This window comes from Glycomyces harbinensis, from assembly GCF_900101745.1.
GTDB classification, from domain to species: domain Bacteria; phylum Actinomycetota; class Actinomycetes; order Mycobacteriales; family Micromonosporaceae; genus Glycomyces; species Glycomyces harbinensis.
Window position 1 is genome coordinate 56,236 of the sequence record NZ_FNAD01000013.1, and the last position, 57,671, is coordinate 113,906.

Below are 57,671 nucleotides of genomic sequence, written 5' to 3' on the forward strand. Positions count from 1 at the left end.
TGTGGCGCTGGCGCAAGGAGACGCGGCCGAGGCGCGCCGGTGCGCGGATCGCGCCGTGGAGGACGCCCGCACGCACGGATTCGGCGTCCTCGAAGCCGACGGCCTCGCGGTGCGGGCCCGCTGCGCGGCGCACGACCGCTCCGGACCGGCCGCGGCGGCCGCCGCCGCGGCGTACCGGGCCGCGGGCATGGAGCATTCGGCGGCGCGGGTCGAACGCGAACACGGTTCGGCGTGAGCGCCTCCGCCCCGACGCGGGCGCATCGCGTCCGACCCGGGTCGGGGAGTCACGCGGTCGGGATCGCCGACCCGGTGAGGCGCTCGGAGACCCGCCAGACGCGTTCGGCGTCGTCGGCACTGCGCAGCGGCGGGTACAGGCGCTGCTCGGCGGGCGGTCCGCCGAGATTGCCGGCACCGCTGGGGCCGTAGAGGACTGCCGCCTTCGCCTCGGGATCGGTCGCGGCCGTCAGGGCCGGCAGCTTCGCGGTCTCGACGGTGCCGAGGAGGATGCCGCGGGCGGAGAGCCACCGGATCAGGCGGATCGCGGGGGTGTCCCGGTCGCGGCCGACCTCCGGGCGCGCCGCCAGGAGATTGGTCGGCGCCACCCCCGGATGCGACAGGTTGCTGGTGATGCCCCATCCGTGGGCCTTGCTGCGGCGGTCCAGTTCGAGGCCGAACAGTCCGAACGCGATCTTCGACTGGCTGTACGCGCGCTGCCCGTGGTAGCCGTGCTCCCAGTTCAGGTCGTCCCAGTTGATCTCGCCGCGTCGCGCGGCGACGCTGACCTGCGAGGTCACGCGGGCGCGGCCCGCCCGCAGCAGCGGCAGCAGCCGGGCGACGAGCGCGAAGTGCCCGAGGTGGTTCGTGCCGAACTGGAGCTCGAAGCCGTCAGCGGTGGTCTGGCGGGTCGGCGGGGTCATCACCCCGGCGTTGTTGACGAGCAGGTGGATCGGATCGTCCTCCTCGCGGAGGGTGTCGCCCAGGGTCGCGACCGACGCCAGCGACGACAGGTCGAGGTCGCGCAGGGAGACCTTCGCGTCCGGGACGCTCCGGCGGATTCTCGCGATCGCGGCCTCGCCCTTGCGCGGGTTGCGCACGGGCATGACCACTTCGGCGCCCGCCGCCGCGAGCCGCTCGGCGATCCCCAGTCCCATGCCGTCGCTGGCACCGGTGACGAGCGCGCGCTTGCCCGTCAGGTCGGGGGTCGTGATGTCGATGGGTCGACGCGACATGGTGGCACTCCTCGTTCTCGGGCTGGGATCTCGACCCTAGAGCGGCGGCGGGAAGCCTGCCACGACTTCCCGATCCGAGGATCCGGCGGCCCCGGACCGCCGAGGAGCCGGCCGCGGGGCCGGGCAGGACCGCGAGCCGCTGCGCTCACATCAGGCGGCGAAGGGACCGTCCGATGCGAAGGCGTACCGGGCGAAGCGCTCGCCGATCAACCGGTGCGTGTCGGTGTCGGGGTGCAGCGCGTCCGGCAGCGGGCGCTCGGCGGCGTCCGCCTCGCCGTAGAGGCGGGTGCCGTCCAGGTAGTGCAGGTTCGGATCGTCCTTCCGGCGCGCGGCCAGGGACGCGAGCGCCTCGCGGATCACCCGCAGGGTGAGCCGCCCGCTCGGATCGTCGCCGCTCGCGGTGAACGCGACCTGGCCGGTGCCGAGCGTGCCGGGGTCGACGGCGCCCGGCCCGGGGGCGTCCTCGTGGATGCCGCAGAAGATCGGCGAGACCAGCAGCAGCGGCGTGTCGGGGTGCCCGTCGCGGATCGTGTCCAGGAAGCCGTCGACGGCCGGTGTGAACGACCGCGGGCGCATCACGTCGCCGTTGACGACGTTGATGCCGAGCTTCACGCTGATGAGGTCGGCCGGGGCGTCGCGGATCGCGCGGGCGGTGAACGGGTCCACGAGGGCGTTGCCGCCGAGGCCGAGGTTGCGGAGTTCGACGCCGCCCGCGCGGGCCGCGACGGCGGGCCAGATCCGGGTCGGCGAGGCCGCGTTCGAACCCTGGCTGATCGAGCTGCCGTGGTGCACCCAGAGGCGCCCGCCGGGCTCGACCGGCCGCACCGGCTCGTCGGCCTGGAGCTCGATCAGTTCCATCGCCTCGTTGTGCGGGAGCCAGATCTCGAGGTGCTTGTCGCCCTGGGGCAGCCCGTCGAACGCCACGGTGTGCGCGGGTCCCGGCCGGAAGTCGCTGGCCCCGGTCCGGAAGTCGACCTCGACGAGGTCGCCGCCGTCGAGCTCCGCGCTCGCGAACGGTTCGCCGTCGACGACGAGGTCGACGCGGCCGCGCGGGCGTTCCGCGCCCCGGTACCCGAGACGGCTCGAGTGGGCGGTGAGCCGGAGGGCCCTCGCCGCCGTCGCCATCACCAGGCGCGCGCCGGAGGGCTGGCGCTCCATCATCAGCAGGTGCGGGTCGGGGAACTGCGCGCGCGCCCGCCCGGGCAGGCGGTGCGGCCGTACGCCGCGGGCGGTCGTCTCCAGTTCGGCGACGCCGCGGACGAGCGGGGCGATGGATGCGGTGATCACGGTTGCGCCTTTCGGTGTCGTGGGTCGGCGGGCCAGGCCCGCAGGAGCGCGTCGAGGGCGTCGACGGTCCTCGACCAGGACTCTTCGGACGACGGCTCGCTGTGGTCGAAGCCGCCGATGCGTTCGAGCGCGAGGAAGCCGTTGATGGTGCTGCCCAGCAGTCGGATCGCGTGCACGTGCTCGTCCTCGGGTACGGGATAGCCCCGGAGCACCGCGCCGGTCAGTGCGACGGTCTCCCGCGCGGCATCCGAGCGGACGACGGCATCGCCGGCGCGGCGCTGCATTGACTGCCATCGCCCCGGCGACTCCCGGGCGTAGCTCCGGTACGCCGCCGCGTAGCCCTCCAGCGCGGCGCGGCCCGCGCGCCCCGCGATCGCGGCGGCGACACGGCCGGCGAGTTCGGCCAGTGCGAGCGCGGCGACCCCGTCCAGCAGCGCCTCGAGGTCGCGGACATGCGAGTACAGGCTGGGCGTCCGCACGCCGAGGCGCCGCGCGACCGCCGACAGCGAGACGGTCTCGAATCCGGCCTCGTCGGCGAGCGCCGCCGCGTCGGCGACGACGGCGGCCGCGGTGAGAGCAGTACGAGTCACCTGACCAACCTACACCCATTAGGCAGATGCCTACAATACATAGGCGACGTGATCGCGGTCGCGGCGGTGCGTGCTCGTTTTCGGTCAATCGAGTTGCGCCCGGTCCCGCCCGGCGGCACGATCGACTGATGCTGAAACTCACCGATTTCATCATCGACTGCCCGGACCCGATGAAGCTGGCGGCCTTCTACGCCGAGGTCACCGGCCGCCCCGTCAAGGAGGACAGCGACGACTCCTGGGCCGGCATCGCCTACGGCGAGGTCGAACTGGCCTTCCAGCGGGTCGAGGAGTACCGCCCTCCGACGTGGCCCAGTGCGGAGCACCCGAAGCAGTACCACCTCGACTTCGAAGTGGACGAGTTCGCGCCCGAGCGGCAGCGCGTCACCGCGCTCGGCGCGACCCACCTGCAGGACTTCATCGGGCCCGAGGGCTACGGCTGGCAGGTCTACACCGACCCGGTCGGGCATCCCTTCTGCCTGTGCCGCAACCGAGGCGCCGTGTGGCCCTAAGGCGCTGAAATGAGGACCAGGAGCGGTGCCCCGGCCGAGGCCGGGGCACCGCTTCAGCCTTTGAGCCCGGTGTGGGCCAGGCCCTCCACGAACTGGCGCTGGGCCAGGACGAACACGATGAGGACCGGCAGCGCCGACATGGTCGCCGCCGACAGCTGCACGTCCCACATCGGACCCCCGTAGGCGTCGGTGAACTGCGTCAGCGCCTGCGGGAGCGTGAACTTCTCCGGCGTGGAGAGGAACACGACCGGCTCCAGGTACAGGTTCCAGCTGTGCAGGAACGAGAAGATCGCGACCGCGCCGAGGGCCGGGCGCGACAGCGGGAGCGCGATCCGCCAGTACAGTCCGAGCCGGCCGAGGCCGTCCATGCGCCCGGCCTCCTCGACCTCCGCGGGGAGGGCGATGAAGAACTGCCGCATGATGAGCGTCGCCAGGACGCTCGGGGCGCCGAAGACCGGCACGAGGATGAGCGGCCAGTGCGTGTCGACCAGGCCGAGCCCGTTGAACATCTGGAACAGCGGGACGATCGTGACCTCGCTGGGGATGAGCAGGCCCACGAGGACCACCAGGAACAGCAGGTTGTGCCCGGGGAAGCGGATGCGCGCGAACGCGTACCCGGCCAGAGAGGACACCGCGAGCGTGCCGACCGTGACGATGGCCGCGATGTACATGCTGTTCCAGTACTGCGCGGCGAACGGCGCGAACTCGAAGACGCGCCCGTACGCCGACAGGCTCGGGTCGACGGGCAGGATCGACGGCGGGAACGCGAAGATCTCGTTGGCGGACTTGAGACTCGAGGTGACCATCCACCACGTGGGGAACACGAACGGGACGGCCAGGACGCACAGCAGCCCGTAGAGGACGAGCTTCGCGCGGCGCGAGGGCCCCGTGGTCAGGCGGCGGGTCTTCGTCTCCGGGGCCCCGGTGGGCGAGGGCGTGAGCGCTTCAGTCTTCATGGACGACCCACTTTCTGCGCATCTGCCACTGGATCACGGTGAGCACCAGGACGATCGCGAACAGCAGGACCGAGAGGGCCGCGCCGTAGCCGAAGTCGTGGAACTGGAACGCGTTCTGGTACAGGTAGTAGACGAGGACCGTCGTGGAGGTGCCGGGCCCGCCGCTGGTGAGGACGTCGATCTGGGCGAACACCTGGAGCGAGCCGACGACGGTGATGATCGAGGTCAGCAGGATCGTCGGGCTGATCATCGGCATCGTGATGCGGCGGAACCGGATCCATGCGTTCGCGCCGTCGATGGTGGACGCCTCGTACAGCTCCTTGGGAACCCCTTGGAGGGCCGCGAGGAACAGGACCATGTTGAGGCCCACGTTCTTGAGCACCTGCACCACGACCACCGCGATCATCGCGGTCGTCTCCCCTCGCAGCCAGTTGGGGCCCTCGACGCCGAGGGTCGACAGGAGGCCGTTGATGCCGCCGTCGTCCTGGAGCAGGAAGCGCCACACGATGGTCCACGCCACGAGGGTGACCGCGACGGGGGAGAAGAAGATCGTGCGGAAGACGATGGTGCCCCTGAGCTTCTGGTTCAGGAGGATCGCCAGCACCAGGGCCAGGCTGAGGTTCAGCGCGACCAGGCCGACCGAGAACGCGGCGGTCGCGCCGAGCACGCCGGGCAGGGCCGGGTCCTGGGCGAGGCGCTCGTAGTTCTCGGTGCCGCTGAACGTGAAGCCCCCGGCGAGGACGTTCCAGTCGTGGAAGCTGTACCAGAACATCAGGCCGAGCGGGAGCAGCACGAACAGGATCATGCCGACCAGCTGCGGGGCGATGAACAGGTATCCGGCGAGCCGGTCGCGGCGCCGCGCCGACCACCAGGCGGGCCGCCGCCCCGGCCGGGACTGCTCCCGGCCGGGTGCGGCGGTGTCATTGCGCAGCAACGTCATTGAGCCAGCAGCGGGTCGATGGCGGTGCACAGCTCGGCGAGGACGGCGGGCACGTCCGCGTCCGCGGTCCAGAGCGGGTCGAGCGCGGCGCGCACGGCCTGGTCGAGCTGGGCCTGGCCGGTGTGGCTGGGCTTGACGACGCCCGCGTCGATCCGGTCGATCACGACGGTCTGGAGCTGCTCGGGCGTCAGGAGCGGGTTCGCCTGGCCCAGGACCTCGGCGGTCAGCTGCGACTCGCGCGGCGGCGGGAAGTACTGCGCGAGCTTCGCGGAGTTCTCCGGGCTCGTCATGTACGCGAGGAAGTCGGCGGCCTCCTCCGGGTGCGGTGCGACGGTGAGCACGCCGAGTCCGCCCTGGCCGATCACCGAGTACTCGCCGGCGGGCCCGGCCGGGAGCGGCACGAGGTCCCACCCGAAGGGCGCCTCGGCGAGGAGCCCGGCCCGCGAAATCTGGGTCACCGTCATCGCCGCCTCGCCCGCGAAGAAGTCCGCGGTGGTGCCCGGACCTGGCATGGCCTCCTGCGCGAACACGGCGTCGTGCATGAACGTGAGCGCCTCGGTCATCTCCGGGTCGTCGAAGCCGCACTCGGCCCCGTCCTCGCTCCAGGCGCTCGCGCCCCAACCGGTCCACAGCGTCGAGAGGTTGTCCCAGCCGGTGTAGTCGAAGTCGCGGATGACGATGCCGTCGCTGCCGGTGGCGGCGTGGACCGCCGCGCCCGCCTCGACGACCCGCTCCCAGGTCCACTCGCCGGAGGCGATGAGCTCGGCGGCCGTGGGCTGACCGGCTTCGGCGAGGAGGTCGTTGTTGACGAACACCCCGAACGGCGAGGTCGAGAACGGGTACGCGTACAGCTCGTCGTCCTGGCGCCACAGCTCGGTGGCGGCCGGGATGAGGTCGTCGTACTCGTAGCCCTCGGTCTCCGAGAGCGTCTCGCTCAGCGGCACGAGCGCGCCGCTGGAGACGAAGTCGGGTGCGGAGTTCTCGAGGATCCACGCCAGGTCGGGGGCGTTGTCGCCGGCGATCTGCGTGGTGAGGGTGCTCGTGTAGCCCTCGAAGGCGAGCGGGTCGAACTCGATCGCCTCGACCTCGGGGTTGTCGGCGATGTAGGCGTCGGCGATCTCATTGAGCATCGCGAGGTGGTCCTCGCTCGCGGACCAGGTGGTCATGCGCAGCGTGACCGGGCCGTCGTCGCTCTCACCACCGCATGCGGCGAGGGCGAGCGGCGCGGCCGCGGCGGCGGCCAGCAGCAGGCGTGTGTACTTCATAAGGGGTTCTTCCTTTCCGTTGACGTCATTGTCAGTAGGCGGCGATGTCGGGCCAGCGCAGTTCGAAGCCCTGCGCGGTGAGCCGGTCCTGGAATGCGGCGAGGAGCGCCGGGTCGGCGGCGACGGCCCGCGGCGCGGTGCCGCGCTCGAAGGCGAAGGCCGCGAGGGCCCCGGCGGCCTCGCCGATGTTCCACTCGACCGGGTGCAGCCGGTAGCAGCCGTTGGTGATGTGGGTGGTGCCGAGGTTCTTCCCGGCGGGGAGGAGGTTGTCGACCCTGACCGGCAGGAGAGCGCCGAGCGGGATCTCGAACGGGCAGGAGGCGACGTCGATGTAGTTGTCGCCTCCGGTGGAGGGGTGGAGGTCGATGCGGTACATGCCGATCCCCACGCTGTCGTGATAGGACACGGCGCCCTTGTCGCCGCGCACCGCCGCCGACAGGTCCTGCTCGACGACGGTGTACTCGGCCTTGATGCGCCGCGATTCGCGGTGGTACGGCGCCTGGGCGAGCCCGTCGGCCGAGCCGGTGACGTCCCCGCGCAGGCGCAGCCCCGGCCAGCCGGTGCCGCCGTCGGCGCGCGGCGCCTCGGTCTGGAGCCAGTACATGACGCTGCGCGAGAGTTCCCGCGCCCGCTCCAGATGCACCGCGGCGTCGGGGTTGTCGATCACCGGCGCCAGGAAGTAGTCGATCATCGGCCAGTTGACGAGGGTGACGTCGCTGGCGTACGCGCCGGGCGTGAAGTTGCGGCGGGCGGCGATGCGGCGGAACGTCCACAGGTTCATGTCGCCGCCGCCGCGGCGCTGGTCGCCGACGACCGCGAGCGGGTCGTCGTCGGGGTTGGGCTCGAAGGTCCGCTCCGCGGCCTCCAGCGTGCGCGGGTTCGGGGCCCGGAAGCCGAGGAGGTTCCCGCCCCAGAAGTCGGTGCGGAAGTCCCGCCAGAAGTCGTAGTCGGCGGGCTTGTCGATGGTGTGGTCGCCCTCGACGTGGTCGATCGCGAAGCACACCGACACGGCCTGCATGTTGTCCGGCTGCGCCTCGTCGGGCGCACTGGGCTCGCCGGTGACCCTCGCGGACTCGAAACCGGTGACGTACTCGGTGCCGGTGAGCGGCAGCAGCTCCCCGGTCTCGGTGGCGTCCAGGACGTACGGGGCGCTGACGACGAGCTGCTCGCCGGTGTCGCGGTGCGCCAGCGTCACGGCCTCGACCCGGTCGCCGTCCACGTCGGCCGCGACCGGGCGGTACGGCTGGAGGAGCCGCAGCCGGCCCGACCCGATGTGGGGCGCGAGCATCGACTCCATGACGGCGACGGCCACGCGCGGCTCGTGGCACAGGCGGCTGACGTGCCCGCCGCCCGGGTTGAGCTCCCGCGTGTTGCGGGCGGCCTCGGTGAGCGGGTAGTGGCGCCGGTAGTACTCCCGGATGCCCTCGCGCAGTTGCCGATAGGACGCGGTGACGCCGAACTGCTCGACCCAGGACGACTCGTCGGGCGGGACGGCCTGACTCGTCAGCTGGCCGCCGATCCAGTCGTACTCCTCGGTGAGGACGACGCGCCGCCCGGCGCGCAGCGCGGCCAGCGCGGCGGCGACGCCGCCGAGACCGCCGCCCACGACGAGGATGTCGGCCTGCAGTTCCTTCAACCGTGCCTGCTTCAAGATCGGTTCCTTCCGGTGGGGGCCGGCGTCAGGGCCCGTCCTGTGAGCCAGAGCGGTCGGAATCCGGCCCATTTGCCCGCTCGCTGCGTTGTCAGGGCCTTCGCATACAACACCGGTATGCGAAGGCCCTTCCGCCTTGCGAGCGAACAAATGGACTCGGATACCGCCTCACCCTGGCTCACAGGACGGGCCCTAGAGTCGCGCCGTCATGCTGTTCGCACGTGAGCAGCCGCTGCGTGTCGGTCTCGGCCTCCTTGAGGAGGGCGAAGAACACGTCGAGGGCCTGGCGGCCCATCTCGCGGCGGGGGATGGTGAAACCGGTGACGTCGAGGTCGATCGACACCGGGCGGGTCGGGTCGCCGAGGGCGACGAGGGACAGGTCGGCGGGGACGCCGAGGCCGCGCGCCGCCGCCCAGGCGGTGACGGCGGGGACGTCCGCGGGCTCTTCGAGGAACAGCGCGGTCACGCCGTCGGCGAGGGCCGCGTCGAGCGCTTCGGACCCGGCTCCGGGAAGCCTGCGGGCGGCGGCCCCCGCTTCCTCCGCCGCGGCGTGGAAGCCGCGGAGCCGGTCGGCGTAGGACTCGGGTCCTTCGCCGCGCCCGACGTAGGCGAGGCTCCGGTGCCCGAGTTCGGCGGCGCGGCGCACGAGCGCCGCGGTCGCGGCGGGGTAGTCGGCGCCGACGTACGGCACCGGCCCGCCCGCGTCGTCGCGCCGGCCCACCGACACGAACGGGACGCCTTCGGCGACAAGGCGGGTCAGGTCGTCGCGGTCGACCTCCTGGCCCAGGAGCACGCAGCCGTCCGCGAGGCGGATGCGGCTGCCGTCGGCGAACATGCGGCGGCGGCCGTCGACCACGGGCGCGCTGGTGAGCAGGAGCAGGTCGCAGCCGAGGCGTTCGGCCTGCTCCTCCAGGCCGAGCAGGAACGGGTGGAAGAAGTCCCTTGCGCCCGAAGGGAAGACGGGCTCGTAGGTGAACACGCCGATGATCCGGTTGTACTGGTCGGCCATGCGCCGCGCGACCGGGTCGGCGACGTAGCCGGTCTCGCGGATCGCGTCGAGGACCCGCTGCCGGGTGGCCTCCGCGATCCTGACGCCGCCGTCGAGCCGGTTGTTGAGCACCAGGGAGACGGTGGCCTGGCTGACATCGCTGAGGCGGGCGATGTCGCGCTGCGTTACGCGGCGTCGGGGTCCGGTCACGGCGAGGGCCTTTCTCGTTCGGCGTATAATGCGTATAACCACAGGTGCGTGTGATCATGTTGCACCCCGATTTTCGGACCGTCAAGATGATAATACGTATTATCATCTTGACGCCTGCTCGCCTCAGCCCGGAGACTCATCCTTCCAAAGGCCCGCCGCGGTGCCTCTGCACCGCCGCGCATCGAGGCGCGGCGGCGGCCGCCCGGGCCGGACAGGAGTGCGTCATGGATTCCGACCGACGACCCGCCATCGGCCGCCGCGGCCTGCTGCTCGGCGCAGCGGCCCTCGGCGCCACCGCCGCCCTCGGCGCCGCCCCGGCCGCCGCCGCGGTGCCCGGCTTCCCGACCTTCACGCGCCTCGGCGCGGCGATGGACAAGAGCACCCTCAGCTACGCGCCCGCCAGGAAAGAGATCATCTTCCCGTCCATCCGGCGCGCCGCCGGAAGGGTCCAGAACGCGCTGGGCGCCTGGTACATGTACTACGCGCCTCACGACGACCCCGGCGGCATCTGCCTCGCCTACGCCGACTCGCTCGCAGGGCCCTGGAAGGAGTACTCGGCCAACCCGATCATCGACCGGAACTGGGGCGGCCACTTCTCGGTGCCCCACGTCTCCAGCCCGCACGCGCTGTGGAACGACGCCGACGGGAAGATGTACCTGTACTTCCACGGCGACAACCGGACCACCCGCGTCGCGACCTCCACCGACGGCCGCTCGTTCACCTACGTCGGCACCGTCCTCCACACCTCGATGCTCCCGTCGAACGTGACCGAGGCGTCCTACGCGCGGGTCTTCCCGCACCCGAACCAGGCCGGCACCCACATCATGCTGTTCATGGGCAACCAGTCCGGGACCAGGAAGATCTTCATCGGCTGGTCGAACAGCCTCACCTCGGGCTGGAAGTTCAAACCCCAGCCGCTCCTGTCGCCCGTGTCGGGCGAGGCCGGGCAGCTCTCGGGCGCGCACTACTGGTCCCAGAACGGCGGCGGGAAGGTCGTCTACCACAGCGGCGACGGCAACATCCGCGTCGCGCACGTCGGCACGAGCTTCGACCGCGCCGACCGGCTCGGCGTCCTGTACGCCGATCCCGTCGCCACCCGCGCCGCGGCCCCGAGCTTCGCCGAGGAGAACGGCCGCATGTACATGTTCTACGAGGCCGGCGCCCGCTCGAACACGAACATCGCCATCGCCCGCGCCTAGAGCATTCCAGCGCCGGCGGGGCTCCGTCCCCGCCGGCGCAGCCGCATGGACCGCTCGGCCCGTCCCGCCGATCCGACCGGGACCGGTCCCGCCGTGGTGCACTCGTGGAGCCGCCGACCGAGGAGGACTCCCGTGCACCCCGCCCCGAACCCGCCACCGCCCGCGGTGAACCCGCCGCCGAGGACCCCGACGGTCCCGCGGGCGGTCGACCCGATCGCCGCGGTCGCCGGGAACGCCACCGGGTTCGGCCTCGGCTACATGCTCCTGGGCCGCTGGCGGTTCGCGGCCGCCGCGCTGGCCGGGACCGGGTTCCTGGTGTACGCCATGGCCACCGACCCTGAGAACCCCTGGTGGCGGCTCGGATTCGGGGCCTGGTGGCTCGCGATGGGCCTGCACGCCCGGCACCTCACCCGCAAGACCGAACCGCAGCCGCTGCTCGACTTCGACCGCCCGGGAAGCCCGCCCCGGGAGCGCCTGCTCGCCGTCGGCGGCGCCGGACTCGCGCTGCTCCTCGTCCTGGGACTGCGCGCCGACGCCTGGCTGACGGTGCTCCGCGCCGAGCACGACCACGCCGCGGGCGACTGCGGATCCGCCACCGACGCCCTCGAATCCTTCGAGGCCGCACACCGGGCCGCCTTCGGCCCCATGGTCATCGAAGGCGAGGACCAACTCGCCGCCTGCCGGATCCTCAACGAGGCCCGCGCCCAGGACCCCGCGACCGGCGCCGACACCGTCGCGACCTATATGGAGCATCCGGCGGCGCTGTGGGAAGGCGCCGGGCCCGAACGGGCCGGGATGCTCTTCGACGCCGCCCGCGAAGGCGGCGACGTCGCCGACCTCATGCGCCTGGGATTCGGGCAGCTCATCGACACCCTCGCGAACGACCCCGACCAGTCCCGGCGCGTCCGCGGCACCGTCGAGGCCCTCATGGCCGACCTCGCCGACGACACCCCCGTCTGCACCGCCGCCACCGTCGACACCTGGCTCAACGGCCAGACCTGGGAGGCCCCCTCGCTCGGCGAACCCATCGCCGCCGCAGCCGACCAGGTCCCCGCCCGGCTGCTCGCCTGCGCCCGCGAGCGCGCCGACATCGGCGACCTCACCGGCGCGCGGGTCGCCTACCGGCAGTTCCTCGCCGACCACCCCGACCACGCCGACGCTCAGCCGGCGGCCGACGAACTGTACGACGTCGAATACCGCATCGAGTACGACACCGCCACCACCCTGCTCGGCCAGGGCGCCTACTGCGACGACCCGTCCCCCTGGCGCGGCGCCCCGGCCTACGAAGGCCAAGGCCCGCATGCGATGTGGACCCTCGGGCTCAGCGCCGAGCAGTACGACTTCCCCGGCTCCTGGATCGCCGACAGCGTCGACGAGACCGTGCTCGTGACCTGTGTGGACGGACCCTCGATGGGCGAGTTCCAGGAGTCGTGCCGCTACAGCTCCCCGAGCGACGAGGTGATCTGGCTGTCGTTCTTCGCGGCCCGGTTCGACATCACCGTGTACGAGCTGCGCACCGGCGAGGTGGTCGACCAGTACAGCCGCGAGATCGGCGACCCCTGCCCCGACAGCTTCTACTACCGCAACGTCAACGTCGTCCAATCCGGGTACAGCGCCGCCGACGTGCGCGAGCTGTTCCACCCGATCCAGGACTGAACCCAGGAGGAACCGTGACACCCGCCCGAGCCCTGCCCCTGCTCGCCGCCGTCCTCGCGCTCACCGCTTGCGGTGCGGCCGAGGAGGACGCCCCCGCACCCGAGACGGAGTCCCTGGAACAGGTCAGCGAACTGCCCTCCATGACCGCCGCGCCGTCGCCCACCCCGAGCGAGGCGGCGTTCCCCGAAGCCGCCGACGGCCAGGACTACGGCGCCTGCGCGGACAACACCTGCGAAATCCTCGTGATCGGCCAGGCCTCCGTCGACTCCAGCATGGGTCCGCTGGACGTGTCGGTCGCCGACGACAGCGTCACGATCTACAGCGGCGGCACCACGATGTCGATGGGGGAGGGCGGGACCGCGATCTTCGGCGACACCCTCACCATCGAGATGCTGGCCGTCGAAGGCGACCGCGCGGTCCTGAACTTCATACCGGGCCAGCCGGCCTGAGGCGCGTCCGGGCTACGGGCACCGGCGTAGCCCGAATACGCCCGTACGCCGACGCGCGATCCGGCCCGCGTCCGCGAATGTGGACGGCATGACCAGATCAACCGCACGCAAAGCACTCGCCGCGGCGCTGGCCGCCGCAGTCGCGCTGCTCGCCGTCGGGAGCCCTGCATACGCGAGGGACCCCGCACTCGTCGAGACCGGCGACGGCTGGCTGCACGGCACGGTCGGCGACCGCACCCGCACCTTCGAGGGCATCCCCTACGCCGCCCCACCGGTCGGCGACCTCCGCTGGGCCGCAACCGAACCCGCAGCATCCTGGGAAGGCGTGCGGGAGGCCGTCGAACCCGGCGCCGCCTGCGCGCAGGAGGGCCGCCGGGACGGCGAACCCGTCCACGGCAGCGAGGACTGCCTGTTCCTCAACGTCCACACGCCACTGGAGACCGACGGTCCGGCGCCGGTCATGGTGTTCCTCCACGGCGGCGGGCTCAACACCGGCGAAGGCGCGATGTACGACCCGACCCGGATCGTGGAGCGCTCGGGCGTCATCGTCGTCACGGTCAACTACCGGCTCGGCGCACTCGGCTTCCTCGCCCACCCCGACCTGACCGATCCCTACGCCGGGAACTTCGGCCTCGCCGACCAGCAGGCCGCGCTCCGGTGGGTCGGCGACAACATCGGCGCGTTCGGCGGCGACCCGGGCAACGTGACCCTCTGGGGCCAGTCCGCGGGCGGGCGCTCCACCTGCGCGCAGCTGGCCGCGCCGGGCGCTGAAGGCCTGTTCCACAAGGCGATCGTGCAGAGCGCGCCGTGCGGCAACGCGGTCCTCACCCGATCCGAGGCCGAGCGCCGCGGCGGCGACCATGCCGCCGCGCTCGGCTGCGGCGACGCCGCGGACACCGAGGCGTGCCTGCGCGACGCCGACCTCGCCGACCTCGTGGCGCTCGGCGCGAACGAGCCCAGCCCGGTGGTGCGCCGCGCGGCCGATCAGCCCTGGTCCCCGGTCGCCGGCACCGAAGCCCTGCCGCTGCAACCGCTCACGGCGATGCGCTTGGGCCTGGCCGCCGACGTGCCGCTGATCCACGGCGGCACGAGCGACGAGATGCGCTCGTTCGTCTACAGCGGCTACGACGCCCGGCAGAACCCGGTGACGGCCGAAAGCTACCCCGGCGTCGTCGCGAACCTGTTCGGCGACAGGGCCGCCGCCGCGATCATCGACCGCTACCCGGCGGACTACTCGGTGACGCCGAGCATCACGCTCGCCACGCTCCTGACCGACTACGGCGCGATGCTCGGCACCTGCTCGCAGCCGCCCGCGCTCGACGCGACGCGGCGGGGCGCGCCGGTCTACGCGTACGAGTTCGCCGAGCCGGCCCCTGACGTGGCCGGGTTCCCGATCGGGGCGCACCACAGTGCGGACCTTCCCTACCTGCTCGAAGCCGACCACGGATTCGGGACCCCCGCACCGCCTACGGGTGACCGGAAGGTCCTCGCGGACGCGATGATCGACCGCTGGACCGCGTTCGCGGCCTCGGGCGACCCCGGCTGGGACCCCTACCGGGACGGCGAGGCGCTCGCGATGTCGATCGACGGGACCGGCATGGTCGACGTCGCCGACGGGCACCACTGCGGGTTCTGGAAGCGGTTCAGGTGAACCGCGGCTGACCCGCCGCACGCGAAGGGCCCCGGCGTTCGAGGAGAACGCCGGGACCCTTCGCTCAGTCGTCAGCTCACGGATTTCACCGTGTACGCGAAGGCGTCCGCGCGCATGGTCTCGCCGGAGACCATGACCGCCCGGAACGTGTGCTCGCCGTCCCGGAGTCCGGTGGCGCTGAACAGCTCCCGGCCGGTGAGGCGAGCCGCGCTCGCGGTGTCGACGCGGTCGACCAGTTCGCCGTCGATATAGATGTCGACCTCGCCCTGGTCGGGCCCGGTCGGCCCGGTCCACGTGACGGCGGTGCCGCGGAAGCCGAACGAGACGGCGTCCCCGACGGCGGCCGTGGCGTGGACGTCGTCGAGGTGGTCGCCGCGGAACCGGAAGTCCAGCGCCCCTTCGCCTTCGGGAAGACCGGCCAGGTATGCCGCGTGCACCGTGACCACGTCGCCCTCGACCGTGTAGTCCGTGCCCGCTTCGAGCGCTTCGCCTTCGTGCGCGATGCCCTCGAGTTCGCCGGCGTCGCGCAGCAGCGTGACCGCGACGTCCTCCGGCTCGGCCTTGTCGAACGCCGCACTGCCGGGCTGGATCAGGGTCTCCTGCCGCACGTCGAACCGGTCGAGGAGCATGAACTGCCCCGACTTCTTCTCCAGCCGGATGGTGTGCGCGCCGTTCGGCAGGTCCGCGACGCTGTAGACGACCTGCTGGACGCCGCGCCCCTCGGCCTGGTGGGTGTCGACGGTCTCCTGGAACTCGCCGTCGAGGTAGACGTCGACTTCCCCTTGGGACTCATGGGTCTCGGTCACGTAGTCGACCCCGGTGCCCACGAAGGCGTATTCGACGGCGTCGCCGTTCGACTCGCTGTAGTGGACGTCGTCCTGGTGGTCGCCCATGCCGCGGCCGGTGCTGTGGCCCCACGATCCGGTGTAGGCGATCTCGGGGGAGTCGTCGTTGACGGGCACCGTGTACGACGCCTCGGGCGCCGTGGGCGCCTCGCCGGTGGAGGAGTCGCCGACCGCCAGGGCCAGCGCCTGGGAGGTGGCGGCGACTTCGCTGCCGCCGTTGCGGTTCCAGTCGCCTTCGTAGGCGACGCGCAGGCTGTCGTCGTTGACGGTGACTTCAGCGCCCTTGGACGGGGTCACCTTGAACAGGCGCGTGCCGTTGATCGGGACGTTCGCGGCGGTGTACTCGCCGTCGAACTTCCCGAGGTCCTCCTGCGCCCACAGGTCGCGGACCTTCGCGGAGCCGTCGAGGCCGATGTCGGCGAAGTCCAGCGTCATGTCGGCGTCGGTGGCGCCGGTGTTGAACAGCGCCACGGTGTACGTGCCGTCGGCGTTCAGCGCGTACCAGGTCTGGCGCGGCGTCGCGGTGGCGACGGGGCGGGCGGGGACGCCCGCCTGGTTGACGGCGATGACCTCGGGGTTGGTGAGCAGTTCGATGCCGTACTCGTCGAGGGTCGTGAGGTCGTCGCCGAGGTACATGGGGGAGGCGGAGACGGCCCACAGGGTGGCGGCGGTGCGGCGCTCGTCGCGGGTGAGGCCGTCCATCCGCCCGTTGCCGACGTTGAGCGAGTCGAGGTCGTTCCAGCCGGTGTCCGGGCCGGCGTGGCGCCACCATTCGGCGACGCGCGGGAAGAGTCGTTCGATGTTCTCCCACTTGGTGAGTGCTTCGCCGGGGCAGTAGCACTCGACGTCCCAGTCGACGCGCCAGCCCTGGGCGTGCTCGGCCCAGTAGTCGGCGTAGTCGATGTCGAGGGCCCAGGAGAGTTCGAGCCAGATGTCGTGGCCTTCGAGGGCCTGGGACCAGGCGGCCACGTCGTCGCGGGCGTCGAGCGACAGGTCCGAGACACCCGATCCCGGTGTCACGGAGTCGAACTTGACGAAGTCGACGCCCCAGCTCGCGATGAGGTCGGCGATCGAGTCGATGTAGGCCTGGGAGCACGGGTTCGCGAAGTCGATGCGGTAGCCGAGGTCCCAGTAGTCGGCCTGCTGGAGCGGCTGCATCGCGATGTCGGCGGTGGAGCATTCGGGGGCGCCGGCGATCGGCAGGTCGTCCTCGTAGACCTGGGGCGAGAGTCCGGGGATGAAGTACAGGCCGAACTTCTGGCCGTTGTCGTGGACGTGGTCGATGACCTCCTGGAGGCCGTCGGGGTACAGGGCGGTGCTGGGGACGGGGCGGCCGTGCCCGTCGACGCCGCCGTTCCAGCCCGCGTCGACGTTGATGTACTCGTAGCCGTATTCCTGGAGCTTGTCGTGCATGGCGTCGGACTGGGCCTTGAGCTGCTCGGCGTCGATCCACTGGCTGTCGCCGGTGTACACCTGCATGCTGAAACTGCTCCAGCCCATGTAGGGGCGCTCGCCGAGGGGCTCGTCCTCTGCTTGGGCCGCAACGGGTCCGGTGGGGATCACGGTGAGGGCGAGGGCCGCCGCGACGGCTGCCGCGGCGGCGGCTCCCAGGCCGCGTCGGTGGTGGTGCTGGTCCATGAGCTTCCTCTCTGGATGGTCGTCGTTGACCGCTCCGGTTCGCGCTCAGGCGGTCCGGAGTCGTTCGATCGCGTCGCGGTCCCAGGCGATGCCGAGGCCGGGCGCGCCGGGGGCCCGCAGCCGGTCGCCGTCCATGCGGAGCGGGGCCGTGGTGATCGCCCCGAGCTGCGGGATGTGCTCGACGTACTGTCCGTTGGGGACGGCGGCGGCGAGCGACACGTGCAGTTCCATGAGGAAGTGCGGTGCGACCGGGAGCGAGTGGGCCTCGGCGAGGTGGGCGATCTTGAGCCACGGGGTGATGCCGCCGACGCGGGCGACGTCGGGCTGGAGGACCGCGGCCGCGCCGAGGCTCGCGTAGGTCTGGAACTGGCGCGGCGAGTACAGGCTCTCGCCGACCGCGACGGGGATCGAGGTCGCCTCGGCGAGGCGCCGGTGTGCGAGCGGGTCGTCTGCGGGGAGCGGTTCTTCGAGCCATCCGATCCCGAAGGGCTCGAACGCCTTCGCGCGCCGGACCGCCTCGCCGAGGGTGAAGCACTGGTTGGCGTCGACCAGAAGCGCGAAGCGGTCGCCGACGGCGTCGCGGACGGCGCCGAGCCGTGCGACGTCGTCGGCCAGGTGCGGCTTGCCGACCTTGATCTTGACGCCCGCGAAGCCGGCGTCCCGGGCCGCGAGGGCGCCGGCGACGAGTTCGTCCGTGCCGAGGTGGAGCCAGCCGCCTTCGGTGTCGTAGGCGGGCACCGATTCGCGGGCGCCGCCGGCCATTCGCCACAGTGGTCGGTCGGTGCGATGCCCGTCGGCGTCCCAGACGGCGGTGTCGACGGCGGCGAACGCGAGGGAGGTGATCGCGCCGACCGTGGTCGCGCGGGTGGCGGCGGCCATGGCCTCGATGATCTGCTCGGGGCGGGTGGCGTCGAGGCCGAGCACGACCGGCAGCAGCGTCTCGCGCAGGAGGCTGAGGACCGCGGGACCGCCGGTGCCGATCGTGTAGGTGTAGCCGAGCCCGCGGACCTCGGATTCGCAGACGATTTCGACGAACACGGTCTCCTGCGCCCGAAAGGACTGCATGGCGTCGGTGCGCGGGCGTTCGACGGGCAGTTCGATCAGCCACGCCTCGGCGCCGGTGACGCGGTCGCTCATCGCGTCTCCTCGAGCAGCGCACCGGTGTGCGCGAGCCAGAGTTCGGCCAGCGCCTCGTGCCCGCGGTCGCCGGGGTGGACGCCGTCGGGCGCGAGGCCGTGCGGGTCGCCGAGGGCGTTCAGCACCTCGTCGGCGGGCACGAGCACCGCGGCGAACTCGTCCGCGAGGTCGCGGACGGCGGTGATCTTCTCGTCCAGGTCCTCGCGCCAGGCCTCCTGCTCTCCGGTGACCGGCAGCAGGAACGGCTCGACGAGCACGAGACGGGCATCGAGTCCTTTGAGGATCGACCGGTAGTCGGCGGCGAAGTCCGCCGCGCTCGTGGGGTCGCCGCTGTCGTAGCGCCGCCACATGTCGTTGACGCCGATGAGGACGCTGACGATCGTCGGTCGCAGCGCCGCGACGTCGGTGTCCCAGCGGCCCTTGAGGTCGCGGACGCGGTCACCCGAGACGCCGCGGTTGGCGACGGCGAATCCGGCCGCGGCCAGGGCCGGCGCGAGCAATCGGACGTAGCCGGAGCCGAGGGCGTCGGGGTCCTCGCGGCGGCCGCAGTCGGTGACGGAGTCGCCGGCGAAGACGACGAGCGGGGTGGTCACAGGGTTCTCCTCAGGTCGAGCAGCATGGCCTGCTGCGGGTTCAGGGTCGGCAGCGGCACGCCGGCGAGGGCCAGCACGGCCCCGTCGAGGACGATGCCGTCGGCGGCGGCTCCGGCGAGCCAGGCGGGGTCGGTGTTCTGGTGGCGGCTCGCGGCCCCGATCTCCTCGCGGACGCGGACGCGGTAGCGCGCTGCCGGGTCGAGGCCGGGGAGGCGCACCCTCCCGGACTGTCCCGCAGGGGAAGTGGCGGTCCGGGCCCAGACGTAGACCGCCTGTGAGCCGTCCTGGGCGACCACGCCGCTGAGCGCGGTCGCCTCGTCGGCGAGGTCGGCGTTGACGACGCGTCCGGTGTGGACGAGTCCGCGCAGCTCCTTGTACAGGTCGGCCCAGGCCCGCACCGCCTCCAGCTCGGCCGCGGTCGCGATCGAGAGGTCCATCTCGATCCCGGCGTGCGCGGTGAGCGAGGCGGCGAGGCGGAACGGCAGGTCGGTGGTGCGCGAGGTCGTGTGCGAGCGGGCGGCGCCGAGGTGGGAGCCGATGAGCTCCGGCGGCACGAGCATCCGCGTCCAGCGCTCGATCTGCGCGCGCTCGACCGGGTCGTTGCAGTCGGTGGCCCACAGTCGGTCGGTGTGGTCGAGGATGCCCAGGTCGATGCGTCCGCCGCCGCCCGAGCAGGTCTCGATCTCCAGGCCCGGGTGGCGTTCGCGCAGTTCGTCCAGGAGCCGGTACAGCGCGAGCGTCTGCACCCGCACCGCGGGGCGCTCGGTCCCGTCGGCGCGGCCGACGGCCTCCAGCAGGTCCCGGTTGTGGTCCCACTTGAGGTAGTCGATCCCGTATTCGGACACTGTGGAGCTGATGCGTTCGAGCACGTACGCGTACGCCTCGGGCCGGGCGATGTCGAGCACGTACTGGTGGCGCGCCGAGGGACCGAGCCCGCGCGCGGGCCCGAGCACCCAGTCCGGATGCGCGCGTGCGAGGTCGGAGTCGAGGTTGACCATCTCGGGTTCGAACCACAGGCCGAACTCCATGCCGCGGGCGCGGACGAGGTCGACGAAGGGGCCCAGGCCTCGGGGCCAGACCGCCGCGTCCACGTACCAGTCGCCGAGCCCGGCGCGGTCGCCGCGGCGGCCGCGGAACCAGCCGTCGTCCAGCACGATCCGCTCGACGCCCACCTTGGCGGCGGACTCGACCAGCGCGGTCAGGCGCTCCAGGTCGTGGTCGAAGTAGACGGCCTCCCAGGTGTTGAGCACCAGCGGCCGGGGTCCGGCCGGGTGGGAGGGCCGGGCCCGCTGGCGCCGGTGGAGGCGGTCGGCGATCCCGTCGAGTCCGGCGTCCGACCAGGTGAAGACGGCGGTGGGCGCGTCGTAGCGCTCGCCGGCGGCGAGCAGCACTTCACCGGGGTGCAGGGCCTCGCCGACGCCGAGGACGGCGTTGAAGGCCCCGGCGCCTTCGGGGAGGCGTTCGACGAAGTACTCGCTCTCGCCGCTCCACGCCAGGTGCGCGGCCCACACTTCGCCGTGCCCGAACCCGAATCCCCTGGTGCCGGCGGCCATCAGGTACGGCGTGTCGTGGCCGGGCTTGCCGCGGTGCGCCCGGCGCAGGTGCGTGCCGAAGCGGATCGCGCCGCGCTGGGGCGCGCGCTCGCGGCACCACTTGCCGGAGAAGTCGAGCAGTTCGGCCGCGCGGTCGGGCAATGGCATGAGCGTGCGCAGCGCGCCGAGCGCGTAGGGGGCGGCCTCGACGCCGGGAGCGAGGTCGTCCCTGGTGAGCGAGCGGTCCACGGTCAGGACCCCGAACGGGTCGAGCGCGAACGCGATCTCGCCGCGCATCCCGCACAGCGGGTCGGTGAACGCCAGCCGGAGGCGCCCGCCGCCCGCCTCGTCCGGGTCGCACTCGGCGGCGACGAGTTCGGGGCGCGGCGTGGTGGCGCCGCCCGCGGCGTGGCCCTCCTGGGCCGGGGTGCCCGACCAGCCGTCGCGCTCGCTCGGCCAGACGGTCAGCGTGCGGGGCTCGTCGGGGGCGTTGTTGAGGACCGCCGGCACGGAGGTGGCCCGCAGGCCCTCGTCCGCGATCGGGCCGAGGTCGGCGCCCCAGTGCAGGACCCGCGGGACGGGGCCCGCGGTGTCGACCACGAGCGAGGTGCCCGCGGCTCTGAGGGTGAAGACGGCGTCGACGCCGTGGCGCATCGTGGCTCCTTGCGATCAATGGCGATCAATTACTTGACAACGTGAATTAACCATGTTTAGTCTTTCAGCGCAAGTCCCGATCGCAAAATCCCACCTCAGCGCACCGCAAGCACACCGCCGCCGCCCGGGCGGCCGAAGAACAGGAAGATCAATGTCGCTCTCCACCGCCGGAGCCGCCCCGAAGCGGCCCCCCGCGACAGGCCCGAAGCGCCCGCCGCGCCGACCCGCCGCGAACTCCCCGGCCCACCGCGGCGACGGCTGGCTCGCCTGGATCCTCATCGCACCCGCGATGATCGGATTCCTCGTCTTCGCCGTCTACCCCACCCTGCGCGGCGTCTACCTGAGCTTCACCGAGTTCCGCGTGCTCACCCCGCCCACCTGGATCGGACTCGAGAACTTCCGCGAGATGTTCGCCGACTCGGTCTTCTGGTCCTCGCTCGGCGTCACCGTCTACTTCGTCGTCATCGCCGTCTCGCTCACCATGATCGTCTCGATCGCCACCGCCGCGGTCCTGCACCGCATCACCGAGTCCACCGTCATCCGCGGACTCATCATCCTGCCGTTCCTGATCTCCACCGTCGTCGCCGCGACCGTCTGGTCCTGGATGCTTGACACGCAGCTGGGCATCGTCAACGTCGTCGTCCAGGCCTTCGGCGGCGACGGCGTCCAGTTCCTCACCTCGCGCGAATGGGCGATCCCCTCGGTCGCCTTCATCCACGTCTGGAAGAACATGGGCTACACCGCGATCATCATCTTCGCCGGACTCCAGACCATCCCGCCCCAGGTCTACGAGGCCGGCCGCATCGACGGCGCCGGCGAATCGAAGATGTTCTTCCGCCTCACCCTGCCGCTCCTGCGGCCCATCCTCGCGCTCGTACTGGTGCTCAACGTCATCGGCGCGTTCCAGATGTTCGACATCGTCTCGGTCACCACCAAGGGCGGCCCGGCCAACGCCTCCAACGTGCTCCAGATGTACATCTACTCGAAGGCGTTCGGCCAGTTCGACTTCGGCTACGCATCGGCGATGTCCCTCTCGCTCTTCGCGATCCTCATCATCATCACGTTCCTGCAGATGCGACTGCTGCGGGCCAACGAATCGGAGACCGACTGATGCGCACCCGCCGCCGCCTCAGCCCCGCCCGCGCCGCCGCATGGACCTACCTGGCGCTCATCATCTTCGTGACCGTCTTCCCCTTCTACTGGATCCTGCGCACCGCCCTGTCGGACAACTTCGCGCTCATGGCCGAACCGTCCTCAGTCCTCCCCGTCGACTTCACCCTCGGCGCCTTCGAACGCGTCCTCGGCCTCGCCACCCCCGAGGAATCCCTCGCCGCCGGCGGCTCGGGCGCCTCCCTCGAACTGGGCCCCTACCTCGTCAACTCCATCGTCTACGCCACCGTCTCGACCGCGCTCATCGTCTTCTTCTCCACCATCGCCGCCTACGCCTTCGCCCGCCTCCAATGGCGCGGACGCGACCTCGTCTTCAGCCTCTTCCTCAGCGCCCTCATGGTTCCCGGCATCCTCACCCTCCTGCCCAACTTCGTCCTCGTCAAAGAACTCGGCCTGCTCAACACCTTCGCGGGCATGATCCTCCCCGGCGCCCTGTTCTCGGCGTTCAACATCTTCTTCCTGCGCCAGTTCATGCTCGGCCTCTCCACCGAGACCGAAGAGGCCGCGCTCCTCGACGGCGCCGGACGCCTGCGCGTCCTGTTCCGCATCACCCTCCCCATGTCGAGCGGACCCGTCATCACCCTCTCCATCCTGGGCTTCATCGGCATGTGGAACGACTACTTCTGGCCCCTCCTGGTCACCTCCGACGAGACGGTCCAACCGCTCACCCTCGCCCTCGCCGTCTTCAAGCAGTCCTCCCCGCAGTCCCAACCCGACTGGGCCGGACTCATGGCCGCGACCCTCGTAGCCGCCCTCCCGATGCTGGTGCTGTTCATGGTGTTCGGCCGCCGCATCGTCAACTCGATCGGATTCACGGGCCTGAAATGACCACTGCGACACTGCGACTCGCCTGGAACGACCCCGCCGCGACCTGGGAGGAGGCCCTCCCGCTCGGCAACGGCCGCATCGGCGCCATGGCCTTCGGCGGCCCCGCCGCCCGCTACCAGGTCAACGACGCCACCGTCTGGTCCGGCACCCCCGACGGCCCCGCCCGCGAACTCGCCCGCCTGCGCGAAACCGGAGCCGGGCCCCAGCGCCTCGCCGACGTGCGCGCCGCGCTGGCGGCCGGCGACCGCGACGAGGCCGAGCGGCTGCTCATGGCCTTCGAGGGTCCCTACACGCAGGAGTTCCTGCCGCTCGCCGACCTCACCGTCGACCTCGACGGGGCCGCGACCGCACCGGGCCGACCGGCCCGCGTGCTCGACCTCGACCGGGCCGTCCTCGACGAGCACCTGATCGTCGCCGGCGTCCCGGTGCGCCGCCGCTCCTGGGTCTCGCGCCCGGCGAACGCGCTCCTGGTCGAGATCACCGCCGAGGGGCCGGTCCTCAACGCCCGCATCGGACTCGCGACCCCGCTGCGCGAGCACGGCCGCCGCTCGGGCGAAGGCGCCATCGGCATCGGCGTCGTCGTCCCGGTCGACGGCGCCCCGCTCCACGAGACCTCGGTCCCCGCCCACCGCTACGCCGACGACATCGACGGCCCCTACGCGGCGGCCGCCGTCGCGGTCCACACCGACGGCGACTTCGACTGCGACGCCATGGAAGTCACCGGCGCCTCCCGCATCCTCATCGCACTGTCCACCGCCTCCCGTGCCGAGACCTGGATCGAGCGCCCCGCGGACGGCTGGGCCGCCGACACCCGCGAGCGGATCACCGACCGCGCCCGGTCCCGGGCCGCCGGCGCCGCCTCGACCGACACCGCCGCGCTGCTCGCCGAACACCGGGCCGACCGCGACCGCCTCACCCACGCCCGCTTCGCGATCGGCGGCCGGCGCGAAGGACTCTGGAACGTCGCCGACGACCTCCTCGGCGGCGACGACGAAGCCCTCAAGGCCACCGTCGCCGCCGAATGGGGCCGGTACCTGCTGGCCTCCTCCTCCCGCGAGGGCGGGTCCGCCGCGAACCTCCAGGGCATCTGGAACGACCAGACGCGCCCCGCCTGGTCCTCGAACTACACGATCAACATCAACACCCAGATGAACTACTGGGCCGCGGGCCCCCTCGGCCTCGACGACCCCTTCGAACCGCTCATCGCCCTGGTCGAACGCATCGCCCGCAACGGCACCGAAGCCGCACACGACCTCTACGGCGCCCGCGGCTGGGTCGCCCACCACAACAGCGACCTGTGGGGCTGGCCCCTGCCGGTGGGCATGGGCCACGGCGCCCCGAGCTGGGCGATCTGGATGATGGGCGGCGTGTGGCTGTGCCACAGCCTCTGGGACCGCTACGCGTTCGCCGCCGACGAGGAGCTGCTGCGCAGCCGCATCTGGCCGCTCCTGCGCGGCGCCGCCGCGTTCTGCCTCGACTGGCTCGTGGAGGACGAGGACGGCCGCCTCGCCACCTCGCCGTCCACGTCCCCGGAGAACCACTACGTCGCCGCCGACGGCCGGCCCGCGTCCCTCGGCCTCACCGCCACCATGGACCTCGCGCTCATCCGGTCCCTCTTCGAGCGTTCCCTGCTCGCCATCGACGCCCTCGGCGCGCACGACCCGCTCCGCGACGAGATCACCGCCGCGCTCGACCGCCTCGCGCCCTTGGCGGTCGGCGCCGACGGCCGCCTGCGCGAATGGTCGGCCGACGTGCGGGACGGCGAACCGGCCCACCGCCACCTCTCGCCGCTCGTGGCCCTCTATCCGCTCGACCTGATCTCGCCCGACCGCAACCCCGACCTCGCCGAGGGCGCCCGCCGCTTCATGGACGCCCGCGGACCGGGCGCCATGGGCTGGTCCTGGGCCTGGAAGATCCTCATGCGCGCCAGGCTCGGCGACGCCGAGACCGCCCGCGAACTCCTCGAAGAGGCGCTTGCGCCCTTCGCCGGCGACGCCCTCCGGCACGGCCCGGTCGACGGCTCCGAATGGGGCGGCCTCCTGCCCAACCTCTTCAGCACCCACCCGCCGTTCCAGATCGACGGCAACTACGGCTTCACCGTCGCCGTCGCCGAAATGCTCCTCCAGAGCCATCTCGGCTCGATCGACCTCCTGCCCGCGCTCCCCGAAGCCTGGGACACCGGCTCGTTCACGGGCCTGCGCGCCCGAGGCGGCACCGCCGTCGACGCCGCCTGGTCCTCCGGGCGCCTCGTCTCGGCGGCCCTGCGCGACCTCACCGGCAACGACCGGGACGTCGTCGTCCGCTACGGCGGCAACGCCCGCACGGTCCGCGTGCCCGCGGGGGAGCGGATCGCCCTCGCACCCCTGTTCATGGAGCGGAAGCCTTCAGGAGCAGCGGATGCACGGTGAGACCGACCTGCCCCGGACGCCCACGACGCAGACCGAACCCGGCGACTTCGACGATTTCTGGCAGGCGACCGTGGCCGAGGCCCGGACGTTCGACCTCGGCGTCACCGTCGAACCGGTCCCCACCCGACTCACCGCACTCGACGTCTTCGACGTGTCCTTCCGCGGCTGCGGCGGCGATGCCGTCCGCGCCTGGCTGCGCCTCCCGAAGCACCGGACCGGTCCGCTGCCGGGCCTCGTCCAGTTCTTCGGCTACGGCAACGGCCGCGGGCACGCCCTGCGCGACCTGCGCTGGGCCGCAGCCGGATACGCCCACCTCGCGGTCGACGCGCGCGGCCAGGGCCACGGGGACACCCCTGACAACACTGTGGACGGACCGTCGGCGGGCGGGTTCCTCACCCGGGGCATCGCCTCGCCCGAGACGTACTACTACCGGCGCGTCTACACCGACGCCGTGCGGGCCGTCGAGGCGCTCCGCTCGCTGGAGGCGGTGGACCCGGCCCGCGTCGGCGCCGTCGGCGCGAGCCAGGGCGGCGGCATCGCCCTCGCCGTCGCCGGACTCGTGCCCGACCTCGCTGCCCTGATCGTCCAGGCCCCGTTCCTGTGCGAGCTCGACCGCGCCGCCGGCCTGAGCCGCGAGCACCCGTACGCCCTGCTCGCCGAGCACTTCGCGACCCGGCGGCTCGAAGCGCCCGCCGCGCTCGCGACGCTCCGGTACTTCGACGGCGTCAACCACGCCAAGCGGGCCCGCGCGCCCGCCCTGCTGAGCACCGGACTGGCAGACGGGATCGCCCCGCCCGCCACCGTGCTCCCGGCCTTCACCGCCTACGCCGGACCGAAGCGCATCGCCCTGTGGCCCTACAACGGCCACGAGGCCGGCGGCGACCTCGACGAGGAGAACGCCCTCGAGTTCGCCGCGCAAGTCCTCCAACCCCGCCCCGAATCCACTGACGCACCACAGGGGAGCGCCCTCCGCGCCGCCCCGCACCCGAAGTGAGGAACCCATGAGAAAGCACCACGCCATCGCGGCCGTGGCCGCCGTCGGCATCGCCGCGGCCGGACTGACCGCCTGCTCCGCCGACGGCTCGGATGACGGCACCGTCACCGTCAACTGGTGGACCTGGGACGAGCGCGCCGCCGCCGCTTACGCCGAATGCGTGCCCGGCTTCGAGGACGCCAACCCCGGCGTGAAGGTCGAGATCTCCCACTACGCGGTGGACGACTACTTCACCAAGCTCACCGCCGGATTCGTCGCCGGCACCGCGCCCGACGCGTTCCAGAACAGCGTCCCGCTCCTGGGCGCCTACGCCGAGCAGGGCCAGATCATGCCCCTGGACGAACTCATCGACGAGTCCGGCTACGACCTGTCGGTCTTCGACGTCGGCGTCGAGTCCTGGCAGTACACCGACGGGCAGCAGTACGGCATCCCGCTCGACTGGGCCGGCGCGGCGATCTACTTCAACCAGGACATGGTCGCCGACGCGGGACTCACTCCCGAGGACATCACCACGATGACCTGGAACCCCGACGACGGCGGGACCTTCGACGACGTCGTCGCCCGCCTCACCGTGGACGCGAGCGGCGTCCGCGGCGACGAGCCCGGCTTCGACCCCGAGAACGTCGAGACCTACGGCATCAACAGCATCGCCTCGGGCGACTTCAACGGCCAGACCACCTGGAACCCGTTCGTGTCGACCCTCGGCTGGCGCCTCGGGGGCGAGGACGCGGCCTGGCCGACCGAGATCCCCTACGACGACCCGGAATTCGCGCAGACGCTCGACTACCTGCGCGGCCTCGCCGACCGGGGCCTGACCCCCGGGTTCGGCGAGTTCACCGTCTCCTCCGCCGAGATGATCGGCTCCGGCTCGGTCGCCATGGTCCAGGGCGGCACCTGGGACTCGTCCTCGATCACGCAGATCCCCGACGTCCCCGTCGGCATCGCGCCCACCGTCGAAGGCCCCGAGGGCCGGATGATGATCTCCAACTCCAACGCCAACAACGTCTTCGTCGGCACGCAGCACGTGGACGAGACCTGGGACTGGGTGACCTGGATGGGCACTGTGGAGTGCCAGACGACCGCCGGCGCCGGCGCCGTCTTCCTGCCCTCCATCGCCGAAGCCCTCCAGTCGACCGTGGAGACCCAGGCGGCCGAAGGCCTCGACCTCTCCACGTTCATCCAGGCCCTCGAAGGCGGCGAGCTGTACCCGGCGCCGCCGACCGCCAACGGCCAGGAGATCGTCGACACGATCACCCCGCTGTTCGAGGCCTACTTCTCCGGCGAGCGCGACGAGGAGGTCTTCGCCGAGATGACCACGCTGACCCAGGACATCCTGGCACCCTAGGGGCTGTTGAAGAACCGCGGACGGCGTTCACCCGGGCGCCGTCCGCGGTCCGCTACCGTATGGACGAATCGAAGGAGTCCGATGCACGATGAGACGGCCGAACGGGTCGCACTGCTCCGCACCGCTTCAGGCGCGGCCTCGCAGGTGTTCACCACGCTCCTGACGCGGAGTCCGATCAGCCGCATCGACGTCGCGAAGCTCACCGGCCTCTCGCAGGCCGCCGTCACCAAGGCGGTGAACCCGCTGGTCGCCGCCGGGCTCGTGGACGACCGCCTCCAGGCCGCGCGCGACGGCCAGCCCGGACGCCCCGCGAGCCCGATCGCCGTCATTCCCGAGGCCCTGCTCGCCATCGGCGTCAAGGTGAACGTGGACGAGATCATCGCCGTCGCCACCGACCTGCGGACGCGGGTGCTCGCCAGCGAGCGCGCGCCGCTGACCGCCCGCGACCCCGGCACCGTGGTCGACGCGGTCGCGGCCATCTGCGCCCGGCTCGAAACGTCACTCGGCGACGCCGCCGGGCGCCTCGTGCGGATCGGCGTGTCCGTCTCCGGCGACGTGGACGCCGCCGCCGGGGTCGTCCGCGAATCCGGCATCATGGCCTGGACCGGCGTCGACCTCGGCGACCGCCTGCGCGAACGCCTCGACGTCCCGGTCCTGATCGAGAACGACGTCCGCGCCCTCACCATCGGCGAGCACTGGTTCGGCGTCGGCGTCGGCACCGCGTCGTTCGCGATCGTGACCATCGGCCGCGGCATCGGCTCGGGACTGCACGTCAACGGCGAGGTCGTCGAAGGCGCCTTCGGCGTGGCGGGCGAGATCGGGCACCTGCCCCTGGCCGCGCCCGACCGGATCTGCGCGTGCGGGCGACGCGGCTGCGTCGAGGCCGTCGCGGGCGCCTCGGCCATCGCGCGGGCCGTCTCCGAGGCCCACGGCCGCCCGGTCGCGATCGACGAGGCGGCCCGGCTCGCCCACGAGGGCGACGCCGCCGCGACCGCCGCGTTCCGCGAGGCCGCCGCGATCATCGGCACCGCGATCGCGAGCCTGGTCAACCTCGCCGGACCCGAACTGGTCATCATCGGCGGCGAGGGCGTCTCGAACTTCGACCTGTTCGACGCGAGCCTGCGCGCCGCGTTCGCCGAGCACGCCTTCGGCGCCGCGGGCCGGTGCCGGATCGTGGTGCGCCCCCACACCTTCGAGGACTGGGCGCGCGGCGCCGCCGCGGCCGCCATCCGCGTCCTGGTGCGCTGACCCGAAAAGTCGGTATTGACGGCACTCGATGAGTCATGGCATACTCACCGGCAAGCTGACAACGTTGTCGACAACGTGGTCATCGCCCCTCAGCGACGAGGAGACGCCATGCCGCCGGTCCCGAACCCGCCAGGCGACGGCTCGATGCGCGCCCCCACGATCAAAGACGTGGCCGAACTCGCCGGCGTCGGGTTCAAGACCGTCTCGCGCGTCCTCAACGACGAACCGAACGTGCGGCCCGAGACCCGCGAGCGGATACTCGCCGCCGTCGCCGAACTCGGCTACCGGCGCAACTCGATCGCCAGCAGCATCCGCCGCCGCGACCAGCGCACCTCCTCGATCGGCCTCATCGTCGAAGATCTCGCGAACCCCTTCGCCTCCAGCCTGACCCGCGCCGTCCAGGACTACGCGCTTGAACGCCAGCACCTGGTCCTGGTCGGCTCCAGCGACGGCGTCCCCGAACGCGAAAGCGACCTGGTCGCCGAGTTCTCCGCACGCCGCGTCGACGGACTCATCCTGGTGCCCAACGGCACCGACCAGTCCTATCTGGAGATCGAACGCGCCCACGGCATCCCCGTCGTGTTCGTCGACCGCCCCGGCCGAGGGATCGAGGCCGACACCGTCATCTCCGAGAACGCGCTCGGCGTCGCCGAAGCCGTCCGCCACCTCGCCGCCTTCGGCCACACCAGGATCGCCTTCCTCGGCGACCTCCCGACCATCCACACCACCGAACGGCGGCTCGCGGGATTCCGCACCGCCATGGCCGAACTCGGCACCGGCCCCGACCCGCGCCACGTCCGCACCGGCCTGCGCGACGGCGACCGGGCCTACCGGGCGGCCGTGGAACTCTTCGGCCTCGACCCCGCCCCGACCGCGCTGATCTGCGGCAACAACCTCATCACCATCGGCGCGGTCCACGCCCTCCAGCACCTGGGCCTGCGCGACCGCGTCGCCTTCATCGCCTTCGACGACCTGGAACTGGCCGACCTGCTCCGCCCCGCGCTCACCGTCATCGCGCAGGACACCGCCGCCATCGGCACCAGCGCCGCCCGCGCCCTGTTCGAGCGGCTCCAAGACCCCGCGGCGCCCTACCGCCGCATCTCGCTCCCCGTCCGCCTCATTCCGCGGTCCTCCGGCGAGATCCGCGCATCCGACCCTCCCGAACCGCGCACCGGCGACTGACCTCGCGCTGCGCCCTTACCCGGCACCACAACCACATATTCAGGCATTTGCCCATATGAGTCAAAGGCGCCTCGCGACCGAGAGCGTCGAGGACAAGGAGGTCCCGATGAAAACCCCTTCGAAATCACGTGCCGCACTCGCGGTCGCGCTGGCGGCGGCGCTGTCCGCCGGCGCGTGCTCCGGCGCCGGAGGCGGCGACGAGGGCGAAGGCGGATCGATCACCATCGCCACCGTCGCCAACCCCCAGATGCAGGACATCGAGCAGCTCTCCGAGGTCTTCGAGGAGGAGACCGGCATCGACGTGCAGTTCGTCGTCCTGCCCGAGAACGAGCTGCGCGACAAGGTCACCCAGGACATCGCGACCGGCTCGGGCCAGTACGACATCGTCACGATCGGCACCTACGAGACGCCGATCTGGGCCGAGAACGGCTGGCTCGCCCCGCTCGACGACTACGCGAGCGACCCGGACTACGACGTCGACGACCTGCTCCCGCCCGTCCGCGAGGCGCTGACCTATGAGGACGGACTGTACGCGGTCCCGTTCTACGGCGAGTCCTCGTTCCTCATGTACCGCACCGACCTCTTCGAGGCCGCGGGCGTCACCATGCCCGCCAACCCGACCTGGCAGGAGGTCGCCGACCTGGCCGCCCAGCTGCACGACCCCGAGAACGACGTCGCGGGGATCTGCCTGCGCGGCCTGGCCGGCTGGGGCGAGGTCCTCGCGCCGCTGAACACCGTCATCAACACCTTCGGCGGACGCTGGTACGACGAGGACTGGAACGCGCAGCTGACCAGTCCCGAGACCAAGGCCGCCGTGCAGTTCTATGTGGACCTGGTGAGTCGGTACGGGGAGCCGGGCGCCCCCAACGCCGGGTTCTCGGAGTGCCTGACGGCGACCAGCCAGGGCAACGCCGCGATGTGGGTCGACGCCACGGTCGCGGCCAGCATCCTGGAGGACCCGAACTCCTCCGACGCCGCGGGCAAGATGGCGTACGTGCCCGCCCCGGTGGTCGAGACCGACAGCTCGGGCTGGCTCTGGGCGTGGTCGCTGGCGATCCCGGAGAGCTCGCAGAGCAAGGACGCGGCGTGGGAGTTCATGGCCTGGGCGACCGGCAAGGACTACATGCACCTGGTCGGCGAGGAGCTGGGCTGGACCCGCGTCCCGCCCGGCAGCCGCGCCTCGACCTATGAGATCCCCGAGTACGCCGAGGCCGCGGCGGCGTTCGCGCCGCAGACCCTGGAGGCCATCGAGGCCGTGGACGTGACGCAGCCGGGCCTGTACGAGCAGAACTGGACCGGCGTCCAGTACATCACGATCCCCGAGTTCCAGGATCTCGGAACGAGAGTGGCGCAGGAGATCTCGGCGGCGATCGCGGGCAACCAGACCGTCGACGAGGCGCTGGAGAAGGCCCAGGGCTACGCGGAAGAGGTCGCCGAAAGCGGCGGCTACAAGGACCAGTGAGACCGATGACCGCAACCGAGACCCCGGCCGCGGCGCTCCGGCGCCGCGGGCCGGGGGCCCCCGCGAAACCGCCGCTCGCCGAGCGGTGGTCGCGGCGCGGCCCGCTGCTGCCGGCCCTGCTGGTGGTGGTCGTGCTGACGCAGCTGCCGTTCGTCGCGACCCTCTACTACAGCTTCCAGGACCGCAACCTCCTGCGGCCCGACGAGACCTCCTTCGCCGGCTTCGGGAACTACGCCGAGGTCCTCGGCGACGCGGCGTTCCGCGGCGCGGTGCTCAACACCGTGTTCCTGACCGCCGCGGTGGTGCTCGCCTCGATCGTCCTGGCGATCGCTCTGGCGGTGCTGCTTGACCAGAAGTTCCTGGGCCGCAACGTGGTCCGGACCCTGTTGATCACGCCGTTCCTGGTGATGCCCGCCGCCGCGGCGCTGATCTGGAAGCACGCGGTGTTCAATCCGCTGTTCGGGACGCTCAACTGGGCGCTGTCGCCGTTCGGCGTGGAGAAGGTCGACTGGGTCTCGGAGCACCCGATGTTCTCGCTGGTGCTCATGCTGGTGTGGCAGTGGACCCCGTTCATGATGCTGATCGTCCTGGCCGGCCTGCAGAGCCAGGACACGGAGATCCTGGAGGCGGCCAGAGTGGACGGCGCGGGTCCGTTCACGATCTTCGCGCGCATCACCTTCCCGCAGCTGCGGCGCTTCATCGAGCTGGCGATCCTGCTGGGCTCGATCTTCATCGTGCAGACCTTCGACCCGATCTACCTGGTCACGCAGGGCGGGCCGGGCCAGGCGACCACGAACCTGCCCTACTTCATCTACCAGCGGACGTTCCGCGCGTTCGAGGTCGGCGAGGCCGCCGCGGCGGGAGTCGTGGTCGTCATCGCGACCATCGCGATCGCCACGTTCGCGCTGCGGCTGTTCGCGAGCATGTTCCGAGAGGAGCGGTGACGCCGTGGACACTTCGACATCGACCCGGCGGCGCCGCTCGGGCCGCGCGTCCCTGAAGTCGGGCGGCATCGCGCTGCTGGCCTGGGCCGCGGCCCTGGTGTTCTTCTTTCCGGTGCTGTGGATGTTCGTCACCGGGTTCAAGCAGGAGGCGCAGGCCGCGACGGACCCGCCGACGTTCGTGTTCGCGCCGACGCTTGACCAGTTCGAGGCGATCCTGGGCCGGGACTTCACGCCGTTCCTGCTCAACTCGCTCATGGCCTCGATCGGGTCGACGCTCCTGGTGATCGTCCTGGCCCTGCCGGCGGCGTACGCGCTGTCGCTGCGGCCGATCCCGGGGTGGAAGGACTCGCTGTTCTTCTTCATCTCGACGCGGTTCATGCCGCCGGCCGCGATCATCCTGCCGCTGTACATCATCGCCAACAACGCGGGCGTGCTCGACAACGTCACGATGCTGTCGCTGATCTACACGGCGATGAACCTGCCGATCGCGGTGTGGATGATCCGCTCGTTCCTGCTGGAGGTGCCGACCGCGGTGCTCGAGGCGGCCAAAGTGGACGGGGCGGGGTTCTTCACCGAGCTGCGCCGGATCATCCTGCCGATGATCGCGCCCGGGCTCGCCGCGACGGCGCTGATCTGCTTCATCTTCGCCTGGAACGAGTTCTTCTTCGCCGTCAGCCTCACCTCCACCAGGGCGGCGACCGTGCCGGTGTTCCTCACCGGCTTCATCACCAGCGAGGGCCTGTTCCTCGCCCGCCTGTCCGCCGCCGCCACGATGGCCGCCTTCCCCGTGATCCTCGCGGGCTGGATCGCCCAGAAGTGGCTCGTGCGCGGCCTGACCATGGGAGCAGTGAAGTAATGAGAGCCGTAGTCATCGAGGCGCCCGGCCGGATCAACGTCACCACCGTGGACGATCCGAAGCCGGGCCCGCGCGAGGTCGTCGTCGAAGTCGCCGGGGCCGGGATCTGCGGGACCGACCTCCACATCATCGACGGCGACCTGGAGGGCACCGTCTACCCGATCGTGCCCGGGCACGAGTTCGCCGGGACCGTCGCCGCCGTCGGCAAGGCGGTCACCGAGTTCGCCGTGGGCGACCGGGTCGCGGTGGACCCCAACGTGTTCTGCGGGGAATGCCACTACTGCAAGATCGGGCACGGCAACCTGTGCGAGCGCTACAACGCGATCGGGGTCATCTCCAGTCCCGGTGCGGCGGCGCAGTACTGCGCCGCGCCGGTCGCCAACTGCTACCTGCTGCCCGAGTCGGTGCCGCTGGAGCACGCGCCGCTCATCGAGCCGCTCTCGTGCGCCGTGCACGGCTTCGACCTGCTGCCGGGGCGGGTGGGGGAGCACTACCTGGTGTACGGGGCCGGGACGATGGGCCTGATGATGGCCCAGCTCGCCCGGTTCTCGGGCGCGGCCAGCGTCTCGGTCGTCGACCTCAACACCGACCGGCTCCCCGTGGCCGCCGGGCTCGGCGCCGACCGGGTGGCCGCGAGCGCGGCCGAGCTCGACCGGCCCGAGGGCTGGGAGGTCGTGATCGACTGCACCGGTGCGGTTCCGGCGATCGAGGACGGCCTCACGAGGGTCCGCAAGGGAGGGACGTTCCAGGTCTTCGGCGTCGCCCCCGAGGCCGCGACCGCGTCGTTCTCGCCGTTCCGGGTCTACAAGGACGAGATCCACATCGTCGGCTCGATGGCGGTGCTGCACAGCTTCGGCAGGGCGGTGGACCTGCTCGCGAAGCGGGTGGTCGACCCCGACGTCATGATCAGCCACCGCTTCGGGCTCGACGACTACGAGTCCGCGGTCGACGCGTTCCGCAAGGGCACGGGCCGCAAACTCCAGGTCCAGCCCGCGGCCTGAACGGGAGCCCCCGCCCGGCGCATCGCCGGGCGGGGGCTCCGGCCGTTCAGCGCGCGATCGGACTGCGCCCGCGGGCGAGGCTCGCCCCGGCCACGACGAGGCAGACCATGCACAGCAGGCGTCCCACCGGCAGGAGCGGCGAGGCGTAGAAGACGAACACCGACAGGATCGACAGCACCGCCGGGACGCCCGCGACCCAGCCCATCACCTTGACCGGGCGGGTCCAGCCCTCGCCTCCGGAGAGGATCAGGACGAACAGGCCGAGCGCGACGATGTGGGCCGCGCCGCCGGTGTAGAAGCCGATGTTCCGCAGCGCCACAACAGTATCCATTGAGGATGAGTCGGCGACGAGTCCCATCGCGATCGAGAGGCCGGCGGAGGCCAGCATCGCGATCACCGCGGTCCCGCCGACGATGACGGCCGCCCGGCGGCGGCCGCCGCCGGCGGGGGAGCCGACCTCGGCGGCGGGACCGGCGACCACGACCGCGAGGCCGAGGACCGACAGCGCCTGGAGCACGCTGGTCAGGATCGACCCGGTCGTGTTGGCGCGCAAGTACTCGTAGACCCCCTCGGGGTCCTCGCCGGGCAGCGGCATGGTGCCGGTGCCGACGGCGCCGACCGCGAAGTCCACGGCCAGATAGCAGACCAGGAACGCGATCGCCCCCAGCAGCGGCGTGAGGGGACGGGGCCGCGGGGTCGCGGCTCCCACCGGCGCAGGCGTTTCGGGCTCGGACATGGGATTCGGTCCTTTCAGAGGCGGGGCTTGGCACCTCCAACCCTCGCGGCCGGCGGGTGATCCGTCGTCAGTGCTCGGACGTATCCGGGCCTACACGCCCCGACGTACCCGACGGCCGCTTCGCCGGTTGACAGGGATCAATTAGTTAGTTAACCTGCCTATTAAGGTCGGTCGTCTTCCCCGACCGGACTCCGATGGAGAGGCCCCGCATGAAGATCGCCGTGGTCGGTGGCGGATCCACCTACACCTCCGAGCTCGCCGAAGGCTTCGGCGCGAACGCCGCCGCGCTCGGGATCGACGAGGTCGTGCTGGTCGACCCGGCCGCCGACAAGCTCGCGGTCATCGGCCCCCTGGTGCAGCGGATCATGCGCCGCCACGGGAGCCGGGCCCGCGTCGGATGGACGCCGAACCTCGACCGCGGCGTGGACGGCGCCGCCGTCGTCCTGCTGCAACTGCGGGTCGGCGGCCAGAGCGCCCGCATCCGCGACGAGGCGTTCCCGCTCGAATGCGGCTGCGTCGGCCAGGAGACCACCGGCGCCGGCGGCCTCGCGAAAGCGCTGCGCACCATCCCGGTCGTCCTGCGCATCGCCGAGCGGGTGCGGCGGTTCGCCGCCCCCGGCGCGTGGATCGTGGACTTCACCAACCCGGTCGGCATGGTCACCAGGGCACTGCTCGACGAGGGCCACCGCGCCGTCGGCCTGTGCAACGTCGCGATCGGGTTCCAGCGGCGATTCGCCGGCCTGCTCGGCCGCGCCCCCGCCGACGTCGTGCTCGACCACGTCGGCCTCAACCACCTGACCTGGGAGACCGCGGTGCGCCTCGACGGCCGCGACGTGCTGCCCGAACTCCTGAAGGAGCACCGGCAGGCGGTCGCCGACGAGGTCGACCTGCCCGAAGCGGTCTTCGCCGACGGACTCGTGCCCTCCTACTACCTGCGCTACTTCTACGGCCACGACGCCGAAGTCGAGCGGCTGCGCACCGCGCCGTCGCGCGGGGAGGAGGTGGCCCGGATCGAAGCCGAGCTGTGGGACCTCTACCAGGACGACACGCTCGACCGCAAGCCCGAACTCCTGTCGCGGCGCGGCGGGGCCTACTACTCGGAGGCCGCCGTGGCGCTGATGCGGTCCCTGCTCACCGAGGACGGCGCGGTCCACGCCGTGAACCTCCGCAACCGGGGCTTCCTGCCGTACCTGCCCGACGAGGCCGTCATCGAGGTGTCCGCCCGCGTCGGCGCCGCGATCACGCCCTCGGCCCGGGCGACGCTCGGCCCGCGCCAGCGCGGCCTCGTCTCCGCCGTCGCCGCATACGAAGAGCTCGGCGTCGAGGCCGCGGTCCGCGGCGGCGAGCGCCGCGTCTACGAGGCGCTGCTCGCCCACCCGCTCGTCGGGCAGCACGACCTGGCCGAGGGCCTGACCCGCCGCCTCATCGCGACCGGACGGGACCACCTCCCTTGGGCGTGAACGCAGACCGCGCCTTCATCGCCGTGGACGGCGGGAACTCGAAGACCGACGTGGTGGCCGCGACCGCCGACGGCCGCGTCCACGCCTACGTGCGCGCCGGCACCTCCTCGCCCCACCGGCTCGGCTACTGCGAGGCGATCGACCTGCTGGGCAAGCTGATCGAGATCGCCCGCGCCGAAGCCCGGTGGGGGAGCGACGTCCGACCGTCGCGTGTGGACGCACTCCTGGCCGGCGCCGACCTGCCGGTCGAAGTGGAGCGGCTCAACGCCGACGCCCGGTCACGGGACTGGGCCGAGAGCGTGCGCGTCGACAACGACACGTTCGCGCTCCTGCGCGCCGGGACCGACGACCGGAACGCCGTCGCGGTCATCTGCGGGGCGGGCATGAACAGCATCGGGCGCAACGAAAGCGGCGAATGGTCCCGCTTCCCGGCCCTCGGGCCGATCACCGGCGACTGGGGCGGCGGCGAGGACCTCGGCGACGCCGTGCTCTTCCACGCCGCACGCGCCGAGGACGGCCGCGGCCCCGCGACCGCGCTGTGCGCCGCCGTGCGGGCCCACTTCGGCACCGCCACAGTGGAGGAGGCCGCCATCGGCCTGCACCTGGGCGCGATCGCGCGCGACCGGGTCCACGGCCTCGTCCCGCCGCTGTTCGCGGCCGCCGACGCCGGGGACGCGTGCGCCGAGGCGATCGTGGAGCGCCAGGCGGACGAGATCACCGCGATGGTCCGCGTCTCGGCGGACCGGCTCGGACTCGGCAAGGCGCCCTTCACGATCGTGGGCGGCGGCGGGATCCTCGGCGCCGCCCCGGCCGCGCTCCTGCGGCACCTGTCGCCGCGCCTGGCCGCGGCGTTCCCGCTCGCGGAGTACACCGCGCTGGACCGGCCGCCGGTCCTGGGGGCCGCATGGTCGGCGCTGGACGTCCTGACCGGCCAGGTCGGCGGCCCGGCCCACCTCAGGCTCGCCGAAGCGATCGCCGGGCGGAAGCCGCTGCGCGTCCTCGACTGACCCCGAGTCATTCCTGAAGTCCGCTTCAGGCGTCTTCAGGTCCCCTTCAGGTTGACCCTGCCACCATTGCCCCAACGCGGATTCCCACCGGACGGAAACGAAAGGAGCCGACCAGGACACGATCCCCACAGCAGCCGCCGAGCCACCGAGCGGCCAACCGCATCGCAAGGTCAATCACCGGTTCAACCAGGGTGGGTGGGGAGGGGGCGGGGGGGAGGGCCCCCTAGGCGAGAGCCGCGTCCAGGACACGTTCCTTCAAATCCGCGTATGCCAGGTCCAGGACGCCGATCGCGACGGCGTCGCCGTACACGGCCGACGGCAGCACCCGGTCGCCGAGGGCCCCGGCCTGTCGCCGCACGTGGTCGACCAGGGTCTCGCCTCCCGCCCGGGCGATCTCCCCGCCCAGCACGAGGCACGGCGGGTCGAACAGGCACGTGAGCATGTGCAGCGCTCCGGCGACCCGCTTCGCGTACGCCTCCAGGAACGCGTCCGCGCCCCGCTCGACGGCCCCGGCCACGACCGCCGCGGCGTCCGGCCCCTCGACGCCGTGTTCGCGGCCGAGGTCCGCGATGGCCGGCGCGCCGATCCAGTCCTGATAGGTCGGGTCGTCCGGTCCGGTCCGGTCGGGGAAGACCGGCACGTATCCGATCTCGCCCGCGGCGCCGCGCGCGCCGACGATCAGGCCCTGGCCCAGGTCGATTCCGGCGCCGACGCCCTCGCGGCCGAGCCAGAGCAGGACCAGGCCGCCGGAGGCCGCCGGATTGCGCCGCTCGGCGACCGTGGCCGCGTTGACGTCGTTGTGGACCGTCACCGGGCAGTCCAGCGCCGCCTCGATCGCGGCGCGCATCCGCACCTCAGGGGCGCCCGGGATGTCGGCGTACCCGATCGTGTCGGTCTCGGCGTCGTACGCGCCCGGCACGGCGACGTGCAGCGCGGCGATCCGTCCCTTGTCGATCCCGGCGTCGGCGGCGGTCCGCTCCAGCAGGTCGAGCACCGCGCGGTCGAGCGGAACGGCGGTGAAGTCGATCCTGCGCGTCGACGAGGCCCGTTCGCGCCCTTTGAGGTCGCGGACGGCGACGGTGACGCCGTCGGGTTCGCGCAGCGTCACCGCGGCGGCGAACGCGTAGTCGGCGTTGACGGAGTAGACCTCGGCCCGCGGCCCGACCTGCTTGGCCGTGCTGCGCCCCAAGGTCACCGCGAGGCCGGCCTCCGACAGCCGCAGCATCACCTGGGAGGCGGTGGGCTTGGCGAGGCCGGTCAGCTTGCGCAGCTCCACGCGCGTCAGCGTGCCGTTCTCCAGCAGGTGGTAGAGCGCGGCGCGCTCGTTGATGGTGCGCAGCAGGTGCGAGGAGCCGGAGGGGACCGGCGAGTCCGGTGGGCCGTTGGTTCGCATGGGCGCCCTTCGTCGGTGTGCCCCGGTGACACGCCGTGATCGGCCCGGGGCTCGCCGAGCATTCTATCGGCGCCGCCGAGTCGGTAATGACGCCTGACCATTGATGCGGCTCCCCCGGGAGCGCGAGGGCCGCGAAACCGACAATATTGATCTTAATGGATCTATTGACTGTGATTCGGACTCGCCGTAGGGTGTCCAATAGATAGTAAAACTGTCTAACTATTGAGGAGGAGTACATGGCGTTCCCACCCCGACCCAAGCGGCTGCTGAGCCTGCTGGCGGTCCTCGCCGCCGTCGCGATCATCGGCCCGCTCGGCGTCAACGCCGCTTCGGGCGACCAGGTCGCCGAAGACCCCGCCCCGACCGCGGAGGCCGTCGGCCCCGCCGCCGAGCACGGGCAGCTGTCCGTGTGCGGCACCAGGCTCTGCGACGAGTCCGGGAACCCGGTCCAGCTGCGGGGCATGAGCACCCACGGCCTCCAGTGGTACTCCCAGTGCGTCAACGACGCCTCCCTGGACGCCCTCGCCTACGACTGGGGCGCCGACATCGTGCGCCTGTCGATGTACATCCAGGAGGACGGCTACGAGACCGACCCCGCGGGCTTCACCGCCCGGATGCACGAGCTCATCGACGAGGTGACCGCCCGCGGCCAGTACGTCATCGTGGACTGGCACATGCTCGACCCCGGCGACCCCCACTACAACCTGGAGCGCGCCGAGACCTTCTTCGCCGAGATCGCGAGCGAGCACGGCGACCAGGACAACATCTTCTACGAGGTCGCGAACGAGCCCAGCGGCGTCTCGTGGTCGCGGATCAAGTCCTACCACGAGGCGATCATCCCCGTGATCAGGCAGCACGACCCCGACGGCGTCATCCTCCTCGGCACCCCCGACTGGTCCTCCCTCGGCCTCTCCGGCGGCACGAACGAGCAGGAGGTCGTCAACGACCAGGTGAACGCGTCGAACATCATGTACACCTTCCACTTCTACGCGGCCTCGCACGACGACTACTACCTCGACGGGCTCGCCCGCGCGGCCGACGAGATCCCCATGTTCGTCACCGAGTTCGGCACCCAGAACTACTCGGGCGAGGGCGCGAACGACTTCGCGATGTCCCAGCGGTACCTCGACCTCATGGAGGACAAGGGCATCAGCTGGGTCAACTGGAACTACTCCGACGACCACCGCTCCGGCGCGGTCTTCGAACCCGGTACCTGCCCCGGCGGCCCCTTCACCGGGACCGCCAACCTGAAGGAGGCGGGGGAGTGGATCCGCGACCGGATCCGCGAGTAGCCCCGCATTAGGACGCCGCGGGCGGTCCCGGGCGCAGATGCCTCCAGCCCAGGACCGCCCACCAGGCCATGACCGGCAGGTGGAGCAGGTAGCCGACCTGTTCGAGCTCCGGCGACGGTCCACTCGTCCCCGCCGTCCACGGCACCGCGACCGCGGCCAGGCCCGACACGGCGGCGGCGGCCCCGGCCCAGCGGAGCCGCTTCGCCTGGGCCGCAGCGCTTGCGACCGTGGCCGCGACCCACAGCAGCCCCGCCAGGTTCACCGTCCACTTGGCCGTGAGCAGCACCGCCTCGGCCGCCGCGACCGAAGGCTCGGCCGGACCGCCCGCCAGCTGGGTCACCGCCAGGTTCCCCGCGTCGTGGAGCAGGCCCGCCGCCCCGGCCAGCGCCAGCAGTCCGGCCGCCACGAGCCCGGTGAACCGGCCCGCCGCCGCCGCGATCACCGCCATGACCAGTCCGGCGCAGGCCAGTGCGAGCCAGCCGATCACGTCCAGTCCCAACTCGAGCAGATGCAGCCCGACGCGGTCGTCCACCGCGGCGAGCGTCCCGGCCGTGTCGTCGGGATTCAGGGTGAGCCCGGCCGGTACGGCGATCGCCGCCCCGGCGATCATGAAGGCGATCGCGGCGGACAGCAGCGCGCCCAGCGGCCGGGCCATGGCATGGTGGTCAGTGAGGGTCATGCGGCGACGCTAGAACCCTGACGCAGGGGGAAGGTCAAGCCGGAAGGGGCGCGATCATGTGGCGGATCGGGCAGCTCGCGCGGATGGCCGGCGTCTCCGACCGAACCCTGCGCCACTACGACCGGATCGGACTGCTCCCTCCGGCCGCAGTGGACGCCGCGACCGGCTACCGTTGGTACGGCACCGCCGAGCTGATGCGGCTCGAACGCATCCGCGGCCTGCGGCGCCTCGGATTGTCGCTGCGGCAGATCGACGAGATCGTGGACGCCCCCGACGCGCAGCTGCGGCAGATGCTCGGCGAGACGGTCGAGACCCTCCGCCGCGACATCGCCGCCATGAACGCGGCCGTGTCGGCGGCCGAGGACCGCCTCGCCGTCCCGAGCACGATCCTCCCGCAGGAGGCCCGCGCCGAAGAACGGCGCCTGCGCGTGCGCCGGCTCCACGTCGACCACCCGTCCGAACTCGCCGCCGCATGCGAAGACGCCCCCGACATGCTGCTGACCTGGCTCACCGGGCGCCCGAGCGGGGGATTCGACGCCGCGGTCGCCGTCCGGTCCGGAGGCGACCGGCTCACCCTGCCCGCGCGCCGAGTCGTGCGGGCCGTCGTGGCGCCCGAGCACGGTCTCGTCCGCGCCGGTCAGGACCTCTTCGACTGGCTCCGCCGGCACGGCCTCGCCGTCTCGGGACCCACCCTCGAAGAACACCTCGTGGACGGCGACGGCGGCGCCGCCACCGTCCTGGAGATCCCGGTCGAGCGCCGGTCCCCGGCGGTCACCACTGGGCGATGCTGAAGGCCGCCAGGAAGCCGAGCACCGCGATCAGCCCGGTCCACAGCTGCGCGTTCTCGAACGCCTCCGGGATCATCGTGTCGGTGATCATCGCCAGGATCGCACCGGCCGCCAGCGCCGTGATCGCCGCGAGCAGGTCATCGGGCGCGTCCCCCAGGAACGCGTAGCCCGCCGCCGCCGCGAGCCCGCTGGCGATCGCGATCGCGCTCCACAGTCCGAAGACGTACGCCCGGCCGCGCCCCGCGCGGCGCATGCCGGCGGCGCTCGAGAGCCCTTCGGGGACGTTGCTGACGAACACCGCCGCGACGGTCGCGGCGCTGACCGGGCCGCCGCCGAGGAGGCTCGTGCCGATGACGATCGACTCGGGGACGCCGTCGAGCAGCGCGCCGAGCGCGATGGCCGTGCCCGAACCCGGCTTGTCGGCCTCCTGGGCCTGCTGGAGGCCCGAGCGCTTGCGGTGCCGCGCGCCGCGGCGCGCCAGGGCCACGTTCGACAGCGTGTAGGCCAGTGCCCCGGCCACCGCGCCGAACGCGGTCGGCAGGAGGCCGCCGCGCTCGTTCGCGTCGGCGATGAGGTCGAACGACACCGCCGAGAGCAGTACGCCCGAACCGAACGCCATGATCCCCGCGATCACCTTCTGCGGCACCCGGACCAGGTACCCGACGAGCGCACCCGCCACGAGGGCCCCGCCCGCGAGCAGGCCCCACGCGCCCGCGCTCAGCCAGCCGGGCACGGCCCGGACCCTGCTGCGGCGGCTCGCGGTTCCATCATGGACGCCAGTCTAGGGTGTGTTCGGGAATCCCGGGCGGCCGTTGTCCGGCCCGTTCGCCCGTTCGCCGGGGATTCCCGAGCACGCCCTAGGCCGCGGACCGCGCTCTCCGACCGATTCGGCGACGATGCCCAGGCGCGCACCGTCGTTGCTAGCATCGTCCACATGACAGGCTCCTCCGCCGACGGCAAGCGGCGCTTCCTCGTCCAGCACGACTACGGCATGGGCGCCCTCCTGTGGTGGATCGATGCCCGCTCGGCCCGCGAGATCCTGGAGACGTTCGCGGAGGTCGAGGTCGTCGAGAACGCCGAGAGCATCGAGCGGGCGCTGGCCGATTCGCTGGAGGTCGTCGACGTCGATGCGGCCGAAGTGGTCGCGGGCCTGTCGCGCCGGCCCTCCGAGCAGCGCGATCACCCCGACTTCGGCAAGCTCGCCGGCCGTCCCGTGGTGCACCTGCGGCGCCCGCCCGCTCCCGAGTTCGGCGACCGGAGCGTGTACTTCTTCGAGGTCGAGTCGGACGGGCGGCGCCTGCGCCAGGTCGAGATCGGCGAGGACGGCGTCGCGGTCAAGAGCACCCCGGACGACTGGCTGTTCGATCCGCCGGTGGTGGACCTCTTCGCGCCCGAGACGGCGGCCTGGGAGATCGGCCGGGACGAGTTCGAGGCGGCCTGGCGCACCGCCGCCCCCATGCCCTCGGACTTCTGAGCGGCCACCCCTTCATGAGCAGGGCATTCGCCGTGTCAGCGGCGGTGTCAGCGCTGCGTCAGGGCGGTGTCAGTCCGGTCTTCGATAGTTGCCTCATCGAGAACGAAGGCACACCGACACCGCGAAGGAACACATCATGGGCATCGACCTCACCGCCGCCGACCAGATCACCATCCGCACCGCCGCTTACGGAGCCGTCAGCCTCATGTCCGCGGCCGGCATCGCCGGGTCGGCCCACAAGATCGCCACCGACGCCTCCCTCGCGCTGGTGGCCGCCACCGGAACCGTGGGCCATGTCCTGGCCGACGCGAAGGGCGTCAAGTTCAAGGGCAAGTCCACCGCCGCGCTCGCCGACCAGGTGCTGCCGGCGATCACCGAGTCGGTGAAGCTGCTCGAAGCGCACGACCCGGCCGAGGCGGAGAACTTCCGCTCGACGATCACCATCGCCATCGGGGCCGCCAACCGCGCCCACAAGGGCGAGCCGAGCCCGGTCATGGCCGAGATGATCCGCAAGATCACCGAAGCGCTCGACGCCTGAGCGCGATGATCGACGCCGCCGCGCCGCCGAAACCCCCCGGGGCTTCGGCGGCGCGGCGGCGTTCGCGCCTCAGTCCGATCGCTTCCCGGTGGCGGCCTCGACGGTGCCGATCAGCTCTGCCGCCGCCACGGGGTCGAGGCGGCGGCCCGGCAGCGGCCGGGCGGACTTCGGGTGGCGGTTGCGGTTCTCCATGAGCCGCACGTTCTTCAACGTGAGCACGCCGTTCGGGTTGGGGGCCGACGGATCGGGATTGGGGTCGGTGTCCGCGAGCAGCCAGCCGCCGGGGACCTGCCGCGTCAGGCACCAGATCCGCTTCGTCTGCGCCTCGGGCGACAGCAGCGGCTGCCTCCAGCCGATGTGCTCCTCAATGGACGCGTAGGTGGCGGTGGCCCCGTCGAAGCGCTCCAGGCGGCCGGTGGCGAGTTCGGCCTCGGTGAACCCGGCGGCCGGGCGACCGAGCTGGTCGAACGGCTGGAGGACCTCGTAGTCGCCCAGCAGGCGGGCCCAGGCGGGCGTGTCCTCGCCGAGGAGCGCCGGGTGCGCGACGCGGATCGGGCCCTCGGGCGTGAAGTCGCGGTCGTGCACGTCGGCGAAGCCGCCGTCCTCGGCGACCCGGAAGCCCTGGCCCGCGAACCAGACCAGGCGCCTGGCGAACGGATGCACCAGCGGGTGCGCGAGCAGGACCCGGAAGTCCTCGAGCGACCAGGTGCGCCCCTTGACCATCGCGTCCCGGAGGCGTTCGATCTGCTGCTCCGCGGTCGTCTCGACGGCCTTGACGAGCTTCTTGTACCGGCTCGCGGCGTCCTTCGCCAGCGCCGCGTCGTCGTGCACGCCGGCCTTGGGCAGGCGTGCCCGCTCGCGTCCGGTCTCGTCGGTCAGCCGGGGTGCGAGGAGGTGGTCGAACCTGAGGTGGAAGCGGCGGTCGCCGTAGTCGAACGTGAGGGTCTCGGGATCGGTGACGCCGTGGTCGGGGACGAGGCGGTCGGCGTACGTCTCGAAGTCGAGGCCGCGCGCGGCGGCGAGCCGGTCGGCGAGGACGCGGGCGCGCTCGGCGACCGTGTTCGAGTACACCGGCAGGGCGAGTTCGCGCAGGTACGCGAACGCGTTGTCCGTGCCGATGTGCGCGAGCACTTCGACGCCCAGGAGCGCCCGGTCGGCCTGGCTCCGGCCGGGCCAGGTGGTCACGAGCGGGCCGAGCGCGGCCGCGGTGGCCTCGTCGCCGAAGGACCCGAGCTGCTCCACCGCCCAGGAGTCCTTGCTCGGGGCCTCGGATCGGAGCCAGAGTTCGAAGAGCGCCAGTGAGAACCGGTTGAGCGAGTCGTGCTCGCAGTGTTCGGCGTAGAGCTCGACGCCGGGGAACGGCAGCCGCGGCGACCACAGCGACAGGGCCCTGACGAGGTGTTCGACCGAGGCGAGCGGCAGTGCGGTGCCCTTGCCGCGCAGCATGACCGGCGGGAGCATCGACAGGTCGACCCAGGAGCCCGGTTTGGAGGGCGGGCCGTTCAGCGGCACATGCGGGTGCACCGCGAGGATGTCGCGGAGTCTCGCGGCCGCCTCGGGTCCGAACGGCTCGGCGGCCTGGAGCACGGCTTCGGCGCCGAGTCGCCGTCCGAGGTGGCGCAGGGCCGCCTCGCCGCCGGCGCGTTCGCGCTTGTCGCCGCCGAGCGCGCCGGGGACGAGCAGCGGTACCGCTTGCGCGCCGTGGCGGTCGAGCCAGTCGGCGGCGTGGGCCCGCGCGGATTTGAGCCGCGCGAACCAGTCGGCGGCGAGCGCGGCGGCCGCGGCGCTGCGGATCGGGACGAGCGCGTGCGCGTACTTCGGCGAGTCCTTCATGCGGGCCATGGCGGTGTCGGCGGCGGCCGCGTCGCCGTGGGCCAGCCGCGCCCAGAGGCGGTCGGCGAAGCCGAGGCCGTAGTCGGCGGGGTCGTCCCAGTAGGTGTCCGCGTCCCAGGACGCGTACTCCGGTTCGATCGCCAGGGCCCGCTCGTATTCGCCCTCGCCCCAGACGATCACGGTCCCGCCGGGCGCTTCGAGTCCTTCGAGGGGCGGTTCGGCCTTGCGTCGCTTCCGCTCGGCCCACGGGGGCGACCAGAGCGCCTCGGGCAGGTCTTCGGCGCGCGCGACGGGCCGGGACGACTCGGAGAGGATCCCGTCGAGCTTCGCCCGCTCGTCGTCACCGAGCCCTTTGAGGACGTCGTCGAGCGGGACGCCGTCCTGGCGGAGCGCGCCCAGCAGCCGGGCCGCGTCGGCGCTCGAGAGTCCGCTCGCGCGTTCGGCGGCGGCGCGCGCGAAGCGCGCCGGGAAGCGCAGGGCCGACCGGCGGAGTCCGGCGAGGACCTCCGGTTCGCCCACGTGCTCGACGAGCAGGCGCGCGGCGTCGTCGCACGGGAGCAGCGCGACGCCCTCGTACAGCAGCGAGCGCTGCTTGAACTCGAGGCCCTTGCGGCCCAGGGCGGTCGCGAACAGCGGCAGGACCTCGGCGCCGAGGTTCCCGACGAGTTCGGCGACCACGCCGTGCCGCACGCTCGTGCTCGTGAACCGTTTGGCCCCGAAGCGCCGCACGTGGTCGGGTTCGCTGACCGACGCCCAGACCAGCGGTTCGACCGTGACATCGGCGGGCACGGCGCTGCGCTCCTCGCAGGCCTCGGCGACCCAGGCGGTCTCGTCGGGCAGGAGCACGGCGGCGGCGAGCCGCTTGACCGGCGTGTCGCGGTGCCCGGCGGCCATGGCCGCGACCCGCTCGTACTCGTCGGGACCGGCCGCCGCGACGGTGGACCGCGCGATGGCGAGGGGTCCGTCGCGGTCGTCGAGGTACACCCATTTGAAGCCCATCGGTTCGCCCGGCACCACGGTGGGCAGCCGTTCCGCTCCCTGGTCCGGATCGTCGTACCACCGGAAGTCGATGCTGAGGTCTTCGATGAGGGCGCTCACGGCGAACGCCGGGCCGTGCTCGGTCAGCCAGGCGCCGAACAGCTCGCGGCCGACGCGGGCCCGCTTCTCGACGCCGTCGAAGTTCGCGCCGCGGTAGCCGTCGGTGAACCTGAGCAGCGTGGCGACGGCCCCGGCGCCGACCGGGTTCGCCTCCCCGGCCAGGTGCGCGAGCGCGGCCCGGGCCAGGTCCGGGTCCGCTTCGGGGCGTTCGAGAGCGGTGGTGAGCGCTTCGCGCGCGGCCGCGACCCGGGCGGCGACGTTCGCCGCCGCCTCCGGGCCCGCTTCGAGAGAGGACCGGACCCCGTTGCCGCGCCTGGGCAGCACCAGCTTCGTCCACGACGCCGGGAGGACGACCTGGTCCTGCGGCGCGGCAAGGGTTCTGCTCATGGGGATCCTCCACCTGGCGACGGTTTCCCCGCGATCATAGAGACGGGGTGCGACGCCGCTCCCGTCACGTGCGGCGCAAACGCTCCCGGCCCGGTGGGCCTCGAACACGGGGCGGACCTGCTCAGGCGGCCGACCGCATCAGCGCGGGCCCGGGCCTCATCACGGCGGTGGCCCCCCGCTTAGGGTGTCGTTTCATTGGGACTGACGGGGAGTGCTCCGGCTCGGGGCTCGCTTCGGCGTGAGCTCGCGGAAGCGATCAGCGGAACCGGTCCGGTCGGCAGCCGGCGAGTTCGGGAGCCGTCAGCCCGGTGAGGATCTCCTCGGCGGCGAGGCGACCGGCCGCGGCGGCCAGGGTGATCGCCGAGTGCATCACGGTGACGTACAAGCCTCGGGTGCCTGCGGGGCGGCCGATGATCGGCTCCCCGTCGGCGGGCATCGGGCGCCAGCCGATCTCGGCGGAGACGATCTCCGTGCCGTCCGCTCCAGAGAACGAAGCGGCGAACCGGTCGCGGACACGTCGGGCGGTCTCGAGCAGCGCGGCCTGGTCCGTCTCGCCGCGGTACTCGGTGGGGGACAGGACCGTGCCGTCGGTGAGCTGCCGGACCTCCAGGGACGGCGTCGCGACGATCGTCCGGACCAGGCCCGGTGTGGCGCGCAACCGGACCAGGACGGCCGGCGACGACTCGACGGGCATATCGACACCGATCCCCGAGCACAGGGCGACCGTGCCGGTCCCGGCGGCCAGGATCACGGTCTCAGCGCTGACGACTCCGGCGGTCGTCTGGACACCGTTCACCGCGTTCCCTTGGCGGACAAGGGAAGTCACCGACACCCCTGTCAGCAGCCGCGCGCCCCGGTCCCGCGCGGCGGCGACCAGGAGATCGGTCGTCGCGACCGGATCGAGCGCCGCGTCCTCCGGGCGGTGGACGGCCGCGGCCGGAGGATCGAGCAGGTGCGGCTCCAGCGCGCGGACGTCGTCCGTGCGCGGTCCCGGGGTCTCGTCGCCGCTGATGATCGAACCCGACCACCGGATCGACAGTTCGGGAAGCTCCGCCTCCAGCCGCCGGTACTCGTCCAGCGCGAGACATCGCAGGGGCGCCGAGGGCAGGCCGCCGGTGAACGGCAGTCCGATCCAGGCGAACGAAGCGCGGGTGGCGCCCGAACCCGGCAGACCCGCATCGATCAACGTGACGGGTCGGCCGCGCCCGGCCAGGTGGTACGCCAGTGACGCCCCGACGATGCCGGCGCCCACCACGACAATGCTTCCTTCGGCCATTCGAGTGTTCTATCAGTTGCGGCACTGGCGCGAAAGCGAGTATCGGCGGGCATGGGACCGGTTTCGAGCTCGACGGTCACCGGGCTGCTGGTGCGGCGCGCGGACTCACGCGGGTTACCGGATAGTAGTGTGGGGGCGCCCCCGGTCCCACACGAACAATGAGGTTCTGCCATGCGCGGTCGCGTTCTCGATCTGCCCCATCGGCCCTGGGCCGCGGCCGGACTGCTGCTGTTGCTGACCGCCCTCGGCGTCGCCAACTGGTCGATCGACGCCTCCTCTCCCGAACCCGCCCCCGCCGACGCCCCCGAGGACGCGTTCAGCGCCGACCGCGCCTGGGAGACCGTGGAGGCCATGGCCGTCGAGCCGCACCCGATGGGCACGCCGGAGAAGGACCGGGTCCGGGACCTGCTGGCCGCGGAGCTGTCCTCGCTCGGCTTCGACGTCGAGGTCCAGACCGAGCTGGCGACCGACGCCGGGGACGGCGACGGCCTGGTCCGCTTCGGCGTCGTGGACAACATCGTCGCCACCCTTCCCGGCACCGACCCCACCGGCGCCGTGCTGCTGACCTCCCACTACGACTCGGTGCCCTCCGGGCCGGGCGCCGCCGACGCCGCCTCCGGCGTCGCGGCCATCGTCGAGACCGCGAGGGCCCTCAGCCTCGAAGGGCCGCAGCGCAACGACCTCGTCGTCCTGCTCACCGACGGCGAGGAGATGGGCCTGTTCGGCGCCGAGGCCTACGCCAGGTCCCACCCCGCGGGCGACACCCCCACGGTGGTCTTCAACCTGGAGGCGCGCGGCGTCTCGGGGCCGTCGCTGATGTTCGAGACCTCCGCCGACAACGCCGCCCTCATCGACCTGTTCGCCGACGCCGCACCGCATCCGCACGGCGACTCCTCCGCGATCGAGGCGTACCGCCAGCTGCCCAACGACACCGACTTCACCCGCTTCCACGAGGCCGGCTACATCGGACTCAACAACGCCTTCATCGGCGGCGCCTCCTGGTACCACTCGCCGTACGACGACACCGAACACCTCGATCCGGCCAGCCTCCAGCACCACGGCGAGAACACCCTCGGCACCGCGCGCGAACTCGTCGGCATGGACCTCGCCTCGCTCGAATCCGACCGCGACCAGACGTTCTTCGGCTTCTTCGGCCTTCTCGTCCACTATGACGAGGGCTGGAACCTTCCGGTCGCGCTGATCGGCTTCGCCGCCGCCATCGCGGCCGCCGTGATCGCCCGCGTCCGGCGCCTCCTGAGCCTGCCGCGCCTCGCCCTCGCCTTCGCGTCCTTCGCCGTGCCGGCGGCGCTCGCGGGGGCGGCGGCCGTGGGCCTGTGGCCCGCGCTCCAGGCCGTGCGTCCGGGCTACGCCGACACGTACGGGCTCCTGTTCGACCGCACCTGGTACTACCTGGCGATCCTGGTCTTCGGCCTCGCCCTCGTCGCCGCGTGGTACGTCGCGTTGCGCCGCAGGCTCGGCGAGGCCGCCCTCGCGCTCGCGCCGCTGCTGTGGCTCGCCCTCCTCGGCCAGATCACGGCCTTCGCCGTCCCGGGACTGTCGTTCGTGTTCGCCGTTCCCGCGCTCGCGGCCGTCGGCCTGCTCGCGGCGATGCTCCTCGAACCGCGCTCACGGCCGTTCCGACTGCTCGGCTACGCGCTCTTCGCGATCGCGCTCGTCCCGGCCGTGGTCCAGTCGAGCTGGACCGCGAACCTCATCGAGGCCTTCGGCATGGAGCTCGCCGCCGTCCCGGCGGTGCTGATCGTCCTCTTCGCCGCCCCCGCGCTGCCGATCCTGACGATGTGGCGCCGCTACAACGGACCCGCCGGCCGCCTCGTGCCGGCCGCCGCAGCCCTGGCCGCACTGGCCCTGGTCGGCACCGGCCTGGCCGTCGACCGGTTCAGCGCCGAGCATCCCCGCCAGGCCTTCCTGTCCTATGTGCTCGATGCGGACACCGGTGCCGCCGCGTGGGTCTCCACCGACCACGACCGGTCCGAGTGGACCGCCGGCTACGTCACCGACGACGGCCTGGAGGACTCCGGCCTCCCGGCGGCCTACGTCGACGCCGCTCCCGCCACCGGCTTCGGGCCCGCCGCACCGCTCGCACTCGAACCGCCTGCGGCCGTGTACGAGTCGCGGACCGCTGAATCGGCGACCCTGCACGTCTCCTCGCCTCGCGGCGCGAACACCATGTGGCTGGCCGTCTACGGCGACCCCGAGCGCGCCGAGGCCGCGCTCGCCGACGGCACCGCCGTCGACGTTCAGGTCAGCCCGCCCGCCGAGCCCGGCGATCCCAGCCTGATCTGGTTCTTCGACGTCCCGGAGGAGGGCTTCGCCCTCACCCTGCACGGCGACGCGGACTCGTTCGCGGTCACGGTGTTCGACCAGACCCACGGCATCGAGGGGATCGACGGCTACGCCGACCGCCCCGACGGCCTGATGCGCTCGCGGGACCGCCTGTCCGACACCGTGACCGTCGCGGCGGCCGCCCGGTAGCTCACTTGATGCCCGTGGTCGCCACGCCCTTGATGAGGAACCGCTGCCCGAAGACGAACACCAGGAACATCGGCAGCAGCGACACGACGCTCATGGCGAACATCGATCCGTAGTCCGAACTCGACTGCGCGTCCAGGTATCCCTTGAGCGCCACCGACACCGGCCACGACTCGGGGACCCGCAGGTACACCAGCGGCCCGAAGAAGTCGCTCCAGGTCCAGATGAACGTGAAGATCGCGGTGGTCGCCAGCGCGGGCGTGATGAGCGGCAGCGTGATCTGGGTGTAGGACCGGAAGTGCCCGGCGCCGTCGATGCGGGCGGCCTCGAACAGCTCCTTCGGCAGGCTCCGGATGAACTGCACCATCAGGAACACGAAGAACGCCTCGGTCGCCAGGAACTTCGGGACGATCAAGGGCAGGAACGAGTTCAGCCAGTTCAGCTCCTTGAAGATGATGAACTGCGGGACCATGAGCACCTGGAACGGGAGCATGATCGAGCCGAGCATGATCGCGAAGAGCAGGTTGCGCCCCCGGAACCGCAGCCGCGCGAACGCGTACGCCGCGAGCGAGCAGCTGACGAGGTTCCCGACGATCGCGCCGAGCGCGATGACCGAGGAGTTGAAGAGGAACACGCCGAACGGGTACTGGAGGTCGTTCCAGCCGTTGGCGTAGTTCGCGGCCGTCAGGTCGGTGGTGAAGATGCTGAGGTCGCGGAAGATGTCGCTGTTGGGCTTGAAGCTGGAGACGAGCAGCCACAGCAGCGGGTAGACCATGACGGCGCCGGTGGCGGCCAGGAGCGCGTGCTTGGCGATCGAGCGGGTCCGCCGCCAGGCGGTCCGCTTGCGCTCCAACGGGGTTCGGGCCTGCGGGAGGGCGGCCGTTTCAGTCGTCATAGAACACCCAGTACTTCGAGAGCCAGAAGTTGATCGCGGTGAAGGTGGCGACGACGATCACGAGGAACCAGGCCATCGCCGAGGCGTAGCCCATGTCGAGCTCGTTGAACGCCTCCTTGTAGAGCAGGAGCGTGTAGAACATCGTCGCGTCGCCGGGACCGCCCGTGCCGCCGGATACCACGTACGCCTGCGTGAACGCCTGGAAGGCGAAGATGACCTGGAGTACGAGGTTGAAGAAGACGATCGGGGTGAGCAGCGGCAGCGTGATGGAGAGGAACCGCCGGACGCGCCCGGCGCCGTCGATCGAGGCGGCCTCGTAGAACATCTCGGGGATCTGCCGCAGGCCGGCGAGGAAGATGACCATGGGGGAGCCGAAGGTCCACACGTGCAGGACGATGAGTGTCCACAGTGCGTAGTCGGGGTGGCCGATCCAGCCGGGCGCGTCGACGCCGAACCAGGCGAGCGCGCCGTTGACCAGGCCGTCCTTGCCGAAGACCTGGCGCCAGAGGATGGCGATGGCGACGGAGCCGCCCAGGAGACTGGGCAGGTAGAACACCGAGCGGTAGAACGGCAGGCCGCGCATGCCCTTGTCGAGGAGCAGCGCCAGCGCCAAGGCGAGGGCGAGCTGGAGCGGGACGCCCGCGACCACGTACACGACGGTGACGCGGAAGGAGTTCCAGAACCGCTCGTCCTGGAACATCGCGGTGAAGTTGGCCAGGCCGGTCCACTCGGGAGGCTGGAGCAGGTTGTAGTCGGTGAACGAGAGGTAGAGGGAGGCGACCATCGGGCCGACCGTGAGGCCGAGGAGTCCGATGAGCCAGGGGAGCAGGAACAGGTACGCGGCCTTGTTGTCGGGGTACTTCTCCTTGGCGCGGGGGGCGCCCTTCTTGCGGCGCACGGCGAGTTCGCGCAGTTCGCCCAGACTGCTCATGCCACCTCCTTCTCGCTTTTCGATCCGCCGTTGATCGACCATTGTGGAGTAAACGTTTTCACGGACAGATAGAGTATGACGGCCATCGATGTCTTCGTCAATACGGGCGCGTCCACTTTCCCTGCGTGCGGCGCTACGGTGCATGTGACCGGGCACATCCCTTAAAGGAAATTGTTTCCATTGCCGCGGAAGGCATGGGAATTGTTTCGTGACGGCAACCGGTGCCATTGATATTGACAGCCTTCGCTATGAGTGCTAATTTCCCGCGCAAGCGGTTGCAGCCACCGGCAGGCTCGACCGACTCGGACGGCCCCTCGCCCGTCCGGATCAACGGCAACCCGGTGGCTCGCCACCACGACAACGAAAACGAGGCGCAATGACGCGTACAGCACGCTCGCGCGCGGCCGTCGGATCCATCGCCGCATCGGCGCTCCTCCTGGCCGGGTGCTTCGGCTCCGGCGGCGGAGCGGCGGGGGAGTACGACCCCGACGAGGAGATCGAACTCGAGATCTCCTGGTGGGGCGACGACGACCGCGCCCGCCTCTTCGGCGAGGTCATCGACCTGTTCGAAGCGGAGCACCCCAACATCACCGTTGTCGAGACGCCCGTGGGCGCACCCGACGACCTGTTCAACCGGCTCGCCACCGACTTCGCAGGCGGCGGCGACACCGCCCCCGACGTCTTCGCCCTCGGCGGCGCCAAACCCCAGGAGTACGGCGAACTCGGCGCCCTGCTCGACCTCGCCACCGTCGAAGCCGAGCTCGACACCGCCGACTACCCCGACTTCTCACTCACCAGCGCCCTTGTGGACGACACGCTCTACGGCCTGCCGACCGGCGGCAACGCCACCGCCGCGTTCGTCAACGCCGACATCTTCGCCCAGGCCGGCGTCCCCGTCCCCGAGGAGGGCTGGACCTGGCCCGACCTCGTCGCCGCCGCCTCCCAGATCGGCAGCGCCGGACTCACCAACGCCGCGGGCGACTCGATCTACGGCATCGACCTGCGCATCCAGGACATCCTGGGCACCTACGCCGCGCAGGTGAGCGAGGTCGGCATGTACGACTGGGACGGCGGACTCGGCGTCGGCGCCGACGAGATCGCCGGCTGGTACGACATCGAGTCCCAGCTCCTGGCCGGCGGCGGCCTCCCCGACCCGTCGATCGTCACCGCGAACTGGCAGCTCCCGCCCGACCAGCAGCCCTTCACCATCGGGCAGGCCGCGATCACCTTCGGCTACACCAACCTCATGACCGCCTACAGCGCCGCCGGCGACGTGCGGATGCTGCTCCCGCCCACCGACACCGACCTCTCCGGCGTCGCGCTCCTGCCCTCGGCCTACTGGTCGGTCAACGCCGCCAGCCCGCACCCGCAGGCCGCGGCCATGCTCGTCGACTGGTTCCTCCACGAGCCGGCCGCCGCCGAACTCATCCTCGACACCCGCGGCGTCCCGTTCAGCCCCGCGACCCTGGAAGTCGTCACGCCGCACCTGGAAGGACCCGCGGTCACCGCCGCCGACTACGTCGAGCGGATCTTCGACGAGGGCGTCGTCGCCCCGCCGCAGCCCGCGGGCGGCTCGATCATGAACGAACTGTCGCAGCGCATGGAGACCGAAGTCCTCTTCGGACGCATGTCGCCCGACGAGGCCGCCGCCCAGTGGGCCGAGGAACTCGGCGCCGCACTCGAATGACACCGGTCGGGACGGGCGGGCCGACCGCCCGTCCCGAACACCCGCGAAGCACCCCGAGAAAGGCCACCGTGGACAAGCCGATCGACGCGGCCCTGACCCGCCTGCGCGACAACGACACCGCACGCCGCGCCGGACTCGCCGGCTCCGCACTCGGGACCGAACTCGCCGCCGCGGGCATCGGCTTCGCCGCCGTCGGCGGACCGCTCGAAGACCGCTGGCACCGGGCCCTCACCGAACTCGCCCAATGCATCCGGCCGCGCGAAGGCGCCCCGCCCGTCCTCAACGAGGGCGGCGTCTACCACGGCACCTGGATCGAGAGCACCGGCACCGTCAACGCCGAAGTCCTCGCCCGCTTCGCCCCCGGCGTCGCCCGCGACACCCATCTCCTGTTCGCCGACCACCAGCGCGGCGACGGCATGATCCCCTACAAGGTCACCGACGCCGGGCCCGCGTTCAGCCAGATCCAGATCGTCACCCCGCTCGCCCGCACCGTCTGGCACCACCACCGCCTCACCGCGGGCGACCCCGGCTTCCTCGAGCGCATGTACCGCGCGATGGCGCGCTACGACGACTGGCTCGTCCGCTTTCGCGACACCCGCGGCACCGGCGGCGTCGAAGCCTTCTGCGCCTTCGACACCGGGCACGACCTCTCACCCCGGTTCTGGTTCGCGCCCGACCGCGCCTTCCGCGGCGACGCCCGCCGCTGCGACCCGGACTCGCCGACCCTCCCGTACGTCGCCCCCGACCTCACCGCCAACGCCGCCTGCCAGCGCTCCTACCTCGCCCGGATCGCCGAAGCCCTCGGCGAGGACCCCGATCCGTGGCGCCGCAAGGCGAACCGGTCGATCGAAGCGCTCTACGAGCAGTGCTTCGACGAGGACGACGGCACCTTCTACGACCGCGACCGCAACGGCGCGCACGTGCGCGTTCGGTCTGACGTCCTCCTGCGGGTCCTCGCCTGCGAGATCGGCGACGCGGCGTTCTTCGAGCGGGCACTGCGCGACCACCTCATGAACACCCGGAAGTTCCTGTCGCACTTCGGGTTCACCTCGCTCGCCATGGACGATCCGCGGTTCGACGCCGACGCCTCCCGCAACTCCTGGGGCGGGCCCGTCAACCTCCTGTCGATGCTCCGCGCCCCGCAGGCCTTCGAGCACCACGGGCGCGCCGCCGAACTGGCCGTCGTCGCCGCGCCGGTGCTGGCCGCTCTGGCGGCCGCCGACCGCTTCCCGCAGTGCCTCGACCCCTGGTCGGGCGCACCGGGATTCACCTCGGTGTACTCGCCGTCGATCCTGTGGTTCCTCGACGCGGTCGAACGCGGCTTCGGCATCCTCCCGCGCCCCGGCGGCGAGGTCTGGTTCACGGGCCTGCCGCCGACGCGCCTCGACCACGACGCCGCGGCCGAGGCCACCGCCTATGCTCGGCGCATCGGCGGCGCGGACTACACGCTCGCGGCCGACGACGGGCGCGTCGAGATCCACCGCGAGGGCGTCCTCCACCTGGCGTTCCCGAGAGGCTGGCGCATCGTCATGAGCCCTGAAGGGACCGTCCGGGCCGTGGTCGGCATGAGTCCGCGGCCGGTGACCGGGGACCTCGAATCGCATGGCGGCGAGGCGGGAGCCGACGCGCTCCGCCTCACGATCGGACCGAACGAGCGCGTGGAGCTCGACGATCGCGGCGCGGTCACGAGCCGGACCGCGGCCGCCTTCGTCCCGCCCGGCTTCGGCTGAAGGACGTCAGCGCACCCGCACCGCACCGGGCTGGATCTCCACGGTGAAGCCGGTGGTCTCCCCGAAGTCCTCGCCGTCGATCTCCAGCACCCGCGGCTGCGACAGCGAGACCGAGAGGCGCTTCGCCCTCGCGTGCGTCGTCGTGTCGGCGCTCTGCGCGGGCTCCTCCTTCTTGCCCAGGAACCTGCGGATGCCGTTGTCCCACACGTAGGACCGCAGCGTGTCGAGCCACTCGCCCATGCCCTCGGCGCTCAAGAGGAGGAGGTCGAGCTCCCCGTCGGTGGGGTCCGCGTCGGGCAGGAGCGTGACGCCGCCCTGGAGCGTCCCGATGTTGCCGACCATGAACGTGTGCCCGGAGGCCCGCTCGGACTCGCCGCCGTCGACCGCGATGTCGAACTCGACCACCGCGCTCGCGTCGAGGGCGCGGCCGAGCGACTCCACATAGGCCAGCCAGCCGACCTTGCTCTTGAGGTCCTCGTCGGTCTCGGCGATCATGTGCGCGTCGATCCCGAACCCGGCCATGACGACGAAGGCCTGGCGCAGGTGCTCGCCGTCGACGTCGGCCTCGATCCAGGCGAGGTCGACCGCGCGCGACTCGCCGCCGAAGGCCCGGGCGAGCGCGCCGGCGGTGTCGTTGACGGCGATGCCGAGATTGCGCGCGAGGAGGTTGCCGGTGCCCTGCGGGACGATCACGAGTTCGGCCGCGGTGTCGTCGCGGGCGAGCCGCTCGGCGACGGCGCGGACGGTCCCGTCGCCGCCGACCGCGACGACGACGTCGGCGCCGGCGGCGAGCGCCTCGTCGGCGGCGCCGACACCCGGGTCCTCGACGCTGGTCTCATGCCAGGTGAGCCCTGCGGCGGCGGCCTCCTCGGGCAGGGCCTGCTCCAGGTCCTCCCGCGAGGCCTTCGAAGGGTTCCATACGATTGCGATCCGGCTCTCGGCCACCAGGTTCTCCTTTTCGCGCACGAACGCGCAATGTCCCTCGGGGACCGTGAGCGTACCGCCCGGGACCCTTCCCTGGCGCGAAGGCGCCCCCGGCGGCGGGGCCGCCGGGGGCTGTGAGGAGTCGATGATGCCCGGTCCGGCATCGTCGGAGGGTCGGTTACAGGTCGACCACCCTGCCTCCCAACGTCACCGTCAGGACGCCGCCGGAGCCGAAGCTCCAGCCGAGGCCGCCGCCGTAGTTCGAGCATCGGGACCCGTTCGAGCCGGAGTCCCACTGGTTCGAGCTGTCGGTGTTGCCCACGATGCGGTCGTTCGAGCCGCTGTCGCAGGAGGTGTTGCCGCGGAAGACGGAGCTGCCCGCGTCGAAGTTGAAGTTGCGCTCGCCGTTGCCGATGCTCAGGTTGTTCGAGATCGTCATCGAGCCGGGGTTCGAGTTGTAGGTGAACCCGTGCTTGCCGTTCTCGAACGCGATCGACCGCACGACGGTGTGGTCGACGGCGATGTCCTCGCCGCCGAGCTTGAAGCCGTTGCGGTCGCCGTTGCCGGCCTGGCCGCCGTTGGAGAGCGTGCCGTTGTCGTAGGCCAGCGAGTCCTCGATGGTCACTTCACCGATGG

At 71.8% G+C, this 57,671-nt stretch carries 48 protein-coding genes (2 of these 48 only partly in view); 26 read left to right on the top strand and 22 right to left on the bottom strand.

From position 1 onward, the window contains the following. On the top strand, positions 1–235 hold the end of the coding sequence (locus tag BLQ63_RS19415; RefSeq protein ID WP_281188016.1) for a tetratricopeptide repeat protein. The gene continues 3,467 nt to the left of window position 1, outside the view; only the last 235 of its 3,702 coding nucleotides appear in the window; the start codon falls outside the window, past its left edge; its stop codon occupies positions 233–235. A gap of 49 nt (positions 236–284) precedes the next feature. Here BLQ63_RS19415 and BLQ63_RS19420 read toward each other — a convergent pair whose 3' ends face one another. The 3 genes from BLQ63_RS19420 to BLQ63_RS19430 all read right to left on the bottom strand — a co-directional run bounded on the left by BLQ63_RS19420 (position 285) and on the right by BLQ63_RS19430 (position 3,106). Further along, the gene (locus tag BLQ63_RS19420; RefSeq protein ID WP_091038988.1) at positions 285–1,229 is read right to left on the bottom strand and encodes an SDR family oxidoreductase; all 945 of its coding nucleotides are present in this window, start codon (positions 1,227–1,229) and stop codon (positions 285–287) included. Between the two features lie 150 nt (positions 1,230–1,379). Further along, positions 1,380–2,516: a GDSL-type esterase/lipase family protein gene (locus BLQ63_RS19425; protein ID WP_091038992.1), complete on the bottom strand. Its 1,137-nt coding sequence runs from the start codon at positions 2,514–2,516 to the stop codon at positions 1,380–1,382. Further along, the gene (locus tag BLQ63_RS19430) at positions 2,513–3,106 is read right to left on the bottom strand and encodes a TetR-like C-terminal domain-containing protein (RefSeq protein WP_091038995.1); all 594 of its coding nucleotides are present in this window, start codon (positions 3,104–3,106) and stop codon (positions 2,513–2,515) included. Before BLQ63_RS19430 ends, BLQ63_RS19425 begins: the two co-directional genes overlap by 4 nt. 128 nt (positions 3,107–3,234) lie before the next feature. On the opposite strand from BLQ63_RS19430, the gene BLQ63_RS19435 reads away from it, so the two are divergent. Further along, positions 3,235–3,615, top strand: coding sequence for a VOC family protein (locus BLQ63_RS19435; RefSeq protein WP_091038998.1), 381 nt, complete (start codon positions 3,235–3,237; stop codon positions 3,613–3,615). Positions 3,616–3,668: 53 nt separating this feature from the next. Here the strand turns inward: BLQ63_RS19435 and BLQ63_RS19440 are convergent, their stop codons facing one another. The 5 genes from BLQ63_RS19440 to BLQ63_RS19460 all read right to left on the bottom strand — a co-directional run bounded on the left by BLQ63_RS19440 (position 3,669) and on the right by BLQ63_RS19460 (position 9,625). Further along, positions 3,669–4,571, bottom strand: coding sequence for a carbohydrate ABC transporter permease (locus BLQ63_RS19440; RefSeq protein WP_091039001.1), 903 nt, complete (start codon positions 4,569–4,571; stop codon positions 3,669–3,671). Then, on the bottom strand, positions 4,561–5,511 hold the full coding sequence (locus BLQ63_RS19445) for a carbohydrate ABC transporter permease (protein WP_091039004.1): 951 nt from the start codon (positions 5,509–5,511) through the stop codon (positions 4,561–4,563). The genes BLQ63_RS19440 and BLQ63_RS19445 overlap by 11 nt, the downstream gene beginning before the upstream one ends. Continuing rightward, entirely contained in the window at positions 5,508–6,776 is a 1,269-nt protein-coding gene (locus BLQ63_RS19450; RefSeq protein WP_091039007.1) for an ABC transporter substrate-binding protein, read from the bottom strand. Before BLQ63_RS19450 ends, BLQ63_RS19445 begins: the two co-directional genes overlap by 4 nt. A gap of 31 nt (positions 6,777–6,807) precedes the next feature. Continuing rightward, a complete protein-coding gene (locus BLQ63_RS19455; RefSeq protein ID WP_091039221.1) occupies positions 6,808–8,403 on the bottom strand; it encodes an FAD-dependent oxidoreductase in 1,596 nt (531 codons plus the stop codon). A 202-nt stretch (positions 8,404–8,605) separates the two neighbouring features. Further along, a complete protein-coding gene (locus BLQ63_RS19460) occupies positions 8,606–9,625 on the bottom strand; it encodes a LacI family DNA-binding transcriptional regulator (RefSeq protein ID WP_091039009.1) in 1,020 nt (339 codons plus the stop codon). A gap of 224 nt (positions 9,626–9,849) precedes the next feature. On the opposite strand from BLQ63_RS19460, the gene BLQ63_RS19465 reads away from it, so the two are divergent. From BLQ63_RS19465 to BLQ63_RS19480, 4 genes are all read left to right on the top strand, one after another. Next, positions 9,850–10,824 carry a glycoside hydrolase family protein gene (locus BLQ63_RS19465; RefSeq protein ID WP_091039011.1) on the top strand — a complete coding sequence of 325 codons (975 nt, stop codon included), beginning with the start codon at positions 9,850–9,852 and terminating at the stop codon, positions 10,822–10,824. 132 nt (positions 10,825–10,956) lie between these two features. Continuing rightward, positions 10,957–12,480 carry a tudor domain-containing protein gene (locus BLQ63_RS19470; protein WP_091039014.1) on the top strand — a complete coding sequence of 508 codons (1,524 nt, stop codon included), beginning with the start codon at positions 10,957–10,959 and terminating at the stop codon, positions 12,478–12,480. A gap of 14 nt (positions 12,481–12,494) precedes the next feature. Further along, the gene (locus BLQ63_RS19475; RefSeq protein ID WP_091039016.1) at positions 12,495–12,929 is read left to right on the top strand and encodes a hypothetical protein; all 435 of its coding nucleotides are present in this window, start codon (positions 12,495–12,497) and stop codon (positions 12,927–12,929) included. A gap of 88 nt (positions 12,930–13,017) precedes the next feature. After that, positions 13,018–14,580 (top strand): carboxylesterase/lipase family protein, encoded by a 1,563-nt coding sequence (locus BLQ63_RS19480; RefSeq protein ID WP_091039019.1) that lies wholly within the window; start codon positions 13,018–13,020, stop codon positions 14,578–14,580. Between the two features lie 71 nt (positions 14,581–14,651). Here BLQ63_RS19480 and BLQ63_RS19485 read toward each other — a convergent pair whose 3' ends face one another. From BLQ63_RS19485 to BLQ63_RS19500, 4 genes are read right to left on the bottom strand one after another with little or no spacing between them, the layout of a single operon-like run. Beyond that, positions 14,652–17,063 (bottom strand): X2-like carbohydrate binding domain-containing protein, encoded by a 2,412-nt coding sequence (locus BLQ63_RS19485; protein ID WP_177155019.1) that lies wholly within the window; start codon positions 17,061–17,063, stop codon positions 14,652–14,654. 45 nt (positions 17,064–17,108) lie between these two features. Then, complete coding sequence (locus BLQ63_RS19490) at positions 17,109–18,200, bottom strand: mandelate racemase/muconate lactonizing enzyme family protein (RefSeq protein ID WP_091039021.1); 1,092 nt, start codon at positions 18,198–18,200, stop codon at positions 17,109–17,111. After that, positions 18,197–18,793: an SGNH/GDSL hydrolase family protein gene (locus tag BLQ63_RS19495; RefSeq protein ID WP_091039023.1), complete on the bottom strand. Its 597-nt coding sequence runs from the start codon at positions 18,791–18,793 to the stop codon at positions 18,197–18,199. The genes BLQ63_RS19490 and BLQ63_RS19495 overlap by 4 nt, the downstream gene beginning before the upstream one ends. Further along, a complete protein-coding gene (locus BLQ63_RS19500; protein WP_091039026.1) occupies positions 18,790–20,979 on the bottom strand; it encodes an alpha-galactosidase in 2,190 nt (729 codons plus the stop codon). The genes BLQ63_RS19495 and BLQ63_RS19500 overlap by 4 nt, the downstream gene beginning before the upstream one ends. Before the next feature lie 151 nt (positions 20,980–21,130). Between BLQ63_RS19500 and BLQ63_RS19505 the strand changes: the two genes are divergently transcribed. The 11 genes from BLQ63_RS19505 to BLQ63_RS19555 all read left to right on the top strand — a co-directional run bounded on the left by BLQ63_RS19505 (position 21,131) and on the right by BLQ63_RS19555 (position 34,417). Next, the gene (locus BLQ63_RS19505) at positions 21,131–22,090 is read left to right on the top strand and encodes a carbohydrate ABC transporter permease (RefSeq protein ID WP_091039029.1); all 960 of its coding nucleotides are present in this window, start codon (positions 21,131–21,133) and stop codon (positions 22,088–22,090) included. After that, the gene (locus BLQ63_RS19510) at positions 22,090–22,977 is read left to right on the top strand and encodes a carbohydrate ABC transporter permease (RefSeq protein ID WP_091039032.1); all 888 of its coding nucleotides are present in this window, start codon (positions 22,090–22,092) and stop codon (positions 22,975–22,977) included. The genes BLQ63_RS19505 and BLQ63_RS19510 overlap by 1 nt, the downstream gene beginning before the upstream one ends. Further along, on the top strand, positions 22,974–25,385 hold the full coding sequence (locus tag BLQ63_RS19515; RefSeq protein ID WP_091039034.1) for a glycosyl hydrolase family 95 catalytic domain-containing protein: 2,412 nt from the start codon (positions 22,974–22,976) through the stop codon (positions 25,383–25,385). The genes BLQ63_RS19510 and BLQ63_RS19515 overlap by 4 nt, the downstream gene beginning before the upstream one ends. Beyond that, positions 25,375–26,379, top strand: a complete 1,005-nt coding sequence (locus BLQ63_RS19520; protein ID WP_091039036.1) for an acetylxylan esterase — start codon at positions 25,375–25,377, stop codon at positions 26,377–26,379. Before BLQ63_RS19515 ends, BLQ63_RS19520 begins: the two co-directional genes overlap by 11 nt. A gap of 7 nt (positions 26,380–26,386) precedes the next feature. Beyond that, complete coding sequence (locus BLQ63_RS19525; RefSeq protein ID WP_091039039.1) at positions 26,387–27,724, top strand: ABC transporter substrate-binding protein; 1,338 nt, start codon at positions 26,387–26,389, stop codon at positions 27,722–27,724. A gap of 81 nt (positions 27,725–27,805) precedes the next feature. Continuing rightward, on the top strand, positions 27,806–28,972 hold the full coding sequence (locus BLQ63_RS19530; protein ID WP_091039040.1) for an ROK family transcriptional regulator: 1,167 nt from the start codon (positions 27,806–27,808) through the stop codon (positions 28,970–28,972). Between the two features lie 108 nt (positions 28,973–29,080). Then, positions 29,081–30,154, top strand: a complete 1,074-nt coding sequence (locus BLQ63_RS19535) for a LacI family DNA-binding transcriptional regulator (RefSeq protein ID WP_091039043.1) — start codon at positions 29,081–29,083, stop codon at positions 30,152–30,154. Between the two features lie 106 nt (positions 30,155–30,260). Then, on the top strand, positions 30,261–31,616 hold the full coding sequence (locus tag BLQ63_RS19540; protein ID WP_177155020.1) for an ABC transporter substrate-binding protein: 1,356 nt from the start codon (positions 30,261–30,263) through the stop codon (positions 31,614–31,616). 5 nt (positions 31,617–31,621) lie between these two features. Beyond that, entirely contained in the window at positions 31,622–32,560 is a 939-nt protein-coding gene (locus BLQ63_RS19545; protein WP_091039047.1) for a carbohydrate ABC transporter permease, read from the top strand. Between the two features lie 4 nt (positions 32,561–32,564). Next, on the top strand, positions 32,565–33,416 hold the full coding sequence (locus tag BLQ63_RS19550; protein ID WP_218125365.1) for a carbohydrate ABC transporter permease: 852 nt from the start codon (positions 32,565–32,567) through the stop codon (positions 33,414–33,416). Beyond that, the gene (locus tag BLQ63_RS19555) at positions 33,416–34,417 is read left to right on the top strand and encodes a zinc-dependent alcohol dehydrogenase family protein (protein ID WP_091039049.1); all 1,002 of its coding nucleotides are present in this window, start codon (positions 33,416–33,418) and stop codon (positions 34,415–34,417) included. The genes BLQ63_RS19550 and BLQ63_RS19555 overlap by 1 nt, the downstream gene beginning before the upstream one ends. 46 nt (positions 34,418–34,463) lie before the next feature. Here the strand turns inward: BLQ63_RS19555 and BLQ63_RS19560 are convergent, their stop codons facing one another. Beyond that, positions 34,464–35,153, bottom strand: coding sequence for a hypothetical protein (locus BLQ63_RS19560; protein WP_143015000.1), 690 nt, complete (start codon positions 35,151–35,153; stop codon positions 34,464–34,466). Between the two features lie 209 nt (positions 35,154–35,362). Between BLQ63_RS19560 and BLQ63_RS19565 the strand changes: the two genes are divergently transcribed. Beyond that, the gene (locus BLQ63_RS19565; protein WP_091039053.1) at positions 35,363–36,613 is read left to right on the top strand and encodes a family 4 glycosyl hydrolase; all 1,251 of its coding nucleotides are present in this window, start codon (positions 35,363–35,365) and stop codon (positions 36,611–36,613) included. Beyond that, the gene (locus tag BLQ63_RS19570) at positions 36,610–37,620 is read left to right on the top strand and encodes an N-acetylglucosamine kinase (RefSeq protein WP_177155021.1); all 1,011 of its coding nucleotides are present in this window, start codon (positions 36,610–36,612) and stop codon (positions 37,618–37,620) included. The genes BLQ63_RS19565 and BLQ63_RS19570 overlap by 4 nt, the downstream gene beginning before the upstream one ends. Positions 37,621–37,843: 223 nt before the next feature. Here the strand turns inward: BLQ63_RS19570 and BLQ63_RS19575 are convergent, their stop codons facing one another. Next, positions 37,844–39,013: an ROK family transcriptional regulator gene (locus BLQ63_RS19575; RefSeq protein ID WP_091039058.1), complete on the bottom strand. Its 1,170-nt coding sequence runs from the start codon at positions 39,011–39,013 to the stop codon at positions 37,844–37,846. A gap of 236 nt (positions 39,014–39,249) precedes the next feature. Between BLQ63_RS19575 and BLQ63_RS19580 the strand changes: the two genes are divergently transcribed. After that, a complete protein-coding gene (locus BLQ63_RS19580) occupies positions 39,250–40,305 on the top strand; it encodes a glycoside hydrolase family 5 protein (protein ID WP_091039061.1) in 1,056 nt (351 codons plus the stop codon). A 7-nt stretch (positions 40,306–40,312) separates the two neighbouring features. Here the strand turns inward: BLQ63_RS19580 and BLQ63_RS19585 are convergent, their stop codons facing one another. Then, entirely contained in the window at positions 40,313–40,984 is a 672-nt protein-coding gene (locus tag BLQ63_RS19585) for a hypothetical protein (protein ID WP_091039063.1), read from the bottom strand. Between the two features lie 56 nt (positions 40,985–41,040). Between BLQ63_RS19585 and BLQ63_RS19590 the strand changes: the two genes are divergently transcribed. Next, positions 41,041–41,775 (top strand): MerR family transcriptional regulator, encoded by a 735-nt coding sequence (locus tag BLQ63_RS19590; protein WP_091039065.1) that lies wholly within the window; start codon positions 41,041–41,043, stop codon positions 41,773–41,775. Here BLQ63_RS19590 and BLQ63_RS19595 read toward each other — a convergent pair. Next, the gene (locus BLQ63_RS19595) at positions 41,756–42,505 is read right to left on the bottom strand and encodes a ZIP family metal transporter (protein ID WP_091039067.1); all 750 of its coding nucleotides are present in this window, start codon (positions 42,503–42,505) and stop codon (positions 41,756–41,758) included. The two genes, BLQ63_RS19590 and BLQ63_RS19595, sit on opposite strands and share 20 nt — an antisense overlap. Positions 42,506–42,706: 201 nt before the next feature. Between BLQ63_RS19595 and BLQ63_RS19600 the strand changes: the two genes are divergently transcribed. Both BLQ63_RS19600 and BLQ63_RS19605 read left to right on the top strand, forming a co-directional pair. Continuing rightward, positions 42,707–43,246, top strand: a complete 540-nt coding sequence (locus BLQ63_RS19600) for a hypothetical protein (RefSeq protein ID WP_091039071.1) — start codon at positions 42,707–42,709, stop codon at positions 43,244–43,246. Between the two features lie 136 nt (positions 43,247–43,382). Beyond that, a complete protein-coding gene (locus BLQ63_RS19605) occupies positions 43,383–43,784 on the top strand; it encodes a hypothetical protein (protein WP_091039073.1) in 402 nt (133 codons plus the stop codon). A 69-nt stretch (positions 43,785–43,853) separates the two neighbouring features. Here BLQ63_RS19605 and BLQ63_RS19610 read toward each other — a convergent pair whose 3' ends face one another. Both BLQ63_RS19610 and BLQ63_RS19615 read right to left on the bottom strand, forming a co-directional pair. Next, on the bottom strand, positions 43,854–47,102 hold the full coding sequence (locus BLQ63_RS19610; RefSeq protein WP_091039075.1) for a DUF4132 domain-containing protein: 3,249 nt from the start codon (positions 47,100–47,102) through the stop codon (positions 43,854–43,856). Between the two features lie 256 nt (positions 47,103–47,358). Further along, the gene (locus tag BLQ63_RS19615) at positions 47,359–48,378 is read right to left on the bottom strand and encodes an NAD(P)/FAD-dependent oxidoreductase (protein WP_091039078.1); all 1,020 of its coding nucleotides are present in this window, start codon (positions 48,376–48,378) and stop codon (positions 47,359–47,361) included. Between the two features lie 171 nt (positions 48,379–48,549). Here BLQ63_RS19615 and BLQ63_RS19620 point away from each other — a divergent pair, with 171 nt between their 5' ends. Then, a complete protein-coding gene (locus tag BLQ63_RS19620) occupies positions 48,550–50,871 on the top strand; it encodes a M28 family peptidase (RefSeq protein ID WP_091039081.1) in 2,322 nt (773 codons plus the stop codon). 1 nt (position 50,872) lies between these two features. On the opposite strand, the gene BLQ63_RS19625 is transcribed toward BLQ63_RS19620, so the two are convergent. Further along, positions 50,873–51,763, bottom strand: coding sequence for a carbohydrate ABC transporter permease (locus tag BLQ63_RS19625; RefSeq protein WP_091039083.1), 891 nt, complete (start codon positions 51,761–51,763; stop codon positions 50,873–50,875). Next, positions 51,753–52,694 carry a carbohydrate ABC transporter permease gene (locus BLQ63_RS19630; RefSeq protein ID WP_091039084.1) on the bottom strand — a complete coding sequence of 314 codons (942 nt, stop codon included), beginning with the start codon at positions 52,692–52,694 and terminating at the stop codon, positions 51,753–51,755. Before BLQ63_RS19630 ends, BLQ63_RS19625 begins: the two co-directional genes overlap by 11 nt. Before the next feature lie 376 nt (positions 52,695–53,070). Here BLQ63_RS19630 and BLQ63_RS19635 point away from each other — a divergent pair, with 376 nt between their 5' ends. Next, entirely contained in the window at positions 53,071–54,381 is a 1,311-nt protein-coding gene (locus BLQ63_RS19635) for an ABC transporter substrate-binding protein (RefSeq protein WP_091039086.1), read from the top strand. A 68-nt stretch (positions 54,382–54,449) separates the two neighbouring features. Beyond that, positions 54,450–56,111 (top strand): MGH1-like glycoside hydrolase domain-containing protein, encoded by a 1,662-nt coding sequence (locus tag BLQ63_RS19640; RefSeq protein ID WP_091039088.1) that lies wholly within the window; start codon positions 54,450–54,452, stop codon positions 56,109–56,111. A 6-nt stretch (positions 56,112–56,117) separates the two neighbouring features. On the opposite strand, the gene BLQ63_RS19645 is transcribed toward BLQ63_RS19640, so the two are convergent. Further along, complete coding sequence (locus BLQ63_RS19645) at positions 56,118–57,056, bottom strand: diacylglycerol/lipid kinase family protein (RefSeq protein ID WP_091039090.1); 939 nt, start codon at positions 57,054–57,056, stop codon at positions 56,118–56,120. 157 nt (positions 57,057–57,213) lie between these two features. Then, positions 57,214–57,671, bottom strand: the 3' portion of a protein-coding gene (locus tag BLQ63_RS19650) for a pectate lyase family protein (protein WP_091039092.1). Its footprint extends 2,233 nt past the window's final position; the window shows 458 of its 2,691 coding nt (coding positions 2,234–2,691); its start codon lies off the right edge, out of view; it ends in the stop codon at positions 57,214–57,216.

Coding starts and splice junctions, on each gene's coding strand:
- BLQ63_RS19540 (WP_177155020.1), top strand. CDS start 30,261: ATGAAAACCCCTTCGAAATCACGTGCCGCACTCGCGGTCGCGCTGGCG.
- BLQ63_RS19525 (WP_091039039.1), top strand. CDS start 26,387: ATGAGAAAGCACCACGCCATCGCGGCCGTGGCCGCCGTCGGCATCGCC.
- BLQ63_RS19590 (WP_091039065.1), top strand. CDS start 41,041: ATGTGGCGGATCGGGCAGCTCGCGCGGATGGCCGGCGTCTCCGACCGA.
- BLQ63_RS19435 (WP_091038998.1), top strand. CDS start 3,235: ATGCTGAAACTCACCGATTTCATCATCGACTGCCCGGACCCGATGAAG.
- BLQ63_RS19555 (WP_091039049.1), top strand. CDS start 33,416: ATGAGAGCCGTAGTCATCGAGGCGCCCGGCCGGATCAACGTCACCACC.
- BLQ63_RS19535 (WP_091039043.1), top strand. CDS start 29,081: ATGCCGCCGGTCCCGAACCCGCCAGGCGACGGCTCGATGCGCGCCCCC.
- BLQ63_RS19445 (WP_091039004.1), bottom strand. CDS start 5,511: ATGACGTTGCTGCGCAATGACACCGCCGCACCCGGCCGGGAGCAGTCC.
- BLQ63_RS19545 (WP_091039047.1), top strand. CDS start 31,622: ATGACCGCAACCGAGACCCCGGCCGCGGCGCTCCGGCGCCGCGGGCCG.
- BLQ63_RS19485 (WP_177155019.1), bottom strand. CDS start 17,063: ATGGACCAGCACCACCACCGACGCGGCCTGGGAGCCGCCGCCGCGGCA.
- BLQ63_RS19465 (WP_091039011.1), top strand. CDS start 9,850: ATGGATTCCGACCGACGACCCGCCATCGGCCGCCGCGGCCTGCTGCTC.
- BLQ63_RS19420 (WP_091038988.1), bottom strand. CDS start 1,229: ATGTCGCGTCGACCCATCGACATCACGACCCCCGACCTGACGGGCAAG.
- BLQ63_RS19615 (WP_091039078.1), bottom strand. CDS start 48,378: ATGGCCGAAGGAAGCATTGTCGTGGTGGGCGCCGGCATCGTCGGGGCG.
- BLQ63_RS19630 (WP_091039084.1), bottom strand. CDS start 52,694: ATGAGCAGTCTGGGCGAACTGCGCGAACTCGCCGTGCGCCGCAAGAAG.
- BLQ63_RS19560 (WP_143015000.1), bottom strand. CDS start 35,153: ATGTCCGAGCCCGAAACGCCTGCGCCGGTGGGAGCCGCGACCCCGCGG.
- BLQ63_RS19620 (WP_091039081.1), top strand. CDS start 48,550: ATGCGCGGTCGCGTTCTCGATCTGCCCCATCGGCCCTGGGCCGCGGCC.
- BLQ63_RS19635 (WP_091039086.1), top strand. CDS start 53,071: ATGACGCGTACAGCACGCTCGCGCGCGGCCGTCGGATCCATCGCCGCA.
- BLQ63_RS19480 (WP_091039019.1), top strand. CDS start 13,018: ATGACCAGATCAACCGCACGCAAAGCACTCGCCGCGGCGCTGGCCGCC.
- BLQ63_RS19585 (WP_091039063.1), bottom strand. CDS start 40,984: ATGACCCTCACTGACCACCATGCCATGGCCCGGCCGCTGGGCGCGCTG.
- BLQ63_RS19440 (WP_091039001.1), bottom strand. CDS start 4,571: ATGAAGACTGAAGCGCTCACGCCCTCGCCCACCGGGGCCCCGGAGACG.
- BLQ63_RS19490 (WP_091039021.1), bottom strand. CDS start 18,200: ATGAGCGACCGCGTCACCGGCGCCGAGGCGTGGCTGATCGAACTGCCC.
- BLQ63_RS19600 (WP_091039071.1), top strand. CDS start 42,707: ATGACAGGCTCCTCCGCCGACGGCAAGCGGCGCTTCCTCGTCCAGCAC.
- BLQ63_RS19500 (WP_091039026.1), bottom strand. CDS start 20,979: ATGCGCCACGGCGTCGACGCCGTCTTCACCCTCAGAGCCGCGGGCACC.
- BLQ63_RS19565 (WP_091039053.1), top strand. CDS start 35,363: ATGAAGATCGCCGTGGTCGGTGGCGGATCCACCTACACCTCCGAGCTC.
- BLQ63_RS19605 (WP_091039073.1), top strand. CDS start 43,383: ATGGGCATCGACCTCACCGCCGCCGACCAGATCACCATCCGCACCGCC.
- BLQ63_RS19505 (WP_091039029.1), top strand. CDS start 21,131: ATGTCGCTCTCCACCGCCGGAGCCGCCCCGAAGCGGCCCCCCGCGACA.
- BLQ63_RS19520 (WP_091039036.1), top strand. CDS start 25,375: ATGCACGGTGAGACCGACCTGCCCCGGACGCCCACGACGCAGACCGAA.
- BLQ63_RS19580 (WP_091039061.1), top strand. CDS start 39,250: ATGGCGTTCCCACCCCGACCCAAGCGGCTGCTGAGCCTGCTGGCGGTC.
- BLQ63_RS19530 (WP_091039040.1), top strand. CDS start 27,806: ATGCACGATGAGACGGCCGAACGGGTCGCACTGCTCCGCACCGCTTCA.
- BLQ63_RS19610 (WP_091039075.1), bottom strand. CDS start 47,102: ATGAGCAGAACCCTTGCCGCGCCGCAGGACCAGGTCGTCCTCCCGGCG.
- BLQ63_RS19575 (WP_091039058.1), bottom strand. CDS start 39,013: ATGCGAACCAACGGCCCACCGGACTCGCCGGTCCCCTCCGGCTCCTCG.
- BLQ63_RS19625 (WP_091039083.1), bottom strand. CDS start 51,763: ATGACGACTGAAACGGCCGCCCTCCCGCAGGCCCGAACCCCGTTGGAG.
- BLQ63_RS19450 (WP_091039007.1), bottom strand. CDS start 6,776: ATGAAGTACACACGCCTGCTGCTGGCCGCCGCCGCGGCCGCGCCGCTC.
- BLQ63_RS19515 (WP_091039034.1), top strand. CDS start 22,974: ATGACCACTGCGACACTGCGACTCGCCTGGAACGACCCCGCCGCGACC.
- BLQ63_RS19510 (WP_091039032.1), top strand. CDS start 22,090: ATGCGCACCCGCCGCCGCCTCAGCCCCGCCCGCGCCGCCGCATGGACC.